The organism is Streptomyces sp. NPDC005784 (genome assembly GCF_042871525.1).
Taxonomy (GTDB): domain Bacteria; phylum Actinomycetota; class Actinomycetes; order Streptomycetales; family Streptomycetaceae; genus Streptomyces.
This window is the reverse complement of record NZ_JBIAIQ010000013.1, coordinates 91,769-147,942: the sequence shown is the minus strand read 5'-3', so window position 1 is coordinate 147,942 and position 56,174 is coordinate 91,769. Positions and strand designations below refer to the sequence as shown.

Sequence of the window (56,174 nt, the reverse complement as noted above, 5' to 3'; positions counted from 1 at the left end):
GAAGCCGAAGCAGGGCGCGGACTCCATCGGCCTGGAGTTCGTGCCGCGCGAGGAACTCGCCGGCCTGCCGTTCGGCGACATCCTCGTCCAGCCGCGCGTCGACTTCCGCTACGAGGTGTCGTTCTACTTCGTCGACGACACCCTCCAGTACGCCCTGTACGCGCCCGACCCGGAGCGGCGGTGGGCCCTGGAGCCCTACGAACCGACGGACGAGGACCGGGAGTTCGCGCAGCGGTTCGTCGAGTGGAACGACATCACGTACGGCATCCAGCGCGTGGACGCCTGCCGGGCCCCCGGTGGTGAGCTGCTCCTCGTCGAGCTGGAGGACCTCAACCCGTATCTCTCGCTGGACGTCCTCTCCCCCGAGGTCCGGGACGCCTTCGTCGCGCGGATGAAGACGTCGTTGCGCGCCCTGATCGGACAGGAGCCGGTACGAGCCGTACCGACCGTGCGGCGGGGAGCGTCCCGATGACCGCGCGACCGGTCATCCGGTGGACCCACGTCTTCGTCGACCGGCCCGCGGGGGATCTCGGACCGGCACTCGCCTTCTGGACCGCGGTCACCGGGACAAAGGTGTCCGAACCGCGCGGCGACCAGGGTGAGTTCATAACGCTGCGGCCCGGTGCGGGGGACGCGTGCGTGAAGGCGCAAGGTGTCGGGGACGGCACCGGCGGCGCGCATCTCGACCTGTCTGTGGAGGACGTACCGGCGCTGGTGGAGTGGGCGCTGCGGCTGGGTGCCGAGGTCGTCGCGGAGCACGAGGGGTGGGCCGTACTGCGGTCCCCCGGCGGGCAGTTGTTCTGCGCGGTGCCCTGGCAAGGGGAGTCCGCGCGGCCTCCGGTGATCGAGGGGCCGGGCGGCACGACGAGCCGGCTCGACCAGGTGAGCATCGATCTGGCACCTGGCGTGTACGCCGCCGAGATCGCCTTCTGGAGCGAGCTCACGGGGTGGGAGTCCCATCCCGGCGCGCTCCCGGAGTTCCACCTGGTCAGGCCGCCTGCCGGGCTGCCGCTGCGCATCCTGCTGCAACGCCTCGGCACCGACCGCCCCACCTCCGCCCATCTGGACCTCGCCTGCTCGGACGTCGAGGGGGTCCGGGCCCACCACGAAGCCCTCGGGGCGACGCCGGTCGGCCGGGGTGCGCGCTGGACGGTGATGCGGGACCCCGTCGGCGGCACCTACTGCCTGACCGGCCGCGATCCGGCGACGGGCAGCCTGCCCCAGGGCCTGTCCGACAGGCCCTAGGGGCCGGTCGCGTACAGGCAGAGGACGGGCTTGCCGTCACTCTTGCCCGGACAGGGAAGCGTCGAGGGTTCGATTGAGAGCAGCGGTGCCGGCGCCTCGCGGCCGTCACGGCCGTCCTGCTCGGAGGTGTACCAGCCGGTGGGTGGCGGCTCCGCCGAGGCCTGGAGCCAGAGGGTGAGGATGCCGCCGCCGACCACGGCGACCGCCCACACCGCCACGGCCCAGCGCCACACCCGGCGCCGTCCCCCCGCCGCCCTCACGCCGAAGCCGTCCCGCCCTGGTCCCAGACCTCCACGTCCACGACGGCCTCCACCGGGATCGGCCCGTAGATGTGCGGGAACTCCTCGCCGCCGGACTCCATCGCCTCGAAGCGGACGGGCACCTCGAGGCGTTCGGCGTCGACGACGAGGACCACGAGTTCGTCGGGTCCGGCGTACGAGCCGTACACCGTGGCCGCCACGGCGGGGAGTTGGCGGCGCAGCGAGCAGTGGATGAAGCCCTCCTCCTGAAGGGTCCGGCCGCGGGTGGACGTCTCGAAGACGCCGGACGCGCGGGCCGCGTCCCACAAGGGGCGCTCGGTCAGGTGCAACAGAGGTTCGGACATGCGGACAACGCTACGACCTCAGCCGGGCCGCCCGCGCCTCCAAATAGCGCCGTTCGGGGAGGCTCAGGGTCTTGGCCGCCGCCGACTCGTAGGCGCCGCGGGCTCCGGCCGGGTCACCCGCGCGCTCCAGCAGGTGACCGCGGACCGCGTCCAGCCGGTGTCCGGCGGCCGACTCGCCCTCCAGCCGGTCGAGTTCGGCGAGGGCGGCGCTCGGCCCGTGCACCATGGCCACGGCGACCGCGCGGTTGAGGCGTTCGACGGGGCCGGGGACCCGGCGGACGAGGACGTCGTACAGGCCGAGGATCTCGGTCCAGTCCGTGGCCTGGGCCGAGGGTGCCTCGTCGTGGACGGCGGCGATCGCGGCCCGGAGCCCGTAGGGGCCTGCCGGCCCCCGCGCCAGCGCCCTGGTCACCAGGGCCACGCCCTCCTCGATCGCCGCCCTGTCCCAGCGGGTGCGGTCCTGCTCGTCGAGGGGAACGAGCTCCCCGTGCGGCCCGGTCCGCGCGGCGCGCCGGGCGTCGGTCAGCAGCATCAGCGCGAGCAGGCCGGTCACTTCACCGTCCTCGGGCAGCAGTTGCTGGACCGTGCGCGTCAACCGGATTGCCTCATGGGCGAGTTCGGCCCGCTGGAGTGCCGTGCCGGAGGTCGCCGTATAGCCCTCGTTGAAGATCAGGTAGAGGGTGTGCAGGACGGCGGGGAGCCGTTCCTCCCAGTGGTCGGGGCGGCCGAAACCGACGCCTCGCACCCGCTGCTTGGCCCGGCTGATGCGCTGCGCCATGGTCGCCTCGGGCACCAGATACGCCCGCGCGATCTCCGCCGTGGTCAGACCGCCCACCGCGCGCAGGGTGAGCGCGATCTGCGCGGCCGGGCTCAGATCGGGATGGCAGCACAGGAACAGGAGGGAGAGCGTGTCGTCCTCCGACGGGGCGCGGTCCGCGCCCGGCGGCGGCGCCGTGAAGGCGTCCCGCGGCGTCAGCGCCGCCACCTTCTCCTCCCGCAGCCGCCGCGCCTCCTCCGCGCGCAGCGCGTCGACGAGCCGCCGCGAGGCGACCTTGATCAGCCATCCGCGCGGGTTGTCCGGCACCCCTTTCGCGGGCCACTGCGCCGCGGCCGCGAGCAGCGCCTCCTGCGTGGCGTCCTCGGCCGCGTCGAAATGCCCGTAGCGGCGCACGAGCGCGCCGAGGACCTGCGGCGCATGGCGGCGCAGCAGGTCCTCGACCTCGGTCGTGCCTCTCATCCCGCTCAGAGGTCCCCGGCACCGTCCTGGATGCGCCGGACGACCACCGGGTGCTCGGTGAGACCCTCGGGACCCGGGCAGCGGGTGACCCGCTCGGCGATCTCGGTGACCCGCTCCAGGCTCGCGCAGTCGACCACCCAGTAGCCGGCCATCAGCTCCTTGGTCTCGCTGTACGGGCCGTCGGTGATCACGGCCTTGCCGTCGGGGCCCCTGCTCACCAGGCGGGTCTGCGCGGGGTCGGTCAGCCCCTGGGCGTCGACCAGCTCACCGGATTCGGAGAGGTCGTCGCTGATCGCGCCCATGTAGGCGTACATGGCCTGCAGTTCCTGCTCGTTCCAGGCCGGCGCCTGTGCGGACGCCTTGCCCCGCATGCCCTCGTAGTCGGCCTGTGTGCCCTGCACCATCACCAGGTACTTCATGAGTCCGCTCCTTCGGCTTCCTCGGCTCGGACCACCCGTGGTGGGCGGCTCTCACAGGGGACGTCGGAGCCGGCCCGCGTTTCTCTACACGTCTCCACCCGGCGGCGTCCGGTGCGTCAGGATTTCTCCGCGGCGGGCTCCTCCGGCAGATCTTGCCCCTGCCCCTCACCCTGTCCCTGCCCCTGCCCCTGCAGGTGTCCGTGTACGTGTCCGGGCCCATCGGCGTACGCCGCGCACTCCGGGTTCCGGCAGGGTCCGGGGCCCCATTTGGGCACCCAGGCGCCCAGCGTCTTGTACCGGTGCACCATCGTGGCGACCGGTTGCCCGCATTCGGGACATACATGCTCATCGGTGCCCATGCCTTCAGGGTAGGGCGGCGAACCCAGCGCTTCCTGTTGTACGTCCCCGATCAGGCCCGGGGTCGGGGCCGGGTCGGGCCCGGGTCGGGTCGGGCCCGGGTCGGGGCGGGCCCGGGTCGGGGCGGGCCCGGGTCGGGGCGGGCCCGGGTCGGGGCGGGCCCGGGTCGGGGCGGGCCCGGGTCGGGGCGGGGCCGGGTCGGGCCCGGGTCGGGGCGGGGCGGGGCCGGGTCGGGCCCGGGTCGGGGCGGGGTCGGGTCGGGCCCGGGTCGGGGCGGGTCGGGGCGGGTCGGGGCCCGGATCCCGGTCTAGTCCCCGGCCCCGGCCCCGGTCTGTCGCCCCGGTCGCGGCTCGCGCCACATCGGCCACATCCGCGGGCCGTCCGGCAGGTCGAGGGGACGGCCCGTGAGCACGAAGCCGAGCCTTTCGTAGAGTGCGCGGCTGCGGGCGTTGCTCGCCTCCAGATAGGCGGCCAGGCCCTCGCGGTCGCAGCGGTCGAGGACCGACTCGATCAGCGCGCGGCCGAGCCCCTCGCCCTGGCGCTCCGGCGCCACCCCGATCATCCACAGATACGCGTGGGCGCGTCCCTCGGGGTGGATGTCCGCCGTCAGCCGACCGATCAGCTCGACCCGCTCGTTGTCCGGATCGACAGCGGCACGAAGTTGCGCGGGAGCGTCCTCGTCCTCGCCATCGCCCTCGCCGTCGTGGTTCCCGGCGGGGACGGACAGCCACAGGGCGCACGCCGAACCGTCCTCGGCGAGGTCGATACGCCCCTCGGCGAGCACTGCATCGGCGAACGCCGCCATCAGCTTGGGGTGCGTGGCGCGGCGGTGCGCCGGGGCCGGGAAGACCCAGTTGCTCACCGGATCGTCCTGGAACGCCTCGTCCAGCAGTCGGACGACCAGTTCCCGGTCCGCCTCGCCCGCCACCCGGATCGCCACACCCATGACCAGCCCCGCCCTTCGCCCCAACCAGCCTTTACCGTACGGCGGTTGAGCCTATTCGGTCGCGAGCCGACACACCGCCCCCGGGGTGTCCAAGGGGCTCCGCAAGGGCACGGGCAAGGGCAAGGGCGCGGGCCCCGCACACCGTGGGGATGCGCGGGACCCACCCTCCGGAGCCGGGCACCGTACGGATGTCAGGTGCCGTACGGTGCCCGGGTTCCGGTGTCGTCGACCGGCCGACGGGGCCGGTCAGTTGCTGCGCCGGGTGACGAACTCGGCCAGTGCGAGAAGACCGCCCGCCGCCTCGGGGTCGGGTACCGCGCGGGACAGTTCGTGCATCGCCCGGGACATCCGGTCGGCCGCCTGGGCCTGTGCCCAGTCGCGCCCGCCCGCCCGCTCGACCGCCAGCGCCGTACGCTCCAACTCCCCTTCCCGGTACGGCGCCGCGTACAACTCGGCCAGCTCCACGGCCGCCGGGGTGTCCGAGGTGAGCGCGGCCACCACGGGCAGCGACTTCTTGCGGGCGGCGAGGTCCGCCCCGGCCGGTTTGCCGGTGCGGCCCGGGTCCCCCCAGATCCCGATCACATCGTCGATCAGCTGGAAGGCGAGCCCCGCCTCCCGGCCGAAGGTGTCGAGCGCCTCGACGTCCTCGGTGGCCGCCCCCGCGTACAGCCCCCCGATGGCGCAGGCGCTGCCGAGCAGGGCGCCCGTCTTCGCCTCGGCCATGGCGAGGCACTCGTCGAGGGTGACCTCGTCCGGGCCGAGCTTCTCCATGGCCGTGTCCGTGTGCTGTCCGGCGCACAGTTCGACGACGCAGCCCGCGAGCCGCGCGGCGGCCGCCGAGGACGCCCGGTGCGGGTCCTCGGCGAGCAGCCGCATGGCCAGTGCCTGCAGGGCGTCCCCGGCGAGGATCGCGTCGGCGTCGCCGAACACGGTCCACGCGGTGGGGCGGTGTCTGCGGGTGGCGTCCCGGTCCATCACGTCGTCGTGCAGCAGGGTGAAGTTGTGGATCAACTCCACCGCGGCGGCCGCCCGTACGGCCGTCGCGTGCTGTCCGCCGAGCGCCTGGACCGCGGTCAGCACCAGCGCGGGCCGGATGGCCTTCCCGGCGTTCCCCGCCGCCGGGGTGCCGTCCGCCTGCTCCCAGCCGAAGTGGTACAGCGCGATCCGGCGCATCGAGCCCGGCAGCGAGTCGACGGCCCGGCGCAGCTCGGGGTCGACGGACGCCCTCGCCCGCTCCAGGATGACCGCGGCCTCCTGCGCGTCGGGCGGATTCGGCGCGCCCCGTCGTTGCACGGGCCTCCCGCCGGGACTTCGCCGGTCGGGAGTCCCGGCCGGGCGCCGCCTGTCGGGAATTCCGGCCGGACCCTGCTGTGTCTCCGTCGTCATGCGGTCACCCGCGCGATCGCGGGGGAGAGCCGGCTGACATCGGCGCCTGAACGGCCGCCGGGCGCGCACCCCCGTCGTGGCCCCGCCCCGAGGGGCGGGACCACGACGGGCTCCGCTTCGCGGATCGTCACCGCCAGCGGCCGATCTCGACGTTCTCCAGGATGCCGAGGGCGTCCGGCACGAGCACCGCGGCCGAGTAGTACGCCGTCACCAGGTAGGAGATGATCGCCTGTTCGTTGATGCCCATGAAGCGCACCGACAGGCTCGGCTCGATCTCGTCCGGGATGCCCGCCTGCTGGAGCCCGACCACCCCTTGCTCGGCCTCGCCGGTGCGCATGGCGATGATCGAGGTCGTACGGGCGTCGCTGACCGGGATCTTGTTGCACGGGAAGATCGGCACCCCGCGCCAGGTCGGGATGCGGTTGCCGGCCATCTCGATGCTCTCGGGGACGAGTCCGCGTTTGTTCAGCTCGCGGCCGAACGCGGAGATCGCGCGCGGGTGGGCGAGGAACAGCTTGGTGCCGCGCCGGCGGCTGAGCAGCTCGTCCATGTCGTCCGGGCTCGGTACGCCGTCGTGCGGCTGGAGCCGCTGGTCGTACTCGCAGTTGTTGAGCATGCCGAACTCGCGGTTGTTGATGAGCTCGTGCTCCTGGCGCTCCTTCAACGCCTCCACGGTGAGCCGCAACTGCTGCTCGGTCTGGTTCATCGGCTGGTTGTAGAGGTCGGCCACGCGCGTGTGCAGGCGCAGGACCGTCTGGGCGATGCTCAGTTCGTACTCGCGTGGGGTCGCCTCGTAGTCCACGAAGGTGCCCGGGATGTCCTGTTCCCCGGTGTGGCCGGCCGCGAGGTCGATCTCCTTCTCGCCGTACTTGTTGGTGCGCTGCGACGGAATCGCGCGCAGCTCCTGGAGATGGGCGCTCAGGGACTCGGCGCGCTCCGCCACCTGTTCGAGGTCCTGGCGGGGCAGCGCGAGCACGGTGACCGCCGTCACCGCGCGCGCCGTGTACTCCCAGATGGCCTCCGGGTCGATGAGCGCCTGCTCCCCGAAGTACGCGCCGTCGGCGAGGACACCGAGCACCGCGTCGTCCCCGTAGGGACCGGTGCCGATCTTCTCGACCTTGCCGTGCGCCAGCAGGAACACCTCTTCGGCCCGGCTGCCGAACGAGGCCAGCACCTCCCCCGGGGCGAACTCCCGCTGCTGGCACCGCTGGGCGAGCTCGTCCAGCACCTCCTGGTCCTCGTACGACCGCAGCACGGACAGTTCCCCGAGCTCGGCGGGGATGACCTGGACACGGTCCCCCGTCTTGACGAACGTCACGCGGCCGTCGCCCACGGAGTAGCTGAGCCGCCGGTTCACGCGGTACGTGCCACCCTGCACGTTCACCCACGGAAGCATGCGCAGCAGCCACCGCGAGCTGATCTCCTGCATCTGTGGCGCGGACTTGGTGGTGGTGGCCAGGTTCCGCGCGGCGGATGTGCCGAGACTCTGCTGCGGACGGCCCTGCTCCGCGCGGACCTCTTCGCCTACCGACATGAAAATTGCCCTCCCGGTCGTGCACTGATCTTCGGGAGCAAGCCTTCCATCACGGAGCGTGCTGGTGCTATTACACGAATGAGGGGGAATGGATCACTCCGGACCTGGGCAGAGGGGGTGATTCGCGGGGCCGCCCCGCCCGCCGGCCAGGGGAACTCCAAGATCCGGCCGTCCGTTCGCTCCCCCGACGGACAACGACGGACAACGACGGGAGACAGCAGTGGCAGGCTTCATGGACCGCGCGAAAGAGCAGGCGCAGCGCGGACTCACGCAGGGCAAGCAGAAGCTGGACGACGTGCAGGCGCAGCGCGCGGGCGGTGACCTCCTGAAGCGACTCGGCTCCGCCTACTACGCGGAGCGGCGGGGCAGCGGCTCCCCCGAGGCGACCCGGCAGGCCCTTCAGGCACTGGAGACCCACATCGCCGCCCACGGAGACGCCTTCCTCCGATCCTGACCGGTCTCGACCGATTACGACCGCTTACTCCGCGTCTGTCCGGATCGGCTCGCACGCTGTGCGAACGAGTGGGTCCGGCAGTCCGGCCGGCTATAGAAGCTGCGGTACGAGACGGCCACGACAGGTGACCGACGTACAGCGCGAAGGAGTCGGCCATGGCATCGCCCATGTCCGCGGGCAGTTTCCTGGACCGGATCAGGGAGGAAGGCGTCCATGTCGTCGAGGTCGGCGACTGGGAGCATCACAACCGCAATCACAAGGGCCCCTGGGGCCCGGTGCACGGGGTGATGATCCACCACACGGTGACCTCGGGCACCGAGCTCACGGTCGGACTCTGCCGCGAGGGCCGCGAAGACCTGCCCGGACCGCTGTGCCACGGTGTCATCACCAAGGACGGCGTCCTCCACATGGTCGGCTACGGCCGGGCCAACCACGCGGGCCTCGGCGACGACGACGTACTGCGCGCGGTGATCGCCGAGAAGGCGCTGCCGCACGACAACGAGGCGAACACCGACGGCAACCGCCACTTCTACGGCTTCGAGTGCGAGAACCTCGGCGACGGCAAGGACCCGTGGCCCGAGGCGCAGCTGAACGCCATCGCCAGGGTTTCCGCCGCGATCTGCCGTTTCCACGGCTGGACGGAGCGCTCGGTCATCGGCCACCTGGAGTGGCAGCCGGGAAAGGTGGACCCGCGAGGATTCACGATGAGCTTCCTGCGGGGGCGCGTGCGCGAGCTGCTGAAGTGAGCTGAGGCGGCGAGGCCGGCGGGGACGGCCGGCCTCGCGGCCCCCCGCGTCCGGCCGTCCCCGGACAGGTGTCCGACAATGAAGGGGTGACCAGCCCCGCCACCCCGGACCGTGCCGCCACACCCACTCCCGGCACACCGGGCACCCCCGGAGCCCCCGGCCCGGCCACCCCGGTCGCCCCCGCCGACCTGGCCACCCCGGGCGCTCCCGCCGACCTGGCCACCCCGCACAGCCCGGCCGATCCCGCCACCCCGGCCACCCCCGACAGTCCTGCCGGTCCCGCCGGTCCTGCCGGTCTCGCCGGCCCTGCCGACCTGACCACCCCGGCCCATCCCGCCGATCCGACCGCCCCGACCGCCCCGGCCACCCCCGACAGCCCGGCCGCTCCCGCCGACCCGGACACCCCGCACAGCCCGGCCGGTCCCGTCGGTCCCGCCGATCCGGCCACCCCGGACCACCTGGCCGGTCCCGCCGACCCGGACAGCCCGGCCCATCCCGCCAACCCGGCCACGCCGGCCAACCAGAACAGCACAGCCGATCCCGCCACCCCGGCCGACCTGGCCACCCCGCACAGCCCGGCCGGTCCGGCCGGTCCGGCCGACCCGGACACTCCGGCCGACCCTGGCACTCCGGAAAGTCCCGCCGGTCCCGTCGACCCGCTGACCCCGGTCGGCCCCACTGCCCCGGTCGGGCGGAGGGGCCCGGTCAGGTCGGGGGGCCCGCGCGCCTTCCTCGGACTCCGGCCCTGCGTCCCGTCGCCCCTGCGGGAGGTCGTGGACGGGCGGTTCGAGCGGTACGGGGTGCGGCTGGTGCTGAAGCGGGACGATCTGATCCACCCGGAGCTCATCGGCAACAAGTGGCGCAAGCTGACGCCGAACCTCGAAGCGGCGGCGGGCCGCACCCTGGTCACCTTCGGCGGGGCGTACTCGAACCATCTGCGCGCCACCGCCGCCGCCGGCCGCCTCATGGGCCTGCCCACCCTCGGAGTGGTCCGGGGCCAGGAACTGGCCGGCCGCCCCCTCAACCCCTCACTGGCCCGCTGCGCGGCGGACGGCATGCGTCTTCACTTCGTCGACAGATCGACGTACCGCCACAAGACGGAGCCGCGAACGCTGGCCGGGATCCTGCGCGCGACGGGCACCGAGGACGCGTACGTGGTGCCCGAGGGCGGCAGCAACGCCCTCGCCGTACGCGGCTGCCGGGCGCTCGGCGAGGAACTCCGCGGCCACGGCGGCATCGACGTGGCCGCCCTCGCCTGCGGCACCGGCGGCACCCTCGCCGGGATGGCCGCGGGCCTCGCCCCCGGTCAGCGCGCCCTGGGCGTCCCGGTCCTGCGGGGCGGCTTCCTCGGCGCCGAGACGGCGGCCCTCCAGACGGCCGCGTTCGGCGCCCGGCGCGGCACCTGGTCCCTCGACGACCGCTTCCACTTCGGCGGCTACGCCCGCACCACTCCCGAACTCGACGCCTTCGCCGAGGACTTCGAGCAGCGCCACGGGCTGCCCGTCGAACGTCTCTATGTCGCCAAGATGCTCTACGGACTTGTCGCCCTCGCCGGGGAAGGCGTGTTCCCGCGCGGCACGACGGTGGCGGCGGTGATCACCGGAGCGCCGTTCCCCGCCGCGGAGACCGGGCCTCAGGCCGCCTCCCGGTAGGCCGCCGCCTCCTCCAGGTCCAGCCGGCGCAGCAGCGTGCGCAGCATCTCGTCGTCGATGTAGCGGTGGTCGCGCAGCTTGACGAACACATCGCGCTCGGTGCCGATCATCTCGCGGGAGAGGCGGCGGTAGGTGTCGTCCGCGGTCTCGCCGGTGACCGGGTTGACCGCGCCGAGCCGCTCCCAGACGGCGTTGCGGCGCCGCTCCATCACCGTGCGCAGACGCTCGGCGAGCGGCGGGGGCAGGGCGTTGCGCTCGTCGGCGAGGAGTTCGTCGAGGCGCTCCTCGGCGGCGCGGGAGGCCTGTGCCTGGGCGTTGGCCTCGGCGAGCGTCTCGGCCTGTGTGTCGCGTCCCGGCAGTTTCAGCAGCCGGATCAGCGGGGGCAGGGTCAGTCCCTGCACTACCAGGGTGCCGATGACGGTGGTGAAGGTCAGGAAGAGGATCAGGTTGCGGTCGGGGAAGGCGCCGCCGCCGTGCACGGTGAGCGGGATGGAGAAGGCGACGGCGAGCGAGACGACTCCGCGCATGCCGGCCCAGCCGATGATGAACGGCCCCTTCCAGGTGGGGTTGTCCTCGCGTTCGCGGATGCGCGACGACAGGATGCGGGGCAGGAAGGTGGCGGGGTACACCCACACGAAGCGGGTCGCGACGACGACGAGGAAGAGAACGAGGGCGTACCAGGCGGCGCTCGTGCCCTCGTCGGCACCGAGGCCCTTCAGGACGACGGGCAGTTGGAGTCCGATCAGCGCGAACACCGCGGACTCCAGGACGAACGCGACCATCTTCCACACCGCCTCCTCCTGGAGCCGGGTCGCGAAGTCCACCTCCCAGGAACGGTGTCCGAGGTAGAGCGCGACGACGACCACCGCGAGCACCCCGGAGGCGTTCAACTGCTCGGCGATGCCGTAGGCGACGAAGGGGATCAGCAGAGAGAGGGTGTTCTGCAGGAGCGCTTCGTTCATGTGGGTGCGCAGCCAGTGGATGGGGATCATCAGGACGAGCCCGACGACCACCCCGCCGCCCGCCGCGAGCAGGAACTCGCGGATGCCGCCCGCCCAGGTCGCGCCCTCGCCGACCGCCGCGGCGAGCGCCACCTTGTAGGCGGTGATCGCGGTCGCGTCGTTCACCAGGGACTCGCCCTGCAGGATCGTGGTGATCCGTGAGGGCAGTCCCACCCGGCGCGCCACGGCCGTCGCGGCCACCGCGTCCGGCGGCGCGACCACGGCGCCGAGCACCAGCGCCGCGGGCAGCGGCAGGCCCGGTACGAGCAGATAGGCGGCCCAGCCGACCACGAGGGTCGCGAAGAGGACGTACCCGACCGACAGCAGCGCGACCGGCCTCAGATGGGCCCTCAGGTCGAGGTAGGAGCTGTCGGTGGCCGCCGTGTACAGCAGCGGGGGCAGCACCAGCGGGAGCACGATGTCGGGGTCGAGTTCGTACGCGGGCACCCCGGGGACGTACGAGATCAGCAGGGCCACGGCGACGATCAGCAGAGGCGCCGGGACCGGGGTGCGGCGGGCGGCCCCGGCGACCGCCGCACTCCCCGCGACCAGCAACAGCAGTGGCAGCACATCCATCGTCTTTTGCCCGCCCTCTTTTTTCGCGCGGCATCCCGCACGCCCGACGTAACCTGGCCATCATGAAACAGTGCACGCACGCCGAAGCGCTGCCGCAGCCCGAACCCGAGCCCGGGAGCGAGACCTGCCTGGAGTGTGTGGCCGCCGGCACCCACCCGGTGCAGCTTCGGCTGTGTCTGGAGTGCGGGCATCTCGCCTGTTGTGACTCCTCACCGCTGCGGCACGCGACGGAGCACCACAAGGACACCGGACATCCGATCATGCGCACGTTCGAGCAGGGGGAGAACTGGCGTTGGTGTTTCGTGGACCACGTACTCGTCTGAGCCGTCGATCACGTACGCGCGTGACTCACGATCCGGACGGTTCGACCGTCGGACGCCTGGGTACGTCAACCCGGCGCGCGCTCTTCCTATTTGGGGCCGCAGACCTCTAGCCACTGTCCGTACTCATGGGCTTACTATGAGTGACAGCAAGGGACGGGGTCCCCAGGACAGGAAAGTCGGGAGCGCGGTAGCGTCACCGCTGAAAGACGTAGCGCGTTACCCCGGGGGGCGACCCTCGGCCCCGAAAGAGCTCGAATGAGCTTGTACCACCATGGAGGTGAGGGTGTCCCAGATCGCAGGCGAGCCCGCGACGAAGGACTTCGTGGAAGTCCGGCTGCCGGCCGCGGGTGCCTACCTGTCGGTACTGCGCACGGCCACGGCCGGGCTGGCAGCCCGTTTGGACTTCACCCTCGACGAGATCGAGGATCTGCGCATCGCGGTGGACGAGGCCTGCGCGATCCTGCTGCAGCAGGCCGTCCCCGGTTCGGTGCTCAGCTGTGTGTTCCGGCTGATCGACGACTCACTGGAGGTCACGGTCTCGGCTCCGACCACCGACGGTCACGCTCCGTCACGTGACACCTTCGCGTGGACCGTCCTGTCGGCGCTCGCGGGCAAGGTCGAGTCCACCGTCGCCGAGGACAAGACCGTGACGATCAGCCTCTACAAACAGCGCGGCGCGGGACCCGGGCCGGCGTGAGGAACGGGGACGGGCCGGTGCGGGACGAAGAGCGCGGCACACGGGAGCCTCCCGCGGAGCGCGCCGACGGCCCGGACGGGCCGCGGCACACGGCGGACGGCGTCGACGGCATCCCCGAACAGGCCCGGCCGCATCCGGAGATCGGCGTCTCCTCGGCAGCAGCGGCACAGCCGGGAGTCTTCCCCCGACGGGGAGGTCCCCCCGGTTCGAGCGCGGCCGAGGACACGGGGGAAGAGCCGCGAGCTCGGGGAATGGTGACGGGCGGGACTATGAGCGAGCACGAGCGAAACGCGGAGCAGAAGGTGCAGGGCGCGCAGCACGGGCCGAGCGCCCAGCACATCCAGCACGGGCCCAGCGCCCAGCACATCCGGCACGACCCGCAGGACCGCAGCGGGGCGCGGGCGATGTTCATCGAGCTGCGCAAGCTGCAGGACGGCAGCACCGAGTACGCGGAGCTGCGCAACCAGCTGGTCCGCATGCACCTGCCGCTCGTCGAGCACCTCGCGCGCCGCTTCCGCAACCGCGGTGAGCCGCTGGACGACCTCACCCAGGTCGCGACGATCGGGCTGATCAAGTCGGTCGACCGCTTCGACCCGGAGCGCGGCGTCGAATTCTCGACGTACGCGACCCCGACGGTGGTCGGCGAGATCAAGCGGCACTTCCGCGACAAGGGCTGGGCGGTGCGCGTCCCGCGCCGCCTCCAGGAACTGCGGCTGGCGCTGACCACGGCGACCGCCGAGCTCTCCCAGCTGCACGGCCGCTCCCCGACGGTCCACGAGCTGGCCGAGAAGCTGGCCATCTCGGAGGAGGAGGTCCTGGAGGGCCTGGAGTCCGCCAACGCGTACTCCACGCTGTCCCTGGACGTCCCCGACACGGACGACGAGTCCCCGGCGGTCGCCGACACCCTGGGCGCCGAGGACGAGGCACTGGAGGGCGTCGAGTACCGGGAGTCGCTCAAGCCGCTGCTCGAGGACCTGCCGCCGCGGGAGAAGCGGATCCTGCTGCTTCGCTTCTTCGGCAACATGACGCAGTCGCAGATCGCGCAGGAGGTCGGCATCTCGCAGATGCACGTCTCGCGGCTGCTGGCCCGCACCCTCGCCCAGCTGCGGGAGAAGCTCCTCGTCGAGGAGTGAGTCGAAGCGTGAGCGCAAGAAGCACGCTCGAAGCTCGAGGAGTGAGCCCCGCCTACTTCTCGTCCTGTACGCCGCCGCCGGGCCCTCGGATTCCGAGGGCCCGTGTCGTTGCCGGGTTCACCAGCAGCACCAGGGCCGCCACCGCGACGACCGCGAGGGCGATGCCGGCCGGGATCGCGACACTGTCGGCCTGGAGCAGGGTGTAGGCGACGGGCAGCGCCAGAATCTGGGTGATGAGGGCCGGGCCCCGGCTCCAGCTGCGGCGCAGCAGCAGTCCGCGCGCGGCCAGGAGCGGCAGCAGCGCCAGCACGATCAGCGTGACACCGCCGGTGACGCCCTGCTGCCGGCTGCCGGAGTCGCCCGTGAGGCCGAGCACGAGGATGCACACACCGCCCGCCACCAGGGCGGCCCCCTCCAGCGCGGCCAGCGCCGCCGCGGCGGTCAACCGCCCGGGACGGGGTTCGGAGAGGGGGGCGTCGGGGGTGGGATTCTGCTCACGGCTCACCCCCGAAGAGTAGCCGTCGGCCCCGGACCACCGAGCGCCCCGGGGCCGGACACCACTGCGTTTCGGGGCCCGCACCGGTCCGTCGCCGCACCCCCGGCGCACCCCGGGACTCTTACTGGATCCCTACCTCGGTCTGGGACGAGTACCACCCAGTAGGTACGCTGCATCGCATGCGTGCACTTCTCGTGGTCAATCCGGCAGCAACCACCACAAGTGCGCGCACGCGTGATGTCTTGATCCACGCATTGGCCAGTGAGATGAAGCTCGAAGTGGTCACCACCGAGTACCGCGGGCACGCCCGGGACCTCGGCCGGCAGGCCGCCGACAGCGACGACATAGACATGGTCGTGGCCCTCGGCGGGGACGGCACGGTCAACGAGGTCGTGAACGGTCTGCTGCACCGGGGCCCCGACCCGGAACGCCTTCCCCGCCTCGCCGTGGTCCCCGGCGGCTCCACCAATGTCTTCGCCCGCGCCCTCGGCCTGCCGAACGACGCGGTGGAGGCGACCGGCGCCCTGCTGGACGCGCTGCGCGAGGAGCGCGAGCGCACGGTCGGCCTCGGCCTCGCCGCGGGGACTCCCGGCACCGAGGACGAGTCCGTACCCTCCCGCTGGTTCACCTTCTGCGCCGGCCTCGGCTTCGACGCGGGGGTGGTGGGCCGGGTCGAGCAGCAGCGCGAGCTCGGCCGGCGCTCCACTCATGCGCTGTATCTCCGCCAAGTGGCACGCCAGTTTTGGGACGAACCTCACCGCCGGCACGGAATGATCACACTGGAGCGCCCCGGCGCGGCCCCGGTCACCGATCTGGTCCTGTCCATCATCTGCAACACCTCGCCGTGGACGTTTCTCGGCAATCGTCCGGTGTACGCGACGCCTAAGGCCTCGTTCGATACCGGACTCGACGTACTCGCCCTCAGCCGCATGTCGACGGCCTCGGCTGCCCGGTATGCCACCCAGTTGCTCACTTCGTCCCCCGAGCGTGGACCCCAGGGCAAGCATGCCGTCACTCTGCATGACCTGACGGACTTCACCTTGCATTCGAAGGTTCCACTCCCCCTTCAGATGGACGGCGACCATCTGGGACTGCGTACAAGCGTGACGTTCACAGGCGTACGCCGTGCACTGCGTGTGATTGTGTGAGTGGAAGGGGCCAAACTCCTTTCACTCGAACGTTTAGACCAGGGTCCACCCCATGGAAGTACGGCTGTGACTCAGCCGACACCGAGGAATCAAAAAAAACTTTCCTGAAGGGGTTGTATCCGCCGCTGAGGTTTGCGAGTCTCTACGTGGCGCTCGGGACGGCCCGCACAATCGGCCCCCAGAGCACCGGAACCCCTCCTCAAATCACAGGACCACACCAGTCCGTCTGGCTGTCGGCCCTTCACTTGTTGAGGGATTCGTGAAAGCGTTCACATTCACAAGCAACGTGCATGTAATACCAAGGAGAGGTAGCAGCCATGGACTGGCGTCACAACGCCGTTTGCCGCGAGGAAGACCCCGAGCTCTTCTTCCCCATCGGCAACACCGGTCCTGCGCTGCTGCAGATCGAGGAAGCCAAGGCCGTCTGTCGCCGCTGCCCCGTCATGGAGCAGTGTCTGCAGTGGGCGCTCGAGTCCGGCCAGGACTCCGGCGTCTGGGGTGGCCTCAGCGAGGACGAGCGCCGCGCAATGAAGCGCCGTGCCGCCCGCAACCGAGCTCGTCAGGCCACCGCCTGACGTTCCACCCCGAACGAGCCTGAGCTTGGCGGCGCGTACAGCGAGTACGCAACTCCCGCCCCCGAGCCGCAGCGCGCAGTACCCCGATGCGCTTGATGCAACGAGCTTTCAGCCCCGGACCACCTGGTGGTCCGGGGCTCATTGCTGTTCGAGCCCAGGACCGGTCACAGTGAGTGACGATCCCCCGTGAGCGCCGACTCGCCCTGGCCATAGGCCACTTGTGCGAGCCGTACGCCCATCGTGAGCGGGCCGACTACTTGGGCACGATCACCGGAATGTCCAGCAGGACCTGGGTGCCGCGCTCCGGAGCGGCCACCATGTCGAATGTGCCGCCCAACTCGCCCTCCACCAGCGTCCGTACGATCTGCAGGCCGAGGTTGCCCGAGCGGTGCGGGTCGAAGCCCTCGGGCAGTCCGACCCCGTCGTCCGTCACGGTGACCAGCAGTCGGGCGTCCTTGGAGGTGCCGCCGCGCACCGCGGAGACCTCTACGGTGCCCCGGTCGCCCTCGCGGAAGCCGTGCTCCAGCGCGTTCTGCAGGATCTCGGTGAGAACCATCGAGAGCGGGGTCGCGACCTCGGCGTCCAGGATGCCGAAACGCCCGGTGCGCCGGCCGGTGACCTTGCCCGGTGAGATCTCGGCGACCATGGCGAGCACCCGGTCGGCGATCTCGTCGAACTCGACCCGCTCGTCCAGGTTCTGGGAGAGCGTCTCGTGCACGATCGCGATGGACCCGACCCGGCGCACGGCCTCCTCCAGGGCTTCCCGCCCGCGGTCGGACTCGATACGGCGGGCCTGCAGCCGCAGCAGGGCCGCCACCGTCTGGAGGTTGTTCTTCACCCGGTGATGGATCTCCCGGATGGTGGCGTCCTTGGTGATCAATTCGCGCTCGCGGCGGCGCAGTTCGGTGACATCGCGGAGCAGGACCAGGGAACCGACCCGGGTGCCCTTGGGCTTGAGCGGGATCGCCCGCAGCTGGATCACGCCCTCGGCGCTCTCGATCTCGAACTCGCGAGGCGCCCAGCCGCTGGCGACCTTGGACAGCGCCTCGTCCACCGGGCCCCGGGACGGGGCGAGTTCGGCGGTCGTGGTGCCGAGGTTGCAGCCCACCAGGTCGGCGGCCAGGCCCAGGCGGTGGTACGCGGAGAGCGCGTTCGGTGAGGCGTACTGGACGACGCCGTCCGCGTCGAGGCGGATCAGTCCGTCGCCGACCCTCGGCGAGGCGTCCATGTCGACCTGCTGGTCGAGGAACGGGAAGGTGCCCGCCGCGATCATCTGCGCGAGGTCGGAGGCGCTCTGCAGATACGTCAGTTCGAGACGGCTCGGGGTGCGCACGGTGAGCAGGTTGGTGTTGCGGGCGATGACTCCGAGGACCCGGCCCTCCCGTCGTACGGGAATGGACTCGACCCGGACGGGCACCTCCTCGCGCCATTCGGGATCGCCCTCGCGCACGATCCGGCCCTCGTCGAGCGCCGCGTCCAGCAGAGGGCGGCGGCCGCGCGGGACCAGATGGCCGACCATGTCGTCCTGGTACGAGGTGGGCCCTGTGTTCGGGCGCATCTGGGCGACCGAGACATAGCGGGTGCCGTCGCGCGTGGGAACCCACAGGACGAGGTCGGCGAAGGAGAGGTCGGAGAGCAACTGCCACTCCGAGACCAGCAGATGCAGCCACTCGAGATCGGAGTCACCGAGAGCGGTGTGCTGGCGTACGAGGTCGTTCATGGAGGGCACGAGTGCGAGCGTACCCGGCGGATCCGACAGGTCCCGAAATCGGCCACCCGCGCGGGGCCTCACGGGAACCTTACGGCCCCGGAAACACCCGCGGGCCGCGGCGCCTGGGAGGGACCCTCGACCCTCCCGGCACCGCAGCCCGGAGCAACAACGGCCGTGGGGTGTGCGGTCCCGGTCGGCCGAAGAGAGGAGCCGGAGCAGTCAGGGCAGAGAGCGCCGGTTCCTCGGTCCGTCTTCCTGTGCGGGGAAGACGGAGGCTCGTTCAGTTTCTCAAAGCAATTGTGGACTAGACCATGGTCCTGCGTCCATGTGTCCGCAGCCCCTATGCCTGCCGATGGCGTTTGTTGTCCGCTTATCCAACACCAGGAGCGCCCATCAGACTATCCCGCTTCGGTTCGTGAACGGGCGGAGTTGCCGGATGAGCGGAGCCCGGTGGGGCCGTCCGGGCGGGTCCGAGCGGGTCCGGCGGTTCACCCCGTGACGCACCCCGTTCCGGGGCGACGGAACGGTGACGCTCTGCTAGATTGGTCTATACCACATGTGTCCCCCTTCGGATTCGGTTGAGTTCCTGAGTCCCCTCTCCAGATCGGCAGGCCCAGCGTGGAAGTTGTCATCGTCCCGGACGCCAAGGCGGGCGGCGAGCTGATCGCCGAGGCCATGGCGGAACTGCTCAGGCGCAAGCCCGACGCACTGCTCGGCGTGGCCACCGGCTCGACGCCGCTGCCCATCTATGAGGCGCTGGCGGCCCGAGTGGGTTCCGGCGCCGTGGACGCCTCGGGTGCGCGCGTCGCACAGCTCGACGAGTACGTGGGGCTGCCGGCCGAGCACCCCGAGTCGTACCGTTCCGTGCTGCGGCGCGAGGTGCTGGAACCGCTGAGCCTCGGCATGGACGCGTTCATGGGTCCCGACGGCACCGCGACGGACGTCCAGGCCGCGTGCGAGGCGTACGACAAGGCGCTGACGGCGGTCGGCGGGGTCGACCTCCAGCTGCTGGGGATCGGGACGGACGGGCACATCGGGTTCAACGAACCGTGCTCCTCGCTCGCCTCGCGGACCCGGATCAAGACACTGACCGAGCAGACCCGGGTGGACAACGCGCGGTTCTTCGACGGCGACATCGGGCAGGTGCCGCACCACGTCATCACGCAGGGCATCGGCACGATCCTGGAGGCGCGGCACCTGGTGCTGCTCGCGACCGGCGAGGGCAAGGCGGACGCCGTGGCGGCGACGGTCGAGGGGCCGGTCGCGGCGGTCTGCCCGGCGTCGGCGCTGCAGCTGCACCCGCACGCGACCGTGGTCGTCGACGAAGCCGCCGCGTCCAAGCTGAAGCTGGCGGACTACTTCCGGCAGACGTTCGCCGCCAAGCCGGACTGGCAGGGCATCTAGCGGCAACCGGGGCCCGCGCGGCGAACGCGCGGACCCAGCCCAGCGGCGGACACGCAGGTGCCGGGCCTCCCGAGGGAGCGCCCGGCACCTGTGCGTGGTGGCCCGGGGGCCGGTCCGCTACTGCCCCGCGATGACCTCCGCCGCCGCCTGGCCGCACACCCGCGCCGCCCCGTGGGTGGCGATGTGCAGGGCGCCCCGGGGCGCCGCCTGGGGAACGCCCATCTCGACCACGACGGTGTCGGGGCGGGAGGCGAGCAGGGTGTCGAGGGCCGCAGCCATCCAGGGGTGACGGTGTTCGTCGCGGACGACCGCCACGAGGGGTCGCGCTCCCGCGGCGGCGAGGGCCGAGGAGCCCGCGTCCTCGCCGGTGAAGGTGCCGGTCTCCGTGCCGGGAAGCAGCCGGGCCAGCTCCGCGGCCACGCCCCAGGGGGTCTCGTCACCGACGGCGATGTTCGCGACCGGGGTGAGCGCGGCGACGTAGGGGGCCTCTGTGAGCGGGCTGTACGACGCGGAGCGGGTCACGGTCAGCGCGCGCCGGGCGGCGACGAGGCCTACGTCGGAGGTTCCGCCCGAGCCGCCGGAGCCGCCCGCACCGCCCGATCCGTTCGAACTGTTCGAACTGTTCGGGCTGTTCGAGCCGCTTGAACCGTCCGAGCTGTCCGAGCCGTCCGAGCTGTCCGTACCGCCCGTACCGTTCACACCGTCCGCACCAGCTGTACTGCCCGCACCGCCCGTACCCTTCACCGCACCCGTACCGCTCGTACCGTCTGTACCGCCCGAGCCGTTCGAAGCGTTCGAGCTGTTCAAGCCATTCGTGCGGGAGGTGACCGCCGAGGCGGAGGTGACCGGCGGAGCCTTCGGGATCGCGGAGGCCGCGGCCGTCCACTCGGCCAGCGCCCGCACCCGGTTCGCCGCGTCCGCGAGGCGTTCCTCGGGGAGTTCGCCGGCGCGGACGGCGGAGACCAGGGCGTCGCGGAGGCGGCGCACGGTGTCGTCGTCCGCCAGTCCGCCGCCGACACAGATGGCGTCCGCGCCGGCCGCGATGGCCAGCACGCTGCCCCGCTCGATGCCGTACGTCGCCGCGATGGCCTGCATCTCCATGCCGTCGGTGACGATCAGGCCGTCGTAGCCGAGTTCTTCGCGCAGCAGACCGGTGAGGATGCGACGGGAGAGGGTGGCCGGGCGGTCCGGGTCCAGGGCAGGGACGAGGATGTGCGCGCTCATCACGGCCCGGCTGCCCGCGGCGATCGCGGCCCGGAAGGGGACGAGTTCGCGGGACTGGAGGACCGACAGGTTCGCGTCGATACGGGGCAGGGCGTGGTGGGAGTCCACCGCGGTGTCCCCGTGGCCCGGGAAGTGCTTGGTGCAGGCGGCGACGCCGGCGGCCTGGAGGCCGGTGACGTAGGCGGCCGTGTGGCGGGCGACCAGGTCGGTGTCGGCGCCGAAGGACCGTACGCCGATGACCGGGTTGGCCGGGTTGGAGTTCACGTCGGCGGACGGCGCCCAGTTGAGGTTCACTCCGCAGGCGGCCAGCCGGCGGCCGAGTTCGAGGGCGACGGCCTCGGTGAGCGCCACGTCGTCGACGGCGCCGAGCGCGTGGTTGCCCGGGAAGGACGACCCGGTGCGCACCTCCAGACGGGTGACGTCGCCGCCCTCCTCGTCGATGGCAACCAGGACGTCGTCACGTTCGACGCGCAACTGGGCTGTCAGGGCGGCCAGTTGATCGGGCGAGGCGATGTTGCGGCCGAACAGGCCGACGGAGGCGAGGCCTTCACCGAGGCGGCGCAGCAGCCAGTCCGGAGCCGTGGTCCCGGTGAAGCCGGGCTGGAGCACGGTGAGGGCGTCGCGCGTCAGGCCATCCTTTGAATTGGACGCAGTGGTACCACTGGCGAATGTCGTCATCGGGAGGCGTTATCCCTTCACGGCGCCCGCGGTCAGACCCGCGGCCATCTTGCGCTGGACGAGGAGGAACAGAACGACGATCGGCACGGCCATCATGGTGGATCCGGCCATCATCGGGGCGTACTCGGTGCCGTGCTTGGTGGTGAAGTTGCCGAGCCAGACGGTGGCGGTCTGGTTCTGCTGGCTCAGCAGCATGAGGGCGTAGAGGTATTCGTTCCAGGCCTGGATGAAGGCGTAGACGGACGTCGCGACCATGCCGGGGGCCAGCAGCGGGAAGACCACGCGGATGAAGGCGCCCGTGCGGCTGCACCCGTCGACCATCGCCGCCTCCTCCAGCTCCTTCGGGATGTTGACGATGAAACCGCGCAGCGTCCACACCGTGAAGGGGAGGATGAAGGTCAGATACGTGAGGATCAGACCGGAGAGCTTGTCGTACTGGTGCAGGTCGTTCAGCAGCAGGAAGACCGGGATGATCATGGCGACCAGCGGGACCATCTGCACCGCGAGGATGCCGACGATCACTGCCTTGCGACCGCGGAAGGCGAAGCGGGAGATGGCCAGCGCGGCCAGCATCCCCACCACGATGCCGATCACGACCACCGAGAGCGACACGATCAGGCTGCGGCCGACCGGGCCCCAGAAGTCGGCGATGTCCAGCGCGCGGCGGAAGTTGTCGAGCGTGAACCCCGTGGGGAACAGGCTCGGATCGCTGTCGATGGCGTCCTTGGCCGGTTTGATCGCCGTGTTGAGCATCCAGTAGACGGGGAAGCCCGCGGTGACGAAGACGAGCAGGCCGAGGACGTTCCAGCCGAGCTTGGACTTGCGGGGCCCGGAGGACTTCCGCCCCGCGGCGGACCTACGCCCGGACGTGGCGACGGCACTCATTCGACCTCTCCGATCTGCAGCATCTGACGCATGTACACGGCGACCACGCCCAGGAGCAGCAGCACGGTCAGCACGGCGATCGCCGATCCTTGCGCGTAGTCGTTGACGACGAAGGCGCGGTCGTACGAGTACGTGGTGAGCAGCTGGAACTCCGCCTCCGGGTGGCCGCCCCGCATGACGAAGACCTGCGGGAAGACGCCCATGTCCCAGATGACGGAGAGGGTCGTGAGCATCACGATGATCGGCTTGAGGATCGGCAGCGTGACATGGCGGAAGACGCCCCAGGCGCCCGCGCCGTCGAGCCGTGCCGCCTCCTCCAGCTCGGCGGGCACCTGGGTGAGTCCCGCGCTGAGGGTGATGACGACGAACGGCACCGCGCCCCACACGACCAGGAGCATGATCACGCTCAGGCCCTGCGCTCCGCTCGCGAACCAGTTGTGGCCGATCATGTCGACGCCGGGGAGCTTGCTGAGCAGCGCGTTGAAGACGCCGTAGTCGGAGTCGAAGAGCCACTTGAAGACCGTGGTGGCCACGATGATGGGCATGCCCCAACTGGCCACCAGCACGATGTTGATGAGGGTCTTCACCCAGCCGGAGACCCGCTGGAGGAGCAGCGCGATCAGCATGCCGAGGACCATCGTGAAGACGACGGCCCCGCCGGCGAACAGGACGGTCCGGACGACCACCGCCCAGAACTCGCTGTCCGAGAGCACGTTGGCGAAGTTGTCGAAGCCGACCGACTCGGCCGGCTGGAAACCCCACAGCTGGGACTGCCCGAACTTCTGGAAGGAGAGCGTGACCAGGCGCACCAGCGGATAGCCGAGGACCAGCGCGAGGATCAGCAGGCACGGGGCGAGCAGGGCCCAGGGCGTCGCCGCCGCACCCGAGGTCCGCTTGGTGCGTGGCGCCTCGGCGACGGCCGGTGGCGGTGCCTGCCGCGGTGGCGGCACCTTGGCGGGGGTGGTCGTGTCTGCGGCACTCATCGCGCGCTCCTCAGCGGTCCCTCAGGTCGTACGAAAGCGAAGGGCCCGCACGGCCGGGCGCCACGGGGCGAGCCCCGGGCCGGGCCGTACGGGAGGCAGGGCCCCGCCCCTCCGTGAAGGAGGACCGGCGGGGCCCTGCTCTCAGGTCACTTGGTGTTGATGACCTTGTCGATCGCGGCGTCCGCTTCCTTCGCGGCGTCCGCGACCGACTTCTTGCCGGTGCCGATGTTCTGCAGCATGGTCTGCAGGACCTGGGCCTTCTCGACCTGGCCCCAGCCCGGCGCCATCGGGACGAACCAGCTGGACTCGGCCGCGGTGGCCGGGACGACCGTCGCCGGGTCGTTCTTCAGGGTGGCGAGGTCGGTCTTGTTGTTGGGCAGGTTGCCCTTGGCCATCAGGCCCTTCTGGCCGGTGGCGCCGGTGAACGCGTTGATCCACTCGGCGGCGACGGCCTGCGCCTTCGACTTCACCGGGACGGCGAGGTCGGAGCCGCCCAGGAAGACGGGGAGGTTCTTGCCGGACGGGCCGGGCATCACGAAGTTCTCGAGGTTGCCCTTGAGCTTGCCGGTCTTGTCGCTCTTCGGGTCCTCGGCGGTCGCGCCCTCCCAGGCGGCACCGAAGATCATGCCGGACTTGCCCTGGCCGTAGACGATGTAACGGTCGGACTCGTCCTTGGTCTTGTCGCCGTGCATGTACTTGTCGACGACGTTCTTGAACTCGGTGAGGCCCTTGACCGACTCGGGCGAGGAGAGGTTGGCCTTCCACTGGCCGCCCTCCTCCTTCGCGATGGAGCCGCCCGCGTCGTAGACGAAGGACATGGCCGCGTACCAGTCGCGGGTGGGCTGGTACCAGGCGCTGAACTTGCCGCCCTCCTTCTTCTGGATCTTGTCCAGGTCGGAGGTGAGCTCCTGGTACGTCTTCGGCGGGGTCTTCACGCCGGCCGAGGCGGCGACGTCCTTGCGCCAGTTGCCGACGCGGCCTCCGGCGTAGTACGGCACGCCGTAGGTCTTGCCGTCGTAGGTGACGGAGGTCTTGAGGCCGTCCAGCCAGCCGTCCGAGTTCTCGAACTTCGAGGCGTCGAGGGGAGCGAAGGCGCCCTTGACCATGTAGCCGAGCATCTCGCTGTTGCCCATCTCGACCACGTCCGGCACCTTGTCGGTGGCGAGGACCGCGTCGAGCTTGGTGTTCTTGTCCGGCCAGCCGTAGTACTCGTGCTTGATCTTGATGCCGGGGTGCTTCGCCTTGATCGCCGTGTCGGCCGCCGTGACCAGCTCGGGCCAGTTGTTCTGCGCGTCGACCGTGAGCCAGACCGTCAGCTCCTTGGCGTCCGCGCCCTTGTCCGACCCCCCGGACTTGTTGTCGTTCCCGCACGCCGCGACGGAGAAGATCATGCCCGCGATACCGATCGCGGCTATCAGCTTGCGCTTCACGCCACCCTCCTCAGGGATGCCACAAACCCCCCTGCTCCCCGCGGTGACATACGCCGTGTACCGCCCGTGGGGCCGGGACTGGACCAATGGTGTAGACCAGTACCGGGAGCTTGGCCTAGACCTAGAGGGGTGTCAAGGGTGTGTAAGCCCGTCCAGTCGTCCGTTATGGGACCTACATATGCAAGGACCTTTAAGTAGGTAAGTGGCATAAATAGCGGGCCCGTTCACCGCCTGCGGAGAGAACCATCCCTGGCCTGCGGGTGAACCATCCACGGGCCGTCCGCGCGGCCGTCCCCGCCGCCGCCGGTACCACCGTCTGCGCGTGATGGACTAGACCAACGGGTACGCCGACGGTATATAGAGGGGATCACGGAGCGTGCGGGGAACACTCGCACGGAAAGCCGTGCCACGATGTGAGCCGTGGCCGTCGATATGTCGGTCGCTTCGGCATCCGGAGCCGGGAAGGCAGAGCATGAGCACCGACGTCAGCAGTGCGGAGAACGAGGGTGGGGCGCCCATCCGTACCGCGCGCGTGCCCAAGTACTACCGCCTCAAGAAGCACCTGCTCGACATGACGGAGACACTGCCGCCCGGTACGCCGGTACCGCCCGAGCGGACCCTCGCCGCCGAGTTCGACACCTCGCGCACCACGGTGCGGCAGGCCCTTCAGGAACTGGTCGTCGAGGGGCGTCTCGAACGCATCCAGGGCAAGGGCACCTTCGTCGCCAAGCCGAAGGTCTCCCAGGCGCTCCAACTGACCTCGTACACCGAGGACATGCGGGCCCAGGGCCTCGAACCGACCTCGCAGCTGCTGGACATCGGCTACATCACGGCGGACGAGAGCCTCGCCGGCCTTCTCGACATCTCGGCCGGCGGCCGGGTGCTGCGCATCGAGCGGCTTCGCCTCGCGAGCGGCGAGCCGATGGCCATCGAGACGACCCATCTCTCCGCCAAGCGCTTCCCCGCCCTGCGCAGGTCGCTCGTCAAGTACACCTCTCTCTACACCGCGCTCGCCGAGGTGTACGACGTCCACCTCGCCGAGGCCGAGGAGACCATCGAGACCTCGCTGGCGACCCCGCGCGAGGCCGGACTGCTCGGCACCGACGTGGGCCTGCCCATGCTGATGCTCTCCCGCCACTCGATCGACCGGCAGGGCGAGCCGGTGGAATGGGTGCGGTCGGTGTACCGGGGCGACCGGTACAAGTTCGTCGCCCGCCTCAAGCGCCCGCAGGACTGAGCCGTATGGCGTAACGCGCGGGTACGGGACACACGGTCCCGTGGCCGCGCGTCGCGCCGCACGGCGGGGCGGGCCCGGACGGACCGTCAGGCGCCGTACCGGCCCGAGGGGTTCCCCGCCTGCTGAGGGCGCCGGGCGCACCGACACGAACCCTCCACACCCGCCGTCCGAGCAGGGGTTCCGCAAAGCGGAACCATCCCCTAGATTGCCTGCGCGTTACCCAGGTGATCGATGAGGGGACGGAGTCGCCCTATGTCAGACCTGCCCGAAGTGAAACCACCGGTGGTGACACCGGTACGTGTGGTGATCGCCCTCTGTCTGATCGCGCCCTTCGTGGCGATGCTGTGGGTCGGCTCCTACACGAAGACCGACCCGGCGTTCATCGGCATCCCGTTCTTCTACTGGTACCAGATCATGTGGGTACCCCTCTCCACGGCGCTGACCGTGACCGCGTACGTGCTGTGGCGGCGTGACGAGCGGGCCCGCACTGCCGCTTCCGCCTCCCCCTCCGCCGCCGCGAAGGGAGGTACCGGAGCATGAACGACGGTGTGAACGGCGTCGCCCTCGGCGTCTTCGTCTTCTTCTTCCTGGCCGTCACGGTCATGGGCTTCCTGGCCGCGCGCTGGCGCAGAGCCGCCGACGAGCACAGCCTCGACGAATGGGGCCTGGGCGGGCGGTCCTTCGGCACCTGGGTGACCTGGTTCCTGCTCGGCGGCGACCTCTACACGGCGTACACCTTCGTCGCCGTACCCGCGGCGATCTACGCGGCGGGCGCTGCCGGCTTCTTCGCCGTGCCGTACACGATCCTGGTCTACCCGCTGATCTTCACGTTCCTGCCCCGCCTGTGGTCGGTCTCCCACAAGCACGGCTATGTGACGACCTCTGACTTCGTGCGCGGCCGATTCGGCTCCAAGAGCCTGTCCCTCGCCGTGGCCGTCACCGGCATCCTGGCCACCATGCCGTACATCGCGCTCCAACTGGTCGGCATCCAGGCCGTGCTCGACGTGATGGGCGTGGGCGGCGGCGACAGCACCAACTGGTTCGTCAAGGACCTGCCGCTCCTCATCGCCTTCGGCGTGCTGGCCGCGTACACCTACTCCTCGGGTCTGCGGGCCCCCGCCCTGATCGCGTTCGTGAAGGACACGCTGATCTACATCGTGATCGCGGTGGCCATCATCTACATCCCGATCAAGCTGGGCGGCTTCGACGAGATCTTCAAGGCGGCGAGCGCCAAGTACACGGCCGCGGGGGCCGGCGGACTCGTCCCCGCCGAGGCGGGCCAGTGGACGTACGCCACCCTCGCGCTCGGCTCGGCGCTGGCCCTGTTCATGTATCCGCACTCGGTCACCGCGACGCTGTCCGGCCGCAGCCGGCAGGTGATCCGCCGCAACACCACGATCCTGCCGCTGTACTCGCTGATGCTGGGCCTGCTCGCCCTGCTCGGGTTCATGGCGATCGCGGCCGGCGTGAAGGTCACCAACGGCCAGCTCGCCATCCCCCAGCTCTTCGAGAACATGTTCCCCGACTGGTTCGCGGGCGTGGCCTTCGCCGCCATCGGCATCGGCGCGCTCGTCCCGGCGGCCATCATGTCGATCGCGGCCGCGAATCTCTTCACCCGCAACATCTACAAGGACTTCATCAACCCGGCCGCGACCCCGCGGCAGGAGACCAGGGTCTCCAAGCTGGTCTCGCTGCTCGTGAAGGTGGGCGCGCTGGTCTTCGTCCTGACCATGGACAAGACCGTCGCGATCAACTTCCAGCTGCTGGGCGGCATCTGGATCCTGCAGACCTTCCCGTCGCTGGTCGGCGGGCTGTTCACCCGCTGGTTCCACCGCTGGGCGCTGCTGGGCGGCTGGGCGGTCGGCATGCTCTACGGCACGATCGCCGCCTACGGAGTGGCCTCGCCGACCCAGAAGCACTTCGGCGGCAGCTCGAAGGAGATCCCCGGCATCGGGGAGATCGGCTACATCGGCCTGACGGCGTTCGTCCTGAACGTGGCCGTGGCCGTCGTCCTCACCTTCGCCCTCAGGGCGTTCAAGGCCCCGGACGGCATCGACCAGACCTCGCCCGAGGACTACACGGCCGACGCGGGAGACCCTGGGGTCGAGACGGAGCTCCCGCCGGCCACGGCGGACGCGAGCCACTAGCGACAGCTCTCCACGACGGGCCGCCGGACGAAACCCGGCGGCCCGTCGCCGTGCCGGTCGGGCACACTCGCCCGCATGGACATCGTCATCAGGCGGGCGCGGCCCGAGGAGTACCCCACCGTCGGTGAGATCGCGGCGCGGGCCTATCTCGGAGACGGGCTGCTCGACTTCGGGGAGAGCGACGCGTACCTGGAGAAACTGCGGGACGTCGCGGGGCGCGCGGCCGTCGCCGATGTACTGGTCGCCGTCGAGGGGGACCGGGTGCTCGGCAGTGTGACCTTCGTGGCGGACGGCAGCCCCATGGCGGACTTCGCCCGCGCCGGGGAGGCCGAGCTCCGGATGCTCGCGGTCGCGCGCGAGGCACGGGGCCGGGGCGCGGGGGAAGCCCTCGTGCGCGCCTGCGTCGAGCGGGCACGGGCCGTGGAGGGCTGTATCCGCGTCGTGCTGTCCACCCAGGGCTCCATGCACAGCGCCCACCGCGTGTACGAGCGCCTGGGCTTCACCCGCACCCCCGACCGCGACTGGAACCCGCTTCCGGAGCTCGACGACATCCGGCTGCTCACCTACGAGTTGACGATCCAGCACGCTCCGTAGCGCTCGCGGACACCGACCCGACACAACATGTGGGGGCACTCCCGGAGCCCGGCACAAGATGTATGCTCATGGTCGCTGTCGCCGCAGGGGAATCCGGTGCGAATCCGGAACTGTCCCGCAACGGTGTACCTGTGCGTGTTCGCCTATCCGCGTGCCCGCACTCGCGTCAGTCCGAGGACCTGTCGACAGCGCGCCCCGGCCGTCCGGCCCGGGTGCCGACGACGTCCGGGCCTCGCGGAAATGGGCCGGTGGACGCGGTGCGCTGCTGCCCAGAAGCGCTCCCGTGTGCCCCGTTCCTCCCCGCCGGGCCCCGTGCCGAGCGAGGGAGATCCCCACGTGACCATCGCGCCAGCCGATCCGGCTTCAGTGACCGCGCCGCAGGCCCGGGTGGAGACCGACGGTCCCGGAACCGCGCTGCTGCGGACCCTGACCGATCTCACCGCCGACCTCACCGACGCCGACCCCGGCCGGGTCGCCGCCGCGGCGCTGCGCGGCCGGTCCGCCCTCGCCGACGAGGCCGAGCTGCGCGAACTGGCCACGGAGGCGGCCGCGGGGCTCATCTCCGAGGACCCCGTCTACTCCCGGCTGGCCGCCCGCCTGCTGGCGATCACCATCACCGCGGAGGCCGCCTCGCAGGGCGTCACGACCTTCTCCGAGTCGGTCGCCGTCGGCCACCGCGAGGGGCTGATCGCCGACCGCACGGCCGCGTTCGTCCGGCTGCACACGGCCCGCCTCGACGCGCTCATCGACACCGAAGGCGACGACCGCTTCGGCTACTTCGGGCTGCGCACGCTGCACAGCCGCTATCTGCTCCGGCACCCGATCACCCGCCAGGTCGTCGAGACGCCCCAGCACTTCATGCTCCGGGTGGCCTCCGGTCTCGCCGAGGACGACACGGCCCGCTCCGTGGACGAAGTCGCCGCGCTCTACCGGCTCATGAGCCGCCTCGACTACCTCCCGTCCTCCCCCACGCTCTTCAACTCCGGTACGCGGCACCCCCAGATGTCGTCCTGCTACCTCCTCGACTCCCCGCTGGACGAGCTGGACTCCATCTACGACCGCTACCACCAGGTGGCACGCCTGTCGAAGCACGCGGGCGGCATCGGACTGTCCTACTCCCGCATCCGGTCGCGCGGTTCGCTGATCCGCGGCACCAACGGGCACTCCAACGGCATCGTCCCGTTCCTCAAGACGCTCGACGCCTCGGTCGCCGCGGTGAACCAGGGCGGCCGGCGCAAGGGCGCGGCAGCGGTCTACCTGGAGACCTGGCACTCCGACATCGAGGAATTCCTGGAGCTGCGCGACAACACCGGTGAGGACGCCCGGCGTACGCACAACCTGAACCTCGCGCACTGGATCCCGGACGAGTTCATGCGCCGGGTGAACGAGGACGGCGTCTGGTCGCTGTTCTCCCCCTCCGACGTGCCGGAGCTGGTCGACCTGTGGGGCGATGCGTTCGACGCCGCGTACCGCAAGGCCGAGGAGTCGGGTCTCGCCAAGAAGACCATCCCGGCCCGCGACCTGTACGGCCGCATGATGCGTACCCTCGCGCAGACCGGCAACGGCTGGATGACCTTCAAGGACGCCGCCAACCGCACCGCCAACCAGACGGCGGAGCCCGGCCACACCGTCCACTCCTCGAACCTGTGCACCGAGATCCTGGAGGTCACGGACGACGGGGAGACGGCGGTCTGCAACCTGGGCTCGGTCAACCTGGGCGCGTTCGTCGTCGGCGACGACATCGACTGGGAGCGCCTCGACGAGACCGTGCGCACCGCGGTCACCTTCCTCGACCGTGTCGTGGACATCAACTTCTACCCGACCGAGCAGGCGGGCCGCTCCAACGCCAAGTGGCGTCCGGTCGGCCTCGGCGCGATGGGCCTCCAGGACGTCTTCTTCAAGCTGCGGCTGCCCTTCGACTCGCCCGAGGCCCGCGCCCTGTCCACCCGGATCGCCGAGCGCATCATGCTCGCCTCCTACGAGGCCTCCGCGGACCTCGCCGAGCGCAACGGCCCCCTCCCTGCCTGGGAGAAGACCCGTACGGCCCGCGGAGTACTGCACCCGGACCACTTCGACGTCGAGCTGAACTGGCCGGAGCGCTGGGCGGCGCTGCGGCAGCGGATCGCGGCGGTCGGCATGCGCAACTCGCTGCTCCTCGCCATCGCGCCGACCGCCACCATCGCGTCCATCGCGGGCGTGTACGAGTGCATCGAGCCGCAGGTGTCGAACCTGTTCAAGCGCGAGACGCTCTCCGGCGAGTTCCTCCAGGTCAACTCCTACCTGGTGGCCGAGCTGAAGAAGCTCGGCGTGTGGGACGCGCAGACCCGTGAGGCGCTGCGCGAGTCCAGCGGCTCGGTGCAGGGCTTCACCTGGGTCCCGCAGGACGTCCGCGACCTGTACCGCACGGCGTGGGAGATCCCGCAGCGCGGCCTGATCGACATGGCCGCCGCCCGGACCCCGTTCCTGGACCAGGCCCAGTCGCTGAACCTGTTCCTGGAGACGCCGACCATCGGCAAGCTCTCCTCGATGTACTCGTACGCCTGGAAGTCGGGCCTGAAGACGACGTACTACCTGCGTTCCCGCCCGGCGACGCGCATCGCCCGCGCGGCCCAGGCCCAGGCGCAGCCCGAGAAGACCATCCCCGTGCAGCAGGTGGCCGACCCCGACGCCGTCGCCTGCTCCCTTGAGAACCCCGAGTCCTGCGAGGCCTGCCAGTAATGAGCGACACGAACACCGAGAAGGCCGCGTCCGACAAGAACCTTCTCGACCCGGGCTTCGAACTCACCCTGCGTCCCATGCGCTACCCGGACTTCTACGAGCGCTACCGGGACGCCATCAAGAACACCTGGACCGTCGAGGAGGTCGACCTCCACTCGGACGTCGCCGACCTCGCGAAGCTGACGCCGGGTGAGCAGCACATGATCGGCCGGCTGGTCGCGTTCTTCGCGACGGGCGACTCGATCGTGGCGAACAACCTGGTGCTGACGCTGTACAAGCACATCAACTCCCCCGAGGCACGGCTCTACTTGAGCCGTCAGCTCTTCGAGGAGGCCGTGCACGTCCAGTTCTATCTGACGCTGCTCGACACCTATCTGCCCAACCCGGACGACCGCACGGCGGCCTTCGCGGCCGTCGAGAGCATCCCCTCCATCCGCGAGAAGGCGCAGTTCTGCTTCAAGTGGATGGACTCGGTGGAGAAGCTGGACCGGCTGGAGACCCAGGCCGACCGCCGCCGCTTCCTGCTGAACCTCATCTGCTTCGCGGCATGCATCGAGGGGCTCTTCTTCTACGGCGCCTTCGCGTACGTCTACTGGTTCCGCAGCCGGGGCCTGCTGCACGGCCTGGCGACGGGCACCAACTGGGTTTTCCGGGACGAGACGATGCACATGAGCTTCGCCTTCGAGGTCGTCGACACCGTCCGCAAGGAGGAGCCGGAACTCTTCGACGACCGGCTCCAGGAGCAGGTGACCGACATGCTGCGCGAGGCCGTCGAGGCCGAGCTGCAGTTCGGGCGCGACCTGTGCGGCGAGGGTCTGCCGGGCATGAACACCGACTCGATGCGGCAGTACCTGGAGTGCGTCGCCGACCAGCGCCTGGTGCGCCTCGGACTGGCGCCGGTCTACGGCTCGGAGAACCCGTTCTCCTTCATGGAGCTCCAGGGTGTCCAGGAGCTGACCAACTTCTTCGAGCGCCGGCCGTCGGCGTACCAAGTGGCGGTGGAGGGCACGGTCGACTTCGACGAGGACTTCTGACCGGTCCGAGTGTTCTGACCGGTTCGAGTGTTCTGATGTTCTGAGTTCTGATGTTCTGAATGTTCGTCAGCGATGAGAGCCGGGCCGCCCTGTGCGGCCCGGCTTTCGTCACGTACTGCCCCCGTGCCTCCAATCGCCGAGCCAATCCCCGTCCATGGAGCGGCAAAGTTCTTCCGGCACGGCTGTTCGAGTGTCGTTCACCCCGGCTAGGTTCTGGCCGTCCCGTCATGCCGCGCACCACGGCACGCCAGGACGACTGAATTGGCATGCCCATGACGCGCCTTCCCATGATTCACGCTACGCGCGTCACGGGCCCGTCCCTTCAGAGCGCCGAGAACCCCCACTTCCGGCTATGGCGTCGCACACGGCCCTACCCCGGCCCGAGCGGCACCGGCCTCGAACCGATGGAGGCGACACCCCCATGCGTTCCCAGCGCCCGATACCCTCCGGCAGACCCGCCCGGAGCCTGCGAAGACTCCTCACCGCCGCCCTCCCCGCCCTGGCCCTCGGCCTCGCCGGGTTCGCCGCGGCCCCTCCCGCGGACGCCCAGCCCGCGCCGACCCCCCACGTCTCCCGGGCCACCCAGAACGCCGGGGCCCTCACCGATCCCGCACGCCAGGCGGTCCACTCGACCGGCAAGGCCGGCCAGAAGGTCGCGACCAAGCACCTGTGCGCCGAGGCGACGAAGCCCGGTCGGATGTCGTGCTTCGCGCAGCGCCGCACCGACATCGCGCAGAAGCTCGCGGCCAAGGTCTCCCCCGATGCCGCCGCCGCGGTGTCCGGCCTCAGCCCGGCCAACCTGCACAGCGCCTACAACCTGCCCTCGACGGGCGGCTCCGGTCTGACGGTCGCCGTGGTCGACGCCTACAACGACCCCAACGCCGCCTCCGACCTGGCCACCTACCGCTCGCAGTTCGGCCTGTCCGCCTGCACCGTGGCCAGCGGCTGCTTCAAGCAGGTCAGCCAGACCGGTTCGACCACCTCACTGCCGACGAACGACACCGGCTGGGCGGGTGAGGAGGCGCTCGACATCGACATGGTCAGCGCCGTCTGCCCCAACTGCAACATCATCCTCGTCGAGGCGAGCTCCGCGAACGACTCCGACCTCGGCATCGCGGAGAACGAAGCGGTCACGCTGGGCGCGAAGTTCGTCTCCAACAGCTGGGGCGGCTCCGAGTCCTCCTCGCAGACCAGCGAGGACACCTCGTACTTCAAGCACCCGGGTGTCGCCATCACCGTCTCCTCCGGTGACTCCGCCTACGGCGCCGAGTACCCGGCGACCTCCCAGTACGTGACCGCCGTCGGCGGCACCGCGCTGAGCACCTCCTCCAGCACCCGCGGCTGGACCGAGTCGGTCTGGAAGACCAGCAGCACCGAGGGCACCGGCTCCGGCTGCTCCGCCTACGACGCCAAGCCCACCTGGCAGACCGACACCGGCTGCACCAAGCGCATGGAGGCCGACGTCTCCGCGGTCGCCGACCCCGCCACCGGCGTGGCCGTCTACGACACCTACGGCGGCTCCGGCTGGGCGGTCTACGGCGGCACCAGCGCCTCGTCGCCCATCATCGCGGGCGTGTACGCGCTGGCCGGCACCCCGGGTTCGGCCGACTACCCGGCGAAGTACCCCTACTCCCACACCTCGAACCTGTACGACGTGACGAGCGGCAACAACGGCTCCTGCTCAACGTCGTACTTCTGCACGGCGGCCACCGGCTACGACGGCCCGACCGGCTGGGGCACCCCCAACGGCACGGCCGCCTTCACCTCGGGCACCAGCACGGGCAACACCGTGACCGTCACCAACCCGGGCAGCCAGTCCACGGCCACCGGCGGCTCGGCGAGCCTGCAGATCTCGGCGAGCGACAGCGCGGGCGCGACCCTCACGTACAGCGCGACCGGGCTGCCGACCGGGCTGTCGATCAGCAGCTCGACCGGGCTGATCTCCGGCACCGCGAGCACCGCCGGCACCTACGCGGTCACCGTCACGGCGAAGGACAGCACGGGCGCCTCCGGTTCGGCCTCGTTCACCTGGACCGTCAGCACCTCGGGCGGCGGCACCTGCACCTCGGCGCAGCTCCTCGGCAACCAGGGCTTCGAGTCGGGCGCGACCGTGTGGAGCGAGACGAGCGGTGTCATCACCAATGACACCGGCGAGGCCACGCACGGCGGCTCGTACGACGCCTGGCTCGACGGCTACGGCTCGACGCACACCGACACGCTGTCCCAGTCGGTGACCATCCCGTCCGGCTGCAAGGCCTCGCTCACCTTCTACCTCCACATCGACACGGCCGAGACCACCACCACCTCGGCCTACGACAAACTCACCGTCACCGCGGGCTCCACGACGCTGGCGACCTACTCCAACCTCAACAAGGCCACCGGGTACGCCCAGAAGACCTTCGACCTGTCCTCCTTCGCCGGTTCGACCGTCACGCTGAAGTTCAGCGGCGTCGAGGACTCCTCGCTCCAGACCAGCTTCGTCGTGGACGACACCGCCCTGACGACCAGCTGATCCGCGTCTGGGTCCCCGGCCGCCGCGGCGGCCCGACCCCGGGCAGGGCCCCGGTCGCTTCGGCGGCCGGGGCCCTGTCGCGCGCGGCCTGGAATTCGCTGGGATGGATCCTGATCCACCGGTGGCACGTCCAACCCGCAAGGAGGCCACCCCATGCGCCGAACGACCCACACCCGGACCATCGCCCTCGCCGCTCTGACCCTGCTCCTCGCGGGCTGCGGTACGCAGAGCGGAGGCGACGCGGGCGGCAGCGGCACCGTGTCGCCGTCCCCCACCCCGTCCCACCCGAGCTGCGCCACGGCGAAGGGGGAGCTGGGCGCCGCCGACACCGGCCATACATACTGTCTGGCGCCGGGCGAGACGATCCGTGTCTCCCTGGACGGCACGACCCGCCGGCCGTGGGCGCCCGTGAAGACCGCCGGAACCGGGCTGGAGGCCACCAACAGCGGGATCGTCCTCCAGCCGGGCGACGCGTCCGCCGCCTACCGGGCGGTCTCGGCTGGAACGGTCCGGCTGACATCGTCCCGGCCGCTGTGTCCGAGCGATCCGGCCCGGGTCTCCTGCGACGGCCTTCAGGAGTGGACGGTCACCGTGGTCGTGCCGAAGGCGTGAGACCGCGGCGCACGTTCAGGGGCCCGAGGGCGGCCTGAACGTGCGCCTGTGGACGTGCGGGCCGGACACCGGCCGGGCGGATGCGCGGACGCCCGGCCGTCCGAGCGCCTTACCGCGGACGGGCCTTCAGCCGCAGCTCGTGGGGCCGCAGGGTGATGCCGACGCGGGTCGCGTCGTTGGACCCGGACACCTGGTCGAAGCGCCAGCGGGACGCCACGGTCGCGGTGATCAGGGAGAGCAGCGCCATCGAGAAGTGGTCACTCGGGCACTTGCGGTTGCCGACACTGAAGGGGCGCATCGCGTACTTCGGGATGTCCTTGGAGCGTTCCGGAAGCCAGCGGTCGGGATCGAAATCCAGGTGCTCCTGGTACGACCGGGGGTCGCGCTGGATCGCGTACGGGCTGTAGACGATGTCGGCTCCGGCCGGAATGCGATAGCCGCCCAGCTCGGTCTCGGCCACCACGCGGCGCGTCAATATCCATACGGCGGGGCGTAAACGCATCGCCTCGACGACGACATTGTTCGTGTGCGACAGCTTCCGGACGTCGTCGAATCCGACGGGTCGGTCTCCTGCGACGGATCGGACCTCTGCGGCCACTTTGTCCGCCTGTTCCGGATGTTCCGTCAGCACTTGGAGCAACCACATGATCGTGGATGCGATGGTTTCGCTGCCGGGGGTGAGTATCGCGACGACTTGGTCGTGGATCTCCTGTTCGTCTATGGGGCCGCCGTCGTCGTTCTTCGCTTCCAGCAATGCCGTCAGCAAATCGTCCGGCTTTTGACCAGATGCCCGTCGCTCGTCGATGATCTCGTCGACCAGCGCATGCAAATCGGCCAATGCGCGGTCGAATGCGCGTATCGAGGGAAGCGGGAGCCTATAGAGGGGCCCCGCGGGGATGACCATGCGCCGGTACATGCCGCGGAACACGGTGGCGAGAGCGAGGCTCAGCCGCTCGGCGCGCTCGTCCATGAACCGGCCGCGCAGCAGACAGCGGGCGGCGACACGGACGGCGACACGGAACGACTCGGAGGTGCAGTCGACGACCGCGCCGCGCTCCCAGCGCGCCGTGAACGCCCGCGACTCCTCCTCCATGATCGGGCCGTACTCGGGGATGATGTCGGCCCGGAACGCGGGCTGGATGGTCCGCCGCTGGCGCCGGTGCTGCGGACCGTTGGCGGTGGCGACACCCTGCTTGCCGAGCAGCCCTTCGAGCGACTCCCACAGGGGGCCGCCGATCTCGTAGTCGGGGCTGAGCGCCAGCGCCCCGGTGAGCGCGGGGGTGGTGACGGCGTACACCGTCTTGGGGCCCATCCTGAGCCGGACGACGTCACCGTGGTCGCGCAGCCCGGCGAGGAAGCCCAGCGGGTCGCGGACCAGTTTCCAGCCGTGCCCGAGAACGGGCACCCCGCCTCCGGCGAGGGGCGGGACGGACAGCTCCCGCGCCTCGGACACCTCGGGTCGTACGGACTCGACGGTCATTTCTCACCTGCCGCTTCATTGTTGACGTACGGGGGTGTGGAGCGGTCGTCCCAGCTGTCGACCATGTACCGGCCCGACTCGTGGTGGAACCAGTACACGGAGCTGAACCAGTTCCGCATGTTGCCGAGGCACGCCCTCACGGCGGCGCTCGTCTCTTTTCCCCGGACAGTGCCGCCGTCGGCGAGTAATTCGGCGAGCCGCAATACGTCCTTCTCGGCGACGAGGAATTGCTCGATGCATTCCTCGACTCGCCGCCTCACTTCGATGACGGCTTCTTCGAGTGTCAGCCCCTCATGATGAATGAGACTGATTCCGAGATTGTGGACCTCGTCGCCCGCTATTTCCTTGGGCAGCGAACAGAGGTCGTTGTACCAGGCGGCGAATTCCTGACTCAGCAGTGCCGCCCGGTGAAATGCGGGATGCAGTCGCACTTTGGCGGGCAGTTCACGGCCCGCACTCGGTTCCAGAAGGTCGGTCCAGATCCAGTGAGCGAAAGTGAGCCGGCGGAGTTCGAGATATTCCGCGACCGTGGGGACGGTGCCGGAGGTGCGGTTCCTGAACTCCCGGTCGTACGCCTCGATCACCGCGTGGAAGTGGAGTGCGAACCGTTTGTTCCAGTTCTCGCCGAGGAACGAGTACAGCCGCACCATGCTGTCCGCGAACCCCGCGACCAGGGGATCCTGGTGGTGCAGATGGTCCCTGGGGGCGTCGAGGGCCGCATGCAGCCGGAACCTGAGCCTCCGCCAGGCGTCCGCCCGGCCGTGGATGACATCGCGGTCGTGACGGTCGTCCCAGACGAAGAACCACGCGCTGTAGTCCGCTATCGCCTGCATGACCTCGTCCGGGGCACCTATGTAGTAGCCCGCCATGAGGTCCGTGTAGCACAGGCCGTCGGCATATTCCTCGACCTTGTCCGCGGGCATCAGCCGTTTTTCGAGGAGCCAGGTCCTGGTGTTCTCCTGGAGCTTGGGCCAATACGGGTGCAGTTGACGGGGAAAATCGGATTCGATCACCGGGAGAGAGAGCGCCGGTGGTACCGCGAGCACTGTCGATGAAGAGCCGTATGAGAAAGCATGCACGAACAAACCCCTCTCAGCCGCCTGTTGACGTCACACCCCTCCACCTGTGACGGGCGCGCGCCGTTGCGTATCCCCGCACTTCCCATTCAGCACCACAACTGACCGTTCTGGGAACGGATTTGGCCCACTCACTACCCGACCATGCCGAGAATATCCCCTTGTGTGACTGAATCTGGATCACCGAAGGAGTACAAGGGATCGAACATACGACGTACATGCGAACGGTGCCTGGTCAGGAGGATCACCTGCCCAAGCACCGTTCGAGTGGACCCACGAGGGGCCGCGCGTCACGCCGGTCAATTTATGTCACAGGCGTGCGGGGCGCCCGGCAGAGCGGTGCCTCAGTCGTTCGCCACGATCGCGTAGCGGGGCTCGCTCTCGGCCATCTGCCGCAGCGCGTCCTTGCGGTCGCGCTTGGAGAGCCGGTCGATGTACAGGTAGCCGTACAGATGGTCCGTCTCGTGCTGGAGGCAGCGGGCGAAGTAGCCCGTACCGCGCACCCTGACCGGGTTGCCCTTCTCGTCCTGCCCGGTGACCTCGGCATAGTCGGGGCGGGCGAGCGGCGCGTAGGCGGTCGGGACGGAGAGGCAGCCCTCGTTGCTCTCGTCCAGCTGGCGCCGGTCCGCGGGCAGGTCGACCAGCTTCGGGTTGCAGACCACACCGACGTGCCGGTCGCCCTGGTCGTCCTGGCAGTCGTAGACGAAGACCTTCAGATCGACGCCGATCTGGTTGGCCGCCAGGCCCACGCCCTCGGCGGTACGCTGGCTCGCGAACATGTCGGCGACCAGCTGGTCCAGCTCGTCCCCGAAGTCGGTGACGTCCTTGCACTCCTTGTGCAGCACCGGGTTCCCGACCACCGTGATCGGCCGCGAGGCGCCGCGCTCGCGGTAGGCCGCCTCGCGCTCCTCGGTGTCCTCGGTGTCGATGACGAACCCGTCGTCGTCCACGGGGAGCACGCCCACGTGCTGCTGATCGGTGTCCTGCTGCGCCATGACGACGTACGCCTTCCTCAGACCTTGGAAATTTCTGCGACTACAGCCTAAAGGCGCGCTCAGCAGACCTCTTCCAGATCCCGCCAGTCACGGGAGTCCGGACTGTCCGCGACCCAGCCGTCGAGCAGGCCGCGCACCAGCGAGGCGGGCGCCGCGAGACCGCACTCCCGCTCGGGGACCCAGAGCTGCCCGTCGGTGCGATGGCCGAGCGGACCCGGGTGCCCCGGTTCGCTGTGGTCGTGCGGGTCGAGGTGTTCCTCGTCGCCCTCGTCGGACGGCATCCGGGACTCGGAGCACATCCGGCACAGCAGGCGGACGGACGACGACCAGTCCTCCGCGGCGAAGCCGGCGTCGGCGGCGAGCTGCTCCAGTGCGTTCCGGTCGTCCTCGGTGGCCGCTTCCAGGAGGACGACCCAGGTGGGCACCGGCGAGGGGGCCCACAGTTCGATCTCGTCGAAGACCGGGTAGGCGTGCCCGGCGGCGGTGGTCCGCTCACCGTGCGGAACACCGTCGTGCAGGACGACCTCGCCCCAGCGGCGTCCGGAGGAGGGCAGCGGGATCGACAGCACCTCGACGCGGGCGGGGTCCAGCCTGCGCCCCCACACCACCTCGGCCTCGCCCTCCGGCGACAGCCGGACGGCCGCGCTGCCGAGGTCCATGCCCACCGGCTCGCCGGAGACGGCGGCGCCGCCGGGCACCCGCAGCCCGTACGCCTGCCAGGAACGGCGGGCCAGCGGCCAGTCCTGCAGGGCGGTGGCGGCGATCCCCACGTTCCACCAGTCGGGTGCGCCGGTCTCCCGGTCGAGCAGGGCGACGGCCCGCAGACCCGCGGCCCGCGCCTGCTCCCAGTCGTGCCGGAACTTGTGCAGCAGGGCCAGGTTGAACCAGGACTCGGACAGCCAGGGCTCCAGGTCCGCGGCGCGTGTCAGCAGCGCTCCCGCGTCCTCGTACCGGCCGTCGCCGATCAGCGTGAACGCACGGTCGGTGGCCTGCCGCCATGAGGCGGAGGGCCGGTGTCGTCCCTTGCCGAAGATCCTCACGATTCCCGCCTGCCAGTTCCTTGCGTTTCCCGCCTGCCGGTCCTTTGAAGAGTCCCTTGAAGGCAGTGCGGCCGCGGGCCGGCCCGTGCCCCCTGACACCCTCTTCCTCGCATCCAACCACGTACCTTCGGACGGCCGCTCATTACCCATGGGTTACCCAGCCCAGGGCAAGGTCAGACCGGGTCGGGACAGGACCCGGGCCAGTGACTCCACGACCTCCGGCTGATAGTCGCGAGCGGTGGCCAGCCGCAGCTTCTCCAGGGCGGTCAGCGGCCCTGTGGGCCCTGCTTCCCTGGCCATCTCGTCGTATGCGTTCACGGTCCGGACGATGCGCGCGGTCACCGGCTGGTCCCGGTAGGGGTCCGCCTGCCGCTCCACCACCACGGCGACCTCGGCGTCCACCCCGGTCTGCCGGACGACGGCGCCGCCCAGCAGCGCGATCCGCCGCTGCTCGTCCGCCGGGAGCGCGGCGGTGGCGCCGGCCGGTACGGGGTCGACCAGGCTGAGCTGTCCGATGTCGTGCATCAGCGCCGCGTACTCCAGGACGGTGAGGTCGGGCTCGGAGAGGCCGAGCTCGCGGCCGACGGCCCGGCTGAGGGCGGCCACCCGCCGGGCGTGGCCGGTTGGTGTGTACCCGGCGATCTCGGTCGCTCGCGCGAGTGAGGCGATCGTCTGCCGGTAGGTGACCCGCACGGCCGCGTACCGCCCGAAGGACAGCTGGGTGAGCAGCAGCGGCAGCGAGAAGACGGGCAGCGCCCACAGTCCGACCACCGCGACCGCGAGCGACATGACGGCCCCGGTCGCGCACACGGCCGAACCGATCCCGAGGGTGGCCCGCAGTTCGTCGCGCAGCAGCGGCCCGAACGGCCAGCGGGTCCGCGCGTGGGCCGTCGCCGCCGCGAGCACGGCGTCGCACAGGGTGGTGAGGACCAGCAGCGCGACGAGCAGCAGGGCCTGGGCTGGGCCGCCCCACTTGAGCAACCTGCCCTGGTTGTACAGGGGTTGGAAGCACACGGCGGCGAAGGCGACGGTGAGGACGCGGCGGTCGAGGTGGTCGAGCGTCGGCCCGTGTCCCTGTGCCACGTGCGGAACGCAGCCGATCAGCGCCGCCGCCACGACGACGGCGACGACCTGGAGGACGCCGTGGTCGGTGCGGTGCCCGGCGTTCTCGCCGAGCAGCGCGTACGCGAGGGCTCCGGCGGCCCCGAGGGGAGCGGACTCCCGCTCCTCTGCCCCGCTCCACCGGGCGAGCTCGCCGACGGCGATGAGAACGCCGAAGGCCAGCGCGGTGCCGCGTTCGTCGATTCCGTTCCAGAGGGTGGCTCCGAGGGCGAGGACCGCGAGGAGGAGGGCGAGCGCGCGCACTGCGGTGAGCGCGGCGGGCGTCCCTCCGGCCGACGGGAGACGGGCGGCGTGGGTGGGGAGTCGGTGCCGCGGGGCGGCTGTGCTCACGGCGCGCTCCGTCCGACGGTGTCGGACGGGTGCGCGGGCGGCCTGCCGGGTGCGGCGGCCGGGCCGATGTCCGCGGTCACCGCGGGACGCCAGCCGTGCCGGTTCAACGCGCGCCTCAGCGCCCCCACCATCCGGGGGTCGAACTGCGAGCCCGCGCATCGCGCCAGCTCCTCCAGTGCCGCCGGCACCGGGCGGGCCCTGCGGTAGGACCGGGTCGACGTCATCGCGTCGAACGCGTCGGCGACGGCCACCACCCGGGCGAACTCCGGGATCTGCGCCCCGCTCAGCCCGTACGGGTATCCGCTCCCGTCCAGCCGCTCGTGGTGGTGCAGGATCGCCGAGCGGGCCTCGCCGAGGAAGCCGATTCCGCGGACCATCTCGTGCCCGTACTCGGGATGCAGTTCGATGATCCGCCGCTCCTCGGGGGTCAGCGGTCCGTCCTTGCGCAGCAGGCGCGTGGGGACGCCGAGTTTGCCGACGTCGTGCAGGATTCCGGCGAACCGGAGCACCTCGACGCGTTCGTCGTGCATGCCGAGCTCACGGGCGATCATCACGGACGCCTGGCCGACCCGCTCGCTGTGCCCGCGGGTGTAGCCGTCCTTGATGTCGACGGCCTGGACGAGGGCGCGGATGGTGGCCTGGTGGGCGGCCCGTTCGCGGTGGTACTGGGCGAAGACCCAGCAGGACACGTACATCGGCAGCAGGACGAGCAGCGCGGCGACGGGCCCGTACGGACTGCGCCACAGCACCGCCATCATCAGCCCGGCGAGGCCGTGCACGGCGACGGGTGCCAGCGAGCGCGCGAAGAGGCCGCGCCAGGCACCGCGCACCGGCGCGCGCTCGGCCAGCACCAGGATCCCGCCGTCGAGGACGGTGAGCACGGCGCAGAAGGTGAGCACCGCGGCCCCGGCGGGCACCAGCGCGTAGGGAAAGTCGGGCGTGACCAGCGCGTCCCGGCCGCCGAGCGCTCCGTACACCCGGGAGGCGGCCCAGACGGCGACGGCGAGCTGGGCCGCGCGCCAGACCCGGCGTGGGCCGCGCGGGCGCTGTTCGACCCGGGCGAGCAGCGCCCCGGGCAGCGCGACGAGGGCGGCGGCGGGCGGCGGCAGCAGAAAGGCCCCGGCCAGCAGGACGGGGAGGAAGGTGCCCATCCCCTGGGTGGTCCCGCCGCCGGGCGCACCCGCGCCGCGCGGCCGGGCCGGCAGCGTGACGCGCTCGCAGCCCGCGTACAGCACGGCGAGCAGCGCGACGATTCCCCAGGGAACGCGGAGGTGCGGCAGGGGTGCGAGGCAGGCGACAGCCAGGAGAACGACACAGGCCACGTACGCACGGGCCCACGCCGGAACCGAACCCATCCTGGTACCTCCCCCGTACCTCCCCTGATCTCAGGATCGGAGCCTAGGACGGGAGGAAGGGGGCGGGGACGGGTATGAACGAATCCGCGGGCTCAGGGCCCGCGGATTCGCACGTTCGGGTGATAAACGGAGGGTCTTCGCCGGGCGTCGGCGGTCGCGCCGGAGGTGCCGGGATCGCGCCGGAGCTGCCCGGGGTCAGGACTCCTGGACCGTCGCGGTCACGTCGTGCTCGGGCACGGCCTGACCGGAGCGGATCAGGTCGATGCGGCCCATGACCTTGGCCCGGAGATCGGTGGGCACGTCGTCATGGCCGCAGCACCGCTTGACCAGCTTCTTGACGGCCTGTTCGAGGCCGTACTTCTCCAGACACGGGGAGCACTCTTCGAAGTGGACCTCGAACTTGGTGCAGTCCGCGTCCGGCATCTCATGATCGAGGAACTCGTAGAGATGATCGAGTACCTCACTGCAATCCGTCTCGTGCGGCTCTCCGCAGCTCATGAGCCCGAGCCTTTCGCTTCGTTCGACTCTCCGGCGCCGGCGGGAACCAGCCCGCGGTCGCGGGCGTAGTCCTCCAGCATGCCGCGCAGTTGGCGACGCCCCCGGTGCAGCCGGGACATCACCGTACCGATGGGTGTCCCCATGATGTCCGCGATCTCCTTGTACGCAAAGCCCTCTACGTCCGCGAGGTAGACGGCGATGCGGAATTCCTCGGGGATCGCCTGCAGCGCTTCCTTGACGTCCGAGTCGGGCAGGTGGTCGAGCGCCTGCGACTCGGCGGAACGAAGCCCTGTGGACATGTGCGACTCGGCACGCGCCAGCTGCCAGTCCTCGATCTCCTCGGCCGCGCTGCGCTGGGGTTCGCGCTGCTTCTTGCGGTACGAGTTGATGAAGGTGTTGGTGAGAATGCGGTACAGCCACGCCTTGAGGTTGGTGCCCTCGCGGAACTGGTGGAAGGACGCGTACGCCTTGGCGTACGTCTCCTGCACCAGGTCCTCGGCGTCCGCCGGGTTGCGCGTCATGCGCAGGGCGGCCGAGTACATCTGGTCGAGGAATTCGAGCGCGTCCCGCTCGAAGCGCGCGGTGCGCTCGGCGGACGACTCCGTGCTCGTGCCCTGGCCCTCGGGCTGCTCCGCCTGGCCGTTTTCGGTCCCTGCGTCGGTCCCAGTGACCGGACCCACCTCCTCCAGCGACGTAGCGAGACCGAGACCGGTCCCACTGGAATCGGAGGATAGACGACCTTCGGTCGGGGAGGGATGTACTTCTTGTCCGCCCGCCGCCCGAATCGGGGCGTTCTTGCCCGCGCGCAGCACCGTCCAGTCCAGGTCAGCGCGGCTGCTGCGGCTCGGGCAGAAGGTCGAACCCATGCGGCGGACTTCCTCTCGTACGAACGGTGCAGCACTCTCCGTGCTGTCTGCTCGGCACAACAGAAGTCCGTCACTCTGCATTCCCGCGTGTCACCCGAGTGACGCGGCCCACCGCGCGACGCCGTCCGTGACGACCTTCAGCGCCTCCTCCTGGCCGAGCGGGGCCCGCTTCGGGACGGCGAGGCCGTGATCTCCGTAAGGCACTTCGACCAGTTCGTACGAGCCCGGCGGGAACTCCTCCGGCTTGCCGAACGGGTCGTTGCCGCCCTGCACGACGAGGGTGGGCACCCCCGCGCCGAGCAGCTCGGCGGCGCGGGACTTCTCCGGCTTTCCCGGAGGGTGCAGCGGGAAACTCAGGGCGAGGACGGCGGCGGCACCGAGTTCGGTCGCGGTCCGGCACGCGACGCGGGCGCCGGCGCTGCGGCCGCCGGAGACGACGGGCAGTCCGGGCTTCGCCAGCACCGGCCACACCCCCCGCCAGCCGACGTCCAGTGTCCTCGGTGCCGGGGCCACCTTCTTCCCGGCGACCCGCCAGGGCTGTTCGACGAGCGCGACACTCACCCCGTGAGCGGGCAGCACCTCGGCGAGCGCCCGGAGATCCCGGGCCTCGATTCCGCCGCCCGCGCCATGACTCACGCCGAGGACGAGCCGCGCCTTCGCCGCCCTGTGCCAGGTGACGCGGGCCGTACCGGCGTCCGTCTCGATGGTCTCGCTCGCGTTGCTGATCTCGGTCACGTCAGAAAAGTGTGCCCTCCTCGGGCCCCTCCAGCTCCTTCAGCAGCTCCGCTCCGTTGTTGCGGACGTTGCTGACCGCGGTGGAGACGGGGTACGCGCGCATCAGTCCGGTGGGCGGCGGCGCGAGCAGATCGCGGAGTTCGTCCGGGTCCGTGCGGGACGGGTCGAGCCAGCTGTCCCAGCGGTCGGGGGTGAGCATCAGGGGCATCCGGGGGTGGATGTCGGCCAGCGCGTGCGGGCCCTCGGCGGGGGCCACCGCGAGCGGCGTCGTCTCCGCCTCGGTCGTGATGACCGAGCAGGTCGCCCACCAGGCCAGCGGATGCTCGTCCGGCAGCGTCCGGTCCCGCCAGAACTCGTACAGTCCCGCCATCGCGAAGACCGAGCCGTCCGCGGGCGTCACGAAGTACGGCTGCTTGCGCGGCCGCTTCTTCTTGCCCTCGACCTCCAGATCGCGTTCGGCGTTGCCGGTGACCCACTCGTAGTAGCCGTCGGCGGGGACGATGCAGCGCCGGGCGGCGAAGGCGCGGCGGTACGAGGGCTTCTCGTGCACCGTCTCCGCGCGCGCGTTGATCATCCGGGCGGCGCCCTCGGGTGTCTTGGCCCAGGACGGGACGAGTCCCCACTTGAGTCTGCGGAGCTGGCGAACCGGCCTCGGGCTGTCCGCGTCCTTCACAGGGCGGTCGAGGACGACGTAGACCTCCTTGGTCGGCGCCACGTTGTAGTCCGGGGCCAGGGTCTCCTCGGGATCCCGGTCCCACTTCTCGATCTCAAAGACTCCTGCGAGATCCTCGGGTCCACGACTGGCTGCATACCGTCCGCACATACGTGCAACACTGCCAGATTCCGCGTCACAAAAGGGAGTCACCGCCGACAATGGACAGCACCGCATCCTCCTCGCTGGCCTCGCTCACCTCCCTCTGGGACCAGGTCTTCGGCAGTCAGCCGGACCCCGACCTGTGGGTGGTGATCGCCACCATGGTCGCGGCCCTCGCGGCGATCGTCCCGCACGGCGTCTGGCGTCTCTCCCGCAACGCCATCACCATCGCGCACGAGGGCGGCCACGGCCTGGTCGCCCTGCTCACCGGGCGCAGCCTCAGCGGCATCCGGCTGCACTCCGACACCAGCGGTCTCACGGTCAGCCGCGGCAAGCCGACCGGCCTCGGTATGATCCTGACGGCGGCGGCGGGCTACACCGCTCCCCCGCTGCTCGGCCTCGGCGGCGCCGCGCTGCTCGGCGCGGGCCACATCACCCTGCTGCTGTGGGTGGCCACGGCCCTGCTGATAGCCATGCTGGTGATGATCCGCAACGCGTACGGCGCGCTCACCGTGATCCTCACCGGCGGCACGTTCCTCCTGGTGTCCTGGCTCGCCGGACCCCAGGTACAGGCCGCGTTCGCGTACGCGGTGGTGTGGTTCCTGCTCCTCGGCGGCGTCCGCCCGGCGTTCGAACTCCAGGCAAAGCGGATGCGGGGCGGCGCGGGCGACTCGGACGCGGACCAGTTGTCGCGGCTGACGCACGTACCGGCCGGGCTGTGGCTGTTCCTCTTCCATGCCGTGTCGCTGTGCTCGCTGATGGGCGGCGGGCGCTGGCTGCTCGGGCTGTGAGCAGCGGGCACTGCCCGAGGGGCCCTGAGCTGCGCCGCGACCGTCCGGCCGGCCCCCGGGGCAGGTGGTGCCCGGCTCCCCCGCGCGGGTGCCGCCGACGGTGACGGGCCAACGGCTGTCCGGCGCCCTGCCACTAAAGTGGGGCGCATGACCGTGAACCCCGCCCACACCGCCCTCTGGCCAGCCCCGCACGCAAGCGGAGCCGTCGACGCGACGGTTCACGTGCCGGGGTCCAAGTCGGTCACCAACCGCGCTCTCGTCCTGGCCGCGCTGGCCTCCGAGCCGGGCTGGCTGCGCCGCCCGCTGCGTTCCCGCGACACCCTGCTGATGGCCGGCGCGCTCCGCGCGATGGGTGTCGGCATCGAGGAGACGGTCGCTTCCAGTTCCACGGTCGCGGGGGGCCCGGACGCCTCCGGCGAGGCCTGGCGGATCATCCCCTCGGGCCTGCGCGGCCCGGCCACGGTCGATGTCGGCAACGCGGGCACCGTGATGCGCTTCCTTCCCCCGGTCGCCGCGCTCGCGGACGGCCCCATCCGCTTCGACGGCGACCCGCGGTCGTACGAGCGTCCGCTGCACGGTGTGATCGACGCGCTGCGCCTGCTCGGCGCCCGGATCGACGACGACGCCCGCGGCGCGCTGCCGCTGACCGTGCACGGCGGCGGTGCCCTGGACGGCGGCCCGGTGGAGATCGACGCGTCGTCGTCCTCCCAGTTCGTGTCCGCCCTGCTGCTCTCCGCCCCGCGCTTCAACCAGGGCGTCGAGGTCCGGCACACCGGCTCGACGCTCCCGTCCATGCCGCACATCCGGATGACCGTCGACATGCTGCGCGCGGTCGGCGCCCAGGTGGACACCCCGGAGTCCGGCGGCGAACCGAACGTCTGGCGGGTGACGCCGGGCGCGCTGCTCGGCCGCGATCTGATCATCGAGCCGGACCTGTCGAACGCCCAGCCGTTCCTGGCGGCGGCGCTGGTGACCGGCGGCACGGTCGTCGTCCCCGACTGGCCGGCGCGCACCACCCAGCCCGGTGACCGGCTGCGGGAGATCTTCACCGAGATGGGCGGTTCCTGCGAACTGACCGAGAGCGGACTGGAGTTCACCGGTTCGGGTGCCATTCACGGTATCGATGTGGACCTCGGCGAGGTCGGTGAGCTGACCCCGGGCATCGCGGCGGTCGCGGCGCTCGCCGACTCCCCCTCCACACTCCGGGGCGTGGCCCATCTGCGGCTGCACGAGACGGACCGGCTGGCCGCGCTCACCAAGGAGATCAACGAACTCGGCGGCGATGTCACCGAGACCGCCGACGGCCTGCACATCCGGCCGCGCCGACTGCACGGCGGCGTCTTCCACACGTACGACGACCACCGCATGGCGACGGCCGGCGCGATCCTCGGGTTGGCGGTGGAGGGCGTCCAGATCGAGAACGTGGCGACGACCGCGAAGACCCTGCCCGACTTCCCCGACCTGTGGACCGGAATGCTCGGGAACTGACGGGCGGACCTGGATCATGCGCCGTTACGGCAAGAACACCGACGAGGACGACATCCGCCAGCGCCCGAACCGCAAGGGCAACCGTCCCCGTACCAACATCCGCCCCAAGCACGAGGAAGCCGTCTCGGGCATGGTCCTCACGGTCGACCGCGGCCGGCTGACCTGCCTGGTCGAGGGCCGCGTCGTGATGGCGATGAAGGCCCGAGAACTGGGCCGCAAGGCCGCCGTCGTCGGCGACCGGGTCGCCATCGTCGGCGACCTGTCCGGAGAGAAGGACACCCTCGCCCGCATCGTCCGCATCGAGCCGCGCGGTTCGGTGCTGCGACGCACGGCCGACGACGACGATCCGTACGAGCGTGTGGTCGTCGCCAACGCCGACCAGCTCGCCATCGTCACCGCCCTCGCCGACCCCGAGCCGCGCCCCCGCCTGATCGACCGCTGTCTGGTGGCCGCCTTCGACGGCGGTCTGACCCCGCTCCTCGTGCTCACGAAGTCGGACCTGGCCCCGCCGGACAAGTTCCTGGAGCTGTACGGCGCGTTGGACATCCCGTACGTGGTGACCAGCCGCGAGGAGCTGCGGAGCGCGGCCGCCGCCGACCTGGTGCGCGAACAACTGGACGGCAGGATCACGGCGTTCGTCGGTCACTCGGGCGTCGGCAAGACGACCCTGGTGAACGCGCTGGTGCCGCCCGAGCAGCGCCGGACGACCGGCCACGTCAACGCGGTCACGGGCCGCGGCCGGCACACGACCACCTCGGCGCTGGCCCTGCCGCTGGCGGGAGCCAACGGGGGCTGGGTCGTCGACACCCCGGGCGTCCGTTCCTTCGGCCTGAACCACGTCGATCCGTCCCGGGTCATCAACGCCTTCCCCGATCTCCAACCCGGCACCGAGGGCTGCCCCCGCGCGTGCAGCCACGACGAACCGGACTGTGCGCTCGACCAGTGGGTGGCCGACGGCCACGCGGACCCGCAGCGGCTGTACTCGCTGCGCCGACTGCTGGCCACGCGCGAGCGCCGCGAGGGCGACTGACGTCCGCGTGTTTGCGTGCGCCCGCCGTCGGTAAGGGCTTCTCCGGGTCGGTGAATGCATAATCGCACCGAACCGGATCCGGGCCGGCCGAAGCAGTCGACGTGCGGATGTGGGAGGACAAGACATGGCGTGGCTGCTGGTCGTTGTGGCAGGACTGCTCGAAACCGGCTTCGCCGTCTGCCTGAAGCTCTCGCACGGCTTCACCAGACTCTGGCCCACCGTGGCCTTCTGCGTCTTCGCCCTCGGCAGCTTCGGTCTGCTGACGCTCTCCCTGAGGAAACTCGACGTCGGTCCGGCCTACGCGGTGTGGACCGGCATCGGCGCGGCGGGCACCGCCATCTACGGCATGATCTTCCTCGACGACCTGGTCTCCGTCCTGAAGATCGTCTCGATCAGCCTGGTCATCATCGGCGTCATCGGACTCCAGCTCTCGGGGTCGGCGCAGTAGGGACACGCCCGGAGCCGTTCCGCGTGCGCACCTCGGAGCCGTTCCGCGGGCGCGCCCCCAGGCCTGCTGAGTACGCGCCCGGGCCCTTCAGACCGCAAGCCGGTGGGACGGTGCGAGCGCGGTTCTGACCAACTCCGCGACTCCGCCCCGGGCGGGCGGCGCCACGACCCACGACAGCGCGAGCCGGACCACCAGTTCGCACGCCCGCGTGACCTCGGGGGTGTCCGCCCTGGACAGGGCGAGCGCGGCGACCGCTCGGTCGCGGACCAGCGCCACGAAGTCGGCGGGCGAGGGCAACGGCCCGTCGGCCCGTCGCTGCGCGGGCACCGGGGACGACGAGGGCACGGCGGACAGCGCGGGCGCGGGCAGCCGCTCACTCCAGCATCCGGTCAGCATCGCCCGCACCAGCGCGTTGCTGCGCGCCGCCGACGCGGTCCAGTCGGCGGCCGCGACCAACCGCTCCCGCGCGTCGGTGTGAGCGGCCAGGGCCCGGTCGATCCCGGCGAGGTAGGCATCGGCCTCCCGCCGTACGAGGGCACGCGCGAGCCCTTCCTTGCTCCCGAACTCGTTGTAGAGCGTCTGGCGTGACACCCCGGCCACGGCCGCCACATCGACCATCCGCACCGCGGACCACGCCCGGCGCGCGAGCGCCGTATAGGCAGCGTCCAAGAGGGATTCTCGCGCTGCGGGCATCATCGCCTCCCTGGGGCGAGCGGCTCTGCAGCCAGATTTGACGCGTGCGGAAGCACTGTCAAGGGGTCGCGGCGGCCCCGATGGGCGCACGTCCGAAGCCGCACGCATCCACGACCGAACACGAGCCCCGGCGACCGTCCCCACCGGCCGGGTCCGGCGCCGCACCGGTCGTCTCAACCGGACGGGTCCGGCGGGGGGCGGTGCGGCACCTGCTGGACACCGGGGGCGGGAGCGAACCGACCGGCTACCGCACGTCCGGCGGGACGGTCGGACGCAGCAACCGCTGGGCGCCGCCTGCCCACCGGGGCCGGTGCGGTGCGGCCGGACGAGGCCCGATGCGCCACCTGCTCACCCGGGTCGGTGCGGTGTCCGCCCACCGGGGCCGGTGCGGTGCCTGCCCGCACGGCCGGTACGCCACCTGCCCACCGGGGTCGATGCGTTGTCGGCCGGACATGGCCGATGCGCCGCCTGCCCACCGGGACCCATGCGGTGCCGGCCGGGTGGCGTGATGATCCCCTGTCCTGTGTAGCCCCGTCCCGACACGGGCAGATACGGTTCACCCATGCCCGACTATCGCGATGACCTGCGCCTCGCCCATGTCCTGGCGGACGCCGCCGACGCCGCGACGATGGACCGGTTCAAGGCGCTCGACCTGAAGGTCGAGACCAAGCCGGACATGACGCCGGTGAGCGAGGCGGACAAGGCCGCCGAGGAACTCATCCGCGGCCATCTCCAGCGGGCCAGGCCGCGCGACGCGATCCTCGGCGAGGAGTACGGCATCGAGGGCACGGGCCCGCGCCGCTGGGTCATCGACCCGATCGACGGCACCAAGAACTACGTCCGCGGTGTGCCCGTCTGGGCCACGCTCATCTCCCTGATGGAGATGGGCGAGGGCGGCTACCAGCCGGTCGTCGGCGTCGTCTCCGCCCCCGCGCTCGCCCGTCGCTGGTGGGCCGCGAAGGGCCACGGCGCCTTCAGCGGCCGCAGCCTGTCCTCCGCGACCCGCCTGCGGGTCTCCAACGTCTCGCGGATGGCCGACGCGTCCTTCGCGTACTCGTCCCTGTCCGGCTGGGAGGACCAGGGCCGCCTCGACGGTTTCCTCGACCTCACGAAGGCGGTCTGGCGCACCCGCGGTTACGGCGACTTCTGGCCGTACATGATGGTCGCCGAGGGCTCGGTGGACATCTGCGCCGAACCCGAGCTGTCGCTCTGGGACATGGCGGCGAACGCGATCGTGGTGACCGAGGCGGGCGGCTCCTTCACCGGCCTCGACGGGCGCCCCGGCCCGCACAGCGGCAACGCCGCCGCGTCGAACGGCCTCCTCCACGACGAGATGCTCGGCTACCTCAACCAGCGTTACTGAGCACGCTTCCTGAGCAGCCCCGGTCTGCCCGGGGCTGCTGAGCAACCCTCGGGCGCCCCCCAACTCACGGCACGCGCCCTCTTGTTGACCCTCCCTTTAACTGCGACTCTGAGAGCTCCCCCACTTGTGAACTTGTGAACCGTTTCTCTTTGTGCTCCATCCAGGAGCCGAGGAGCCCGCGGCTCACCAAGGAGGTGGCTCCAGCCCATGCTCGTCCGCGACGCCATGAGCACGGTGGTCCTCACCATCGGCCCGGCACACACCCTCCGACAGGCGGCCCGTCTGATGTCCGCGCGCCACGTCGGCGCGGCGGTGGTCCTCGACGAGGACTCCTCCGGCCTCGGGATCCTCACCGAGCGCGACATCCTCAACTCCCTCGCCCTCGGCCAGAACCCGGACTCAGAGACCGCCGGAACCCACACGACCACCGACGTCGTCTTCGCGGCGCCCACCTGGACCTTGGAGGAGGCCGCGACCGCGATGTCGCACGGCGGCTTCCGGCATCTGATCGTGCTCGACGGCAGCGGCCCGGTCGGCATCGTCTCGGTCCGCGACATCATCCGCTGCTGGGCGCCCGCCCGGCAGCACGTACCGGCCTGAGCACACGAGCGTGCCGGAGTCCCCAGGGGTTCCCCGGGGATTCCGGCCCGCCGCCCACAACGGGCGCGCCCGTGGCGGCCGTCGGCCCCCTGCGCCACGTGCGCCTCCCGTGACCGATATCGGACTCGATCCGTGATGGACATTGTCTAAGTCAAGCTGGTTTCTAAAGTCACATCCATTCGGGATCTGGTTCACCTGCTGTTACGCTGACCTGTATGAGTGACCTGTTGGAACGACTGCGCGGACGTGGATGGCGCATGACCGCGCAGCGACGTGTCGTGGCCGAGGTCCTCGACGGCGACCACGTCCATCTGACGGCCGACGAGGTGCACGCCCGGGCCGTGGCCAAGCTGCCCGAGATCTCCCGGGCGACCGTCTACAACACGCTGGGTGAGCTGGTCTCGCTCGGCGAGGTGCTGGAAGTCGCCACAGACAAGCGCGCCAAGCGCTACGACCCGAACGCGCACCGTCCGCACCACCATCTGGTCTGCGCCCGGTGCGGCGCGATCCGCGACGTCCACCCGCTCGGCAACCCGCTCACCGACCTCCCCGACTCGGAGCGCTTCGGCTTCACGGTCTCGGACGTCGAGGTGACGTACCGAGGCGTCTGCCCGAACTGCGCGGCCGTACAGGCGTAGAAGCACGCACCCGCACGCAAACGAAAGCCCCGGCACGCGACGCGCGCCGGGGTTTCCCGCAATCCACAGCCAATCGGTCCGCAGGCGACCGGTCCACAACCAACCGCTCGGCGCTCGGCGCTCGGCGCTCGGCGCTCGCTGCTGTTCGCTGTTCGCTGTTCGCTGTTCGCTGTTCGCAGCAGCGTTTCCGCGCCAGGTCCGGATATGCACCGAGGGCCGGAACCCTTTCGGATTCCGGCCCTCGGCCTTCAGTAGCGGGGACAGGATTTGAACCTGCGACCTCTGGGTTATGAGCCCAGCGAGCTACCGAGCTGCTCCACCCCGCGTCGATGAACTGAACAGTACGTCAACTCCGTGGCCAGCGCAAATCCCTTGTTCGAGCGCTCCGACGGCAGTCCTCCGACCCCGTCCGACCAGCGCCGCACCGGGCCGAGGGGGACCAGGCGCACCCTGCCGGAGACAGGAAGGAGCCAGGCCGCGTCAGGTGACCCGGGCCGCCCCACACGGACCCGGGCCGCCCTTACGCGGACAGCTCCTCCCGCAAAGCGTCCCGCAGTCGCGCCGCCCGTTCGGAGACCTCCGCCGGTCCCAGCGACACGGCCCGGTCGGCCCACCGCTGCCCCTCCGCCAGCTCCCCGCGCCGCGCGTAGACGAGCGCCAGCCGCAGCGCCGCCCGCCCGTGCCCCGCGTCCGCCGCGCGGGTCCACCACAGCGCCGCCTCCGGCTCGCTCCCCTCACGGGCCAGCAGCAGCCCGAGATTGAACGCGCCGTTGCGCGACCCCGCCTCGGCGGCCTCGCGGTACCAGCGGGCCGCCTCCACGACGTCACCCCGGGCGGCGGCCAGCATCCCGACCCGCACCTGCGCACGCCGGTGCCCCTGGGACGCCGCCCGCTCGTACCACTCCTCGCACTCGCTCTTCTCCTGCGCGGGCTCCCCGAGTTCGTGCGCGGGCGCCGGTGGCCGCCGGGCGTCGAGCACCGCGGCGAGCCGGTAGGCGGCCTCGGCACTGCCCCCTCCCGCGGCGCACCGCAGATGCCGCTCGGCAGCCGGCTCGTCACCCTCCCGCAGCCGCGCGATGCCCACCTGGAGCGCCGCCTCCGTGTGTCCGGCGGCGGCCGCCCGCTCGTACCACCGCAGCGCGGCGACGTCGTCGCTGTCGGTGGCGCGTCCGGCGTGCAGGATGCCGAGGTTGAACGCGGCGTCCACACTCCCGGCCTCCGCGGCCTTGGAGAACCACGGCTCGGCTCCGGCCGCGTCGCCGACCTGGAGCAGCAGGATCGCCAGGGCGTTGGCGGCCTCGCGATGACCGGCGTACGCGGCTCTGCGGTACCACTGCTCGGCCTGCGCGGTCCGCCCCTGCTCGGCACAGAGCAGTCCGAGGTTGTACGCGCCGTTCACATCGCCCGCGTCCATCGCGGCCCGGTACCAGCGCTCGGCGGTCTGCGTCTCACCGCGCTCGGCGTGCAGCGCGCCCAGCGCGTTGGCGGCGTTCCCGTCCCCGTCCTGGGCGGCCCGCAGCCACCAGACGGCGGCGCTCTCGGGGTCCCCGGCGTCGCGCAGCAGGAACCCGAGGGCGCACGCGGCACGCGCCTCCCCGTCCTTGGCGGACGTCAGATACCAGCGCCCGGCCTCCTTGAGATCGCCCCGCTTCTCCAGGATCGCCCCGAGGTGCAGCGCGGCCCGACGGTGCCCGCGCGCGGCGGCCTGCCGGTACCACTGCTCGGCGGCCTGTCCGGCGGCACCGATGACACCGTTGTCACCCACGGCCTCGCCCGAGTCCAGGGCCTTGCGGTCAAGTGTGCGGGCCAGCCGGTACGCGGCCTCGCGGTGCCCGCGCTCCGCGGCGGCCCGCATCCACTGTTCGGCGCCCACGTCACTGCGGTGCTCCAGCAGATCGGCGAGGGCGTACGCACCCAGGGCGTGGCCCTGCTCGGCGGACTGGCGCAGCCAGTACTCGGCGGCGGGCTCGTCGCCGCGCTCGCGGTGGTGCCGGCCGAGCGCGTGCGCGGCGGCCGCGCTGCCGGCGACGGCGGCGATCCGCCACCATCCGGCGGCCTCGTCGACGTATCCGCGCTGGTACATGAGGACACCCAGATTGTTGGCGGCCGCACGGTCTCCGGCGGCGGTGGCCGCGCGCAACTGGGGCTCGGCCGCGTCGAGATCACCGCGGCGCAGCAGCATGGCTCCGAGGACGCTCATCGCCTCGACGTCGCCGGCTTCGGCGGCCGACCACTGGCGCGCCTCCTCGGCAGCCTCGCCGGTTTCGTCCCGGTCGGAAGGCTGCGTGAGATCCGCAGGCTGCTCAAAGTCGGCAGACCGCGCAAACCGCCCTGTATCCAACAGAGTTGCCTTGTCCCCCATAACGTCCATCGTCGCACCACCTGCAACCTGGGTACACCTGGTATACCGCAGCCAGTGAGGTCACTTCAGCGTTTTGTCGACATGCCCACAGAGAGACAAGTCAAACACAGATCGCCCAACTCCCCCCGCATGTCCCGGCACTTCACACGAGTCGCCAGGTCACCGGGGCGCCCCGGCGTGGCGCCGCACACGTCGAAGGCCCGGATCCATGAACTGGATCCGGGCCTTCGACTTCAGTAGCGGGGACAGGATTTGAACCTGCGACCTCTGGGTTATGAGCCCAGCGAGCTACCGAGCTGCTCCACCCCGCGCCGTTGTGTTGCAACCGTACCACGGCGCGGGGTGGGCTCTGATCAGCCGCTTCCGGTGCTCTTTTCGCTGCTCGGACTACTGCTCGGACTACTGCTGGGACTGCTGCTCGGGCCACCGCTCTTGTCGGCGCCGGAGCTGCCGCCGGCCTTGTCCGCCTTGGCCTGCGCGTCCTCGGCCCGCTTCAGCGCGTCCTCAAGATTCTTCTGGGCCTCGCCGTACGCCTTCCAGTCGCCCTTCTTGAGGGCTTCCTGCCCCTGGTCGAAGGCCTTCTGGGCGTCGCCGAGCGCGGCCTGGACCGTCGGGTTGCTCGACGTGGGCGGATTCTTGGTGCCCTGGTCGGGCGGCGCGGTCGAACTCTCCGCCCCGAAGACCTTGTTGAGCGCCTGACCCAACGTGTCCTCGAAGGCGGCGCTGCCTCCGTACGTCACCAACACCTTGCG

The 56,174-nt window shown here is 70.9% G+C and carries 53 protein-coding genes, 2 tRNA genes and 1 riboswitch (2 of these 56 running past the window's edge); of the genes, 26 read left to right on the top strand and 29 right to left on the bottom strand.

Features of this window, described 5'->3' with window-relative positions:
* Together ACFYR3_RS22080 and ACFYR3_RS22075 are read left to right on the top strand one after the other, a co-directional pair.
* Positions 1-472, top strand: the 3' portion of a protein-coding gene (locus ACFYR3_RS22080) for a hypothetical protein (RefSeq protein WP_355844584.1). 401 nt of this gene lie to the left of the window's left edge; 472 of the gene's 873 nt are visible here — the last part of the coding sequence; its start codon lies off the left edge, out of view; the stop codon is at positions 470-472.
* Positions 469-1,245: a VOC family protein gene (locus ACFYR3_RS22075; protein WP_389284434.1), complete on the top strand. Its 777-nt coding sequence runs from the start codon at positions 469-471 to the stop codon at positions 1,243-1,245. Before ACFYR3_RS22080 ends, ACFYR3_RS22075 begins: the two co-directional genes overlap by 4 nt.
* Here the strand turns inward: ACFYR3_RS22075 and ACFYR3_RS22070 are convergent.
* From ACFYR3_RS22070 to ACFYR3_RS22040, 7 genes are all read right to left on the bottom strand, one after another.
* A complete protein-coding gene (locus ACFYR3_RS22070; protein ID WP_355844590.1) occupies positions 1,242-1,505 on the bottom strand; it encodes a hypothetical protein in 264 nt (87 codons plus the stop codon). The two genes, ACFYR3_RS22075 and ACFYR3_RS22070, sit on opposite strands and share 4 nt — an antisense overlap.
* A complete protein-coding gene (locus ACFYR3_RS22065; RefSeq protein WP_355844593.1) occupies positions 1,502-1,849 on the bottom strand; it encodes a DUF952 domain-containing protein in 348 nt (115 codons plus the stop codon). The genes ACFYR3_RS22070 and ACFYR3_RS22065 overlap by 4 nt, the downstream gene beginning before the upstream one ends.
* A 10-nt stretch (positions 1,850-1,859) precedes the next feature.
* Complete coding sequence (locus ACFYR3_RS22060) at positions 1,860-3,086, bottom strand: RNA polymerase sigma factor (protein WP_389284431.1); 1,227 nt, start codon at positions 3,084-3,086, stop codon at positions 1,860-1,862.
* 5 nt (positions 3,087-3,091) lie between these two features.
* Complete coding sequence (locus ACFYR3_RS22055; RefSeq protein WP_355844599.1) at positions 3,092-3,505, bottom strand: YciI family protein; 414 nt, start codon at positions 3,503-3,505, stop codon at positions 3,092-3,094.
* A 664-nt stretch (positions 3,506-4,169) separates the two neighbouring features.
* Entirely contained in the window at positions 4,170-4,808 is a 639-nt protein-coding gene (locus tag ACFYR3_RS22050) for a GNAT family N-acetyltransferase (RefSeq protein WP_355844605.1), read from the bottom strand.
* A 246-nt stretch (positions 4,809-5,054) separates the two neighbouring features.
* The gene (locus ACFYR3_RS22045) at positions 5,055-6,194 is read right to left on the bottom strand and encodes a family 2 encapsulin nanocompartment cargo protein polyprenyl transferase (protein WP_355844608.1); all 1,140 of its coding nucleotides are present in this window, start codon (positions 6,192-6,194) and stop codon (positions 5,055-5,057) included.
* Between the two features lie 127 nt (positions 6,195-6,321).
* A complete protein-coding gene (locus tag ACFYR3_RS22040; RefSeq protein WP_355844611.1) occupies positions 6,322-7,728 on the bottom strand; it encodes a family 2B encapsulin nanocompartment shell protein in 1,407 nt (468 codons plus the stop codon).
* A gap of 220 nt (positions 7,729-7,948) precedes the next feature.
* On the opposite strand from ACFYR3_RS22040, the gene ACFYR3_RS22035 reads away from it, so the two are divergent.
* From ACFYR3_RS22035 to ACFYR3_RS22025, 3 genes are all read left to right on the top strand, one after another.
* Positions 7,949-8,182 (top strand): hypothetical protein, encoded by a 234-nt coding sequence (locus ACFYR3_RS22035; protein WP_355844614.1) that lies wholly within the window; start codon positions 7,949-7,951, stop codon positions 8,180-8,182.
* 155 nt (positions 8,183-8,337) lie between these two features.
* Positions 8,338-8,928, top strand: a complete 591-nt coding sequence (locus ACFYR3_RS22030) for an N-acetylmuramoyl-L-alanine amidase (RefSeq protein WP_355844617.1) — start codon at positions 8,338-8,340, stop codon at positions 8,926-8,928.
* 761 nt (positions 8,929-9,689) lie between these two features.
* Positions 9,690-10,580 (top strand): pyridoxal-phosphate dependent enzyme, encoded by an 891-nt coding sequence (locus ACFYR3_RS22025; RefSeq protein ID WP_355844742.1) that lies wholly within the window; start codon positions 9,690-9,692, stop codon positions 10,578-10,580.
* Here the strand turns inward: ACFYR3_RS22025 and ACFYR3_RS22020 are convergent.
* Complete coding sequence (locus ACFYR3_RS22020; protein ID WP_355844620.1) at positions 10,562-12,157, bottom strand: Na+/H+ antiporter; 1,596 nt, start codon at positions 12,155-12,157, stop codon at positions 10,562-10,564. The two genes, ACFYR3_RS22025 and ACFYR3_RS22020, sit on opposite strands and share 19 nt — an antisense overlap.
* A gap of 62 nt (positions 12,158-12,219) precedes the next feature.
* On the opposite strand from ACFYR3_RS22020, the gene ACFYR3_RS22015 reads away from it, so the two are divergent.
* From ACFYR3_RS22015 to ACFYR3_RS22005, 3 genes are all read left to right on the top strand, one after another.
* Entirely contained in the window at positions 12,220-12,480 is a 261-nt protein-coding gene (locus ACFYR3_RS22015) for a UBP-type zinc finger domain-containing protein (protein WP_261707967.1), read from the top strand.
* 283 nt (positions 12,481-12,763) lie between these two features.
* Positions 12,764-13,177: an anti-sigma regulatory factor gene (locus ACFYR3_RS22010; protein ID WP_261707968.1), complete on the top strand. Its 414-nt coding sequence runs from the start codon at positions 12,764-12,766 to the stop codon at positions 13,175-13,177.
* Positions 13,174-14,310, top strand: coding sequence for an RNA polymerase sigma factor SigF (locus ACFYR3_RS22005; protein ID WP_355844624.1), 1,137 nt, complete (start codon positions 13,174-13,176; stop codon positions 14,308-14,310). Before ACFYR3_RS22010 ends, ACFYR3_RS22005 begins: the two co-directional genes overlap by 4 nt.
* A 52-nt stretch (positions 14,311-14,362) precedes the next feature.
* Here the strand turns inward: ACFYR3_RS22005 and ACFYR3_RS22000 are convergent, their stop codons facing one another.
* Positions 14,363-14,815 carry a hypothetical protein gene (locus ACFYR3_RS22000; RefSeq protein ID WP_355844627.1) on the bottom strand — a complete coding sequence of 151 codons (453 nt, stop codon included), beginning with the start codon at positions 14,813-14,815 and terminating at the stop codon, positions 14,363-14,365.
* A gap of 170 nt (positions 14,816-14,985) precedes the next feature.
* On the opposite strand from ACFYR3_RS22000, the gene ACFYR3_RS21995 reads away from it, so the two are divergent.
* Together ACFYR3_RS21995 and ACFYR3_RS21990 are read left to right on the top strand one after the other, a co-directional pair.
* A complete protein-coding gene (locus ACFYR3_RS21995) occupies positions 14,986-15,954 on the top strand; it encodes a diacylglycerol kinase family protein (RefSeq protein WP_355844630.1) in 969 nt (322 codons plus the stop codon).
* Positions 15,955-16,271: 317 nt separating this feature from the next.
* Positions 16,272-16,529, top strand: coding sequence for a WhiB family transcriptional regulator (locus ACFYR3_RS21990; protein ID WP_006380970.1), 258 nt, complete (start codon positions 16,272-16,274; stop codon positions 16,527-16,529).
* Between the two features lie 253 nt (positions 16,530-16,782).
* Here ACFYR3_RS21990 and ACFYR3_RS21985 read toward each other — a convergent pair whose 3' ends face one another.
* Positions 16,783-18,258: a PAS domain-containing sensor histidine kinase gene (locus ACFYR3_RS21985; RefSeq protein ID WP_355844633.1), complete on the bottom strand. Its 1,476-nt coding sequence runs from the start codon at positions 18,256-18,258 to the stop codon at positions 16,783-16,785.
* A gap of 600 nt (positions 18,259-18,858) precedes the next feature.
* On the opposite strand from ACFYR3_RS21985, the gene nagB reads away from it, so the two are divergent.
* The gene (gene nagB, locus ACFYR3_RS21980; RefSeq protein WP_389284425.1) at positions 18,859-19,644 is read left to right on the top strand and encodes a glucosamine-6-phosphate deaminase; all 786 of its coding nucleotides are present in this window, start codon (positions 18,859-18,861) and stop codon (positions 19,642-19,644) included.
* A 117-nt stretch (positions 19,645-19,761) separates the two neighbouring features.
* Here nagB and ACFYR3_RS21975 read toward each other — a convergent pair whose 3' ends face one another.
* The 4 genes from ACFYR3_RS21975 to ACFYR3_RS21960 all read right to left on the bottom strand — a co-directional run bounded on the left by ACFYR3_RS21975 (position 19,762) and on the right by ACFYR3_RS21960 (position 24,844).
* Positions 19,762-21,546 (bottom strand): glycoside hydrolase family 3 protein, encoded by a 1,785-nt coding sequence (locus ACFYR3_RS21975; RefSeq protein WP_389284423.1) that lies wholly within the window; start codon positions 21,544-21,546, stop codon positions 19,762-19,764.
* Between the two features lie 9 nt (positions 21,547-21,555).
* Entirely contained in the window at positions 21,556-22,431 is an 876-nt protein-coding gene (locus ACFYR3_RS21970; RefSeq protein WP_355844642.1) for a carbohydrate ABC transporter permease, read from the bottom strand.
* A complete protein-coding gene (locus tag ACFYR3_RS21965; protein ID WP_355844645.1) occupies positions 22,428-23,414 on the bottom strand; it encodes a sugar ABC transporter permease in 987 nt (328 codons plus the stop codon). Before ACFYR3_RS21965 ends, ACFYR3_RS21970 begins: the two co-directional genes overlap by 4 nt.
* A 146-nt stretch (positions 23,415-23,560) precedes the next feature.
* Positions 23,561-24,844, bottom strand: a complete 1,284-nt coding sequence (locus ACFYR3_RS21960) for an extracellular solute-binding protein (RefSeq protein ID WP_355844648.1) — start codon at positions 24,842-24,844, stop codon at positions 23,561-23,563.
* A gap of 472 nt (positions 24,845-25,316) precedes the next feature.
* Here ACFYR3_RS21960 and ACFYR3_RS21955 point away from each other — a divergent pair, with 472 nt between their 5' ends.
* The 8 genes from ACFYR3_RS21955 (at position 25,317) to ACFYR3_RS21920 (ending at position 35,698) form a co-directional block, all read left to right on the top strand.
* A complete protein-coding gene (locus ACFYR3_RS21955; protein WP_355844651.1) occupies positions 25,317-26,081 on the top strand; it encodes a GntR family transcriptional regulator in 765 nt (254 codons plus the stop codon).
* Between the two features lie 252 nt (positions 26,082-26,333).
* Entirely contained in the window at positions 26,334-26,621 is a 288-nt protein-coding gene (locus ACFYR3_RS21950; RefSeq protein WP_355844654.1) for a DUF3311 domain-containing protein, read from the top strand.
* Positions 26,618-28,228 carry a monocarboxylate uptake permease MctP gene (mctP, locus tag ACFYR3_RS21945; RefSeq protein ID WP_355844657.1) on the top strand — a complete coding sequence of 537 codons (1,611 nt, stop codon included), beginning with the start codon at positions 26,618-26,620 and terminating at the stop codon, positions 28,226-28,228. Before ACFYR3_RS21950 ends, mctP begins: the two co-directional genes overlap by 4 nt.
* Before the next feature lie 75 nt (positions 28,229-28,303).
* Positions 28,304-28,822, top strand: a complete 519-nt coding sequence (locus ACFYR3_RS21940; RefSeq protein ID WP_355844660.1) for a GNAT family N-acetyltransferase — start codon at positions 28,304-28,306, stop codon at positions 28,820-28,822.
* 52 nt (positions 28,823-28,874) lie between these two features.
* Positions 28,875-29,024, top strand: a riboswitch (cobalamin riboswitch).
* A gap of 134 nt (positions 29,025-29,158) precedes the next feature.
* The gene (locus ACFYR3_RS21935; RefSeq protein WP_355844663.1) at positions 29,159-31,540 is read left to right on the top strand and encodes a ribonucleoside-diphosphate reductase subunit alpha; all 2,382 of its coding nucleotides are present in this window, start codon (positions 29,159-29,161) and stop codon (positions 31,538-31,540) included.
* Positions 31,540-32,574, top strand: coding sequence for a ribonucleotide-diphosphate reductase subunit beta (locus tag ACFYR3_RS21930; RefSeq protein WP_355844666.1), 1,035 nt, complete (start codon positions 31,540-31,542; stop codon positions 32,572-32,574). The genes ACFYR3_RS21935 and ACFYR3_RS21930 overlap by 1 nt, the downstream gene beginning before the upstream one ends.
* A 421-nt stretch (positions 32,575-32,995) precedes the next feature.
* Positions 32,996-35,086, top strand: a complete 2,091-nt coding sequence (locus ACFYR3_RS21925) for a putative Ig domain-containing protein (protein ID WP_355844669.1) — start codon at positions 32,996-32,998, stop codon at positions 35,084-35,086.
* A 153-nt stretch (positions 35,087-35,239) separates the two neighbouring features.
* Positions 35,240-35,698, top strand: coding sequence for a hypothetical protein (locus tag ACFYR3_RS21920; RefSeq protein ID WP_355844672.1), 459 nt, complete (start codon positions 35,240-35,242; stop codon positions 35,696-35,698).
* 109 nt (positions 35,699-35,807) lie between these two features.
* Here ACFYR3_RS21920 and ACFYR3_RS21915 read toward each other — a convergent pair whose 3' ends face one another.
* From ACFYR3_RS21915 to ACFYR3_RS21870, 10 genes are all read right to left on the bottom strand, one after another.
* Positions 35,808-37,178 (bottom strand): cytochrome P450, encoded by a 1,371-nt coding sequence (locus tag ACFYR3_RS21915; protein WP_389284418.1) that lies wholly within the window; start codon positions 37,176-37,178, stop codon positions 35,808-35,810.
* On the bottom strand, positions 37,175-38,257 hold the full coding sequence (gene cyc1 / locus ACFYR3_RS21910; RefSeq protein WP_355844678.1) for an epi-isozizaene synthase: 1,083 nt from the start codon (positions 38,255-38,257) through the stop codon (positions 37,175-37,177). The genes ACFYR3_RS21915 and cyc1 overlap by 4 nt, the downstream gene beginning before the upstream one ends.
* A 341-nt stretch (positions 38,258-38,598) precedes the next feature.
* Positions 38,599-39,249, bottom strand: coding sequence for a peptide deformylase (def, locus tag ACFYR3_RS21905; RefSeq protein ID WP_356785813.1), 651 nt, complete (start codon positions 39,247-39,249; stop codon positions 38,599-38,601).
* 59 nt (positions 39,250-39,308) lie between these two features.
* Positions 39,309-40,289 carry a hypothetical protein gene (locus ACFYR3_RS21900; RefSeq protein ID WP_355844684.1) on the bottom strand — a complete coding sequence of 327 codons (981 nt, stop codon included), beginning with the start codon at positions 40,287-40,289 and terminating at the stop codon, positions 39,309-39,311.
* A gap of 153 nt (positions 40,290-40,442) precedes the next feature.
* On the bottom strand, positions 40,443-41,654 hold the full coding sequence (locus ACFYR3_RS21895) for an HD domain-containing protein (protein WP_355844745.1): 1,212 nt from the start codon (positions 41,652-41,654) through the stop codon (positions 40,443-40,445).
* A gap of 83 nt (positions 41,655-41,737) precedes the next feature.
* On the bottom strand, positions 41,738-43,096 hold the full coding sequence (locus ACFYR3_RS21890) for an HD-GYP domain-containing protein (protein ID WP_355844687.1): 1,359 nt from the start codon (positions 43,094-43,096) through the stop codon (positions 41,738-41,740).
* Positions 43,097-43,291: 195 nt separating this feature from the next.
* Positions 43,292-43,594 (bottom strand): mycothiol system anti-sigma-R factor, encoded by a 303-nt coding sequence (gene rsrA, locus ACFYR3_RS21885; protein WP_355844690.1) that lies wholly within the window; start codon positions 43,592-43,594, stop codon positions 43,292-43,294.
* Entirely contained in the window at positions 43,591-44,274 is a 684-nt protein-coding gene (gene sigR, locus ACFYR3_RS21880; RefSeq protein ID WP_355844693.1) for an RNA polymerase sigma factor SigR, read from the bottom strand. The genes rsrA and sigR overlap by 4 nt, the downstream gene beginning before the upstream one ends.
* A gap of 276 nt (positions 44,275-44,550) precedes the next feature.
* A complete protein-coding gene (locus tag ACFYR3_RS21875; protein WP_355844696.1) occupies positions 44,551-45,195 on the bottom strand; it encodes an alpha/beta family hydrolase in 645 nt (214 codons plus the stop codon).
* 1 nt (position 45,196) lies between these two features.
* A complete protein-coding gene (locus ACFYR3_RS21870) occupies positions 45,197-46,018 on the bottom strand; it encodes an SOS response-associated peptidase (RefSeq protein WP_355844699.1) in 822 nt (273 codons plus the stop codon).
* Between the two features lie 50 nt (positions 46,019-46,068).
* Between ACFYR3_RS21870 and ACFYR3_RS21865 the strand changes: the two genes are divergently transcribed.
* The 4 genes from ACFYR3_RS21865 (at position 46,069) to ACFYR3_RS21850 (ending at position 49,766) form a co-directional block, all read left to right on the top strand.
* The gene (locus ACFYR3_RS21865; protein ID WP_355844702.1) at positions 46,069-46,800 is read left to right on the top strand and encodes a M50 family metallopeptidase; all 732 of its coding nucleotides are present in this window, start codon (positions 46,069-46,071) and stop codon (positions 46,798-46,800) included.
* Positions 46,801-46,947: 147 nt separating this feature from the next.
* The gene (gene aroA / locus ACFYR3_RS21860; RefSeq protein WP_355844705.1) at positions 46,948-48,288 is read left to right on the top strand and encodes a 3-phosphoshikimate 1-carboxyvinyltransferase; all 1,341 of its coding nucleotides are present in this window, start codon (positions 46,948-46,950) and stop codon (positions 48,286-48,288) included.
* 16 nt (positions 48,289-48,304) lie between these two features.
* Positions 48,305-49,318 (top strand): ribosome small subunit-dependent GTPase A, encoded by a 1,014-nt coding sequence (gene rsgA / locus ACFYR3_RS21855; protein WP_389284413.1) that lies wholly within the window; start codon positions 48,305-48,307, stop codon positions 49,316-49,318.
* A gap of 124 nt (positions 49,319-49,442) precedes the next feature.
* Positions 49,443-49,766: a multidrug efflux SMR transporter gene (locus tag ACFYR3_RS21850; RefSeq protein WP_355844711.1), complete on the top strand. Its 324-nt coding sequence runs from the start codon at positions 49,443-49,445 to the stop codon at positions 49,764-49,766.
* A gap of 87 nt (positions 49,767-49,853) precedes the next feature.
* On the opposite strand, the gene ACFYR3_RS21845 is transcribed toward ACFYR3_RS21850, so the two are convergent.
* A complete protein-coding gene (locus ACFYR3_RS21845; RefSeq protein ID WP_355844714.1) occupies positions 49,854-50,462 on the bottom strand; it encodes a helix-turn-helix domain-containing protein in 609 nt (202 codons plus the stop codon).
* A 559-nt stretch (positions 50,463-51,021) separates the two neighbouring features.
* Here ACFYR3_RS21845 and hisN point away from each other — a divergent pair.
* The 3 genes from hisN (at position 51,022) to ACFYR3_RS21830 (ending at position 53,060) form a co-directional block, all read left to right on the top strand.
* Complete coding sequence (gene hisN, locus ACFYR3_RS21840) at positions 51,022-51,822, top strand: histidinol-phosphatase (RefSeq protein ID WP_355844717.1); 801 nt, start codon at positions 51,022-51,024, stop codon at positions 51,820-51,822.
* 207 nt (positions 51,823-52,029) lie between these two features.
* Entirely contained in the window at positions 52,030-52,422 is a 393-nt protein-coding gene (locus ACFYR3_RS21835; protein WP_355844720.1) for a CBS domain-containing protein, read from the top strand.
* A 215-nt stretch (positions 52,423-52,637) separates the two neighbouring features.
* Positions 52,638-53,060: a transcriptional repressor gene (locus ACFYR3_RS21830; RefSeq protein WP_261708001.1), complete on the top strand. Its 423-nt coding sequence runs from the start codon at positions 52,638-52,640 to the stop codon at positions 53,058-53,060.
* Positions 53,061-53,312: 252 nt separating this feature from the next.
* Here ACFYR3_RS21830 and ACFYR3_RS21825 read toward each other — a convergent pair.
* The 4 genes from ACFYR3_RS21825 to ACFYR3_RS21810 all read right to left on the bottom strand — a co-directional run.
* Positions 53,313-53,386 (bottom strand) — tRNA-Met (locus ACFYR3_RS21825).
* Between the two features lie 194 nt (positions 53,387-53,580).
* Positions 53,581-55,431 (bottom strand): sel1 repeat family protein, encoded by a 1,851-nt coding sequence (locus ACFYR3_RS21820; protein WP_355844724.1) that lies wholly within the window; start codon positions 55,429-55,431, stop codon positions 53,581-53,583.
* A gap of 228 nt (positions 55,432-55,659) precedes the next feature.
* Positions 55,660-55,733: transfer RNA gene (locus ACFYR3_RS21815), tRNA-Met, on the bottom strand.
* Positions 55,734-55,775: 42 nt separating this feature from the next.
* A protein-coding gene (locus ACFYR3_RS21810; protein WP_355845085.1) for a UPF0182 family protein crosses the window boundary here: on the bottom strand, positions 55,776-56,174 show its 3' end. The gene runs 2,559 nt beyond the window's last position; only the last 399 of its 2,958 coding nucleotides appear in the window; its start codon lies off the right edge, out of view — the gene reads right to left on this strand; its stop codon occupies positions 55,776-55,778.

Bases quoted from the DNA above. Each gene is read 5' to 3' on its own strand.
- ACFYR3_RS22075 (WP_389284434.1), top strand. From the start codon at position 469: ATGACCGCGCGACCGGTCATCCGGTGGACCCACGTCTTCGTCGACCGG.
- ACFYR3_RS22065 (WP_355844593.1), bottom strand. From the start codon at position 1,849: ATGTCCGAACCTCTGTTGCACCTGACCGAGCGCCCCTTGTGGGACGCG.
- ACFYR3_RS22060 (WP_389284431.1), bottom strand. From the start codon at position 3,086: ATGAGAGGCACGACCGAGGTCGAGGACCTGCTGCGCCGCCATGCGCCG.
- ACFYR3_RS22055 (WP_355844599.1), bottom strand. From the start codon at position 3,505: ATGAAGTACCTGGTGATGGTGCAGGGCACACAGGCCGACTACGAGGGC.
- ACFYR3_RS22050 (WP_355844605.1), bottom strand. From the start codon at position 4,808: ATGGGTGTGGCGATCCGGGTGGCGGGCGAGGCGGACCGGGAACTGGTC.
- ACFYR3_RS22045 (WP_355844608.1), bottom strand. From the start codon at position 6,194: ATGACGACGGAGACACAGCAGGGTCCGGCCGGAATTCCCGACAGGCGG.
- ACFYR3_RS22040 (WP_355844611.1), bottom strand. From the start codon at position 7,728: ATGTCGGTAGGCGAAGAGGTCCGCGCGGAGCAGGGCCGTCCGCAGCAG.
- ACFYR3_RS22030 (WP_355844617.1), top strand. From the start codon at position 8,338: ATGGCATCGCCCATGTCCGCGGGCAGTTTCCTGGACCGGATCAGGGAG.
- ACFYR3_RS22020 (WP_355844620.1), bottom strand. From the start codon at position 12,157: ATGGATGTGCTGCCACTGCTGTTGCTGGTCGCGGGGAGTGCGGCGGTC.
- ACFYR3_RS22015 (WP_261707967.1), top strand. From the start codon at position 12,220: ATGAAACAGTGCACGCACGCCGAAGCGCTGCCGCAGCCCGAACCCGAG.
- ACFYR3_RS21995 (WP_355844630.1), top strand. From the start codon at position 14,986: ATGCGTGCACTTCTCGTGGTCAATCCGGCAGCAACCACCACAAGTGCG.
- ACFYR3_RS21990 (WP_006380970.1), top strand. From the start codon at position 16,272: ATGGACTGGCGTCACAACGCCGTTTGCCGCGAGGAAGACCCCGAGCTC.
- ACFYR3_RS21975 (WP_389284423.1), bottom strand. From the start codon at position 21,546: ATGACGACATTCGCCAGTGGTACCACTGCGTCCAATTCAAAGGATGGC.
- ACFYR3_RS21970 (WP_355844642.1), bottom strand. From the start codon at position 22,431: ATGAGTGCCGTCGCCACGTCCGGGCGTAGGTCCGCCGCGGGGCGGAAG.
- ACFYR3_RS21965 (WP_355844645.1), bottom strand. From the start codon at position 23,414: ATGAGTGCCGCAGACACGACCACCCCCGCCAAGGTGCCGCCACCGCGG.
- ACFYR3_RS21955 (WP_355844651.1), top strand. From the start codon at position 25,317: ATGAGCACCGACGTCAGCAGTGCGGAGAACGAGGGTGGGGCGCCCATC.
- ACFYR3_RS21950 (WP_355844654.1), top strand. From the start codon at position 26,334: ATGTCAGACCTGCCCGAAGTGAAACCACCGGTGGTGACACCGGTACGT.
- mctP (WP_355844657.1), top strand. From the start codon at position 26,618: ATGAACGACGGTGTGAACGGCGTCGCCCTCGGCGTCTTCGTCTTCTTC.
- ACFYR3_RS21940 (WP_355844660.1), top strand. From the start codon at position 28,304: ATGGACATCGTCATCAGGCGGGCGCGGCCCGAGGAGTACCCCACCGTC.
- ACFYR3_RS21930 (WP_355844666.1), top strand. From the start codon at position 31,540: ATGAGCGACACGAACACCGAGAAGGCCGCGTCCGACAAGAACCTTCTC.
- ACFYR3_RS21925 (WP_355844669.1), top strand. From the start codon at position 32,996: ATGCGTTCCCAGCGCCCGATACCCTCCGGCAGACCCGCCCGGAGCCTG.
- ACFYR3_RS21920 (WP_355844672.1), top strand. From the start codon at position 35,240: ATGCGCCGAACGACCCACACCCGGACCATCGCCCTCGCCGCTCTGACC.
- ACFYR3_RS21915 (WP_389284418.1), bottom strand. From the start codon at position 37,178: ATGACCGTCGAGTCCGTACGACCCGAGGTGTCCGAGGCGCGGGAGCTG.
- def (WP_356785813.1), bottom strand. From the start codon at position 39,249: ATGGCGCAGCAGGACACCGATCAGCAGCACGTGGGCGTGCTCCCCGTG.
- ACFYR3_RS21890 (WP_355844687.1), bottom strand. From the start codon at position 43,096: ATGGGTTCGGTTCCGGCGTGGGCCCGTGCGTACGTGGCCTGTGTCGTT.
- rsrA (WP_355844690.1), bottom strand. From the start codon at position 43,594: ATGAGCTGCGGAGAGCCGCACGAGACGGATTGCAGTGAGGTACTCGAT.
- ACFYR3_RS21870 (WP_355844699.1), bottom strand. From the start codon at position 46,018: ATGTGCGGACGGTATGCAGCCAGTCGTGGACCCGAGGATCTCGCAGGA.
- ACFYR3_RS21865 (WP_355844702.1), top strand. From the start codon at position 46,069: ATGGACAGCACCGCATCCTCCTCGCTGGCCTCGCTCACCTCCCTCTGG.
- aroA (WP_355844705.1), top strand. From the start codon at position 46,948: ATGACCGTGAACCCCGCCCACACCGCCCTCTGGCCAGCCCCGCACGCA.
- rsgA (WP_389284413.1), top strand. From the start codon at position 48,305: ATGCGCCGTTACGGCAAGAACACCGACGAGGACGACATCCGCCAGCGC.
- ACFYR3_RS21850 (WP_355844711.1), top strand. From the start codon at position 49,443: ATGGCGTGGCTGCTGGTCGTTGTGGCAGGACTGCTCGAAACCGGCTTC.
- ACFYR3_RS21845 (WP_355844714.1), bottom strand. From the start codon at position 50,462: ATGATGCCCGCAGCGCGAGAATCCCTCTTGGACGCTGCCTATACGGCG.
- hisN (WP_355844717.1), top strand. From the start codon at position 51,022: ATGCCCGACTATCGCGATGACCTGCGCCTCGCCCATGTCCTGGCGGAC.
- ACFYR3_RS21835 (WP_355844720.1), top strand. From the start codon at position 52,030: ATGCTCGTCCGCGACGCCATGAGCACGGTGGTCCTCACCATCGGCCCG.
- ACFYR3_RS21830 (WP_261708001.1), top strand. From the start codon at position 52,638: ATGAGTGACCTGTTGGAACGACTGCGCGGACGTGGATGGCGCATGACC.
- ACFYR3_RS21820 (WP_355844724.1), bottom strand. From the start codon at position 55,431: ATGGACGTTATGGGGGACAAGGCAACTCTGTTGGATACAGGGCGGTTT.